At 62.9% G+C, this 55,779-nt stretch carries 56 protein-coding genes, 5 tRNA genes and 1 other RNA gene (2 of these 62 running past the window's edge); 24 read left to right on the forward strand and 38 right to left on the reverse strand.

Going from position 1 to position 55,779, the window contains the following annotated elements; all coding sequences use genetic code 11:
* Nucleotides 1-224: the 3' end of a hypothetical protein gene (locus BLT92_RS19835; protein ID WP_092108453.1), read on the forward strand. 406 nt of this gene lie to the left of the window's left edge; only the last 224 of its 630 coding nucleotides appear in the window; its start codon lies beyond the left edge, outside the window; its stop codon occupies nt 222-224.
* A gap of 46 nt (nt 225-270) precedes the next feature.
* On the opposite strand, the gene rnpB is transcribed toward BLT92_RS19835, so the two are convergent.
* An RNA gene (gene rnpB, locus BLT92_RS19840) (RNase P RNA component class A) lies at nt 271-638 on the reverse strand.
* Nucleotides 639-811: 173 nt separating this feature from the next.
* On the opposite strand from rnpB, the gene BLT92_RS19845 reads away from it, so the two are divergent.
* On the forward strand, nt 812-1,588 hold the full coding sequence (locus BLT92_RS19845; RefSeq protein WP_092108455.1) for a YaaA family protein: 777 nt from the start codon (nt 812-814) through the stop codon (nt 1,586-1,588).
* Nucleotides 1,589-1,635: 47 nt separating this feature from the next.
* Here BLT92_RS19845 and BLT92_RS19850 read toward each other — a convergent pair whose 3' ends face one another.
* Both BLT92_RS19850 and BLT92_RS19855 read right to left on the reverse strand, forming a co-directional pair.
* The gene (locus BLT92_RS19850) at nt 1,636-2,364 is read right to left on the reverse strand and encodes a zinc ribbon domain-containing protein (protein WP_092108456.1); all 729 of its coding nucleotides are present in this window, start codon (nt 2,362-2,364) and stop codon (nt 1,636-1,638) included.
* 45 nt (nt 2,365-2,409) lie between these two features.
* Nucleotides 2,410-3,243: a Nif3-like dinuclear metal center hexameric protein gene (locus BLT92_RS19855; RefSeq protein WP_092108458.1), complete on the reverse strand. Its 834-nt coding sequence runs from the start codon at nt 3,241-3,243 to the stop codon at nt 2,410-2,412.
* Nucleotides 3,244-3,397: 154 nt separating this feature from the next.
* Here BLT92_RS19855 and BLT92_RS19860 point away from each other — a divergent pair, with 154 nt between their 5' ends.
* Nucleotides 3,398-4,939: a fatty acyl-CoA synthetase gene (locus BLT92_RS19860; protein WP_092108460.1), complete on the forward strand. Its 1,542-nt coding sequence runs from the start codon at nt 3,398-3,400 to the stop codon at nt 4,937-4,939.
* A gap of 96 nt (nt 4,940-5,035) precedes the next feature.
* Nucleotides 5,036-6,442 carry a uracil-xanthine permease family protein gene (locus tag BLT92_RS19865; protein ID WP_197679648.1) on the forward strand — a complete coding sequence of 469 codons (1,407 nt, stop codon included), beginning with the start codon at nt 5,036-5,038 and terminating at the stop codon, nt 6,440-6,442.
* A 98-nt stretch (nt 6,443-6,540) separates the two neighbouring features.
* Here the strand turns inward: BLT92_RS19865 and BLT92_RS19870 are convergent, their stop codons facing one another.
* The 3 genes from BLT92_RS19870 to BLT92_RS19880 form a co-directional block, all read right to left on the reverse strand.
* Nucleotides 6,541-7,086 carry a YceI family protein gene (locus tag BLT92_RS19870; RefSeq protein ID WP_092108462.1) on the reverse strand — a complete coding sequence of 182 codons (546 nt, stop codon included), beginning with the start codon at nt 7,084-7,086 and terminating at the stop codon, nt 6,541-6,543.
* Between the two features lie 239 nt (nt 7,087-7,325).
* A tRNA-Val gene (locus BLT92_RS19875) sits at nt 7,326-7,399 on the reverse strand.
* 162 nt (nt 7,400-7,561) lie between these two features.
* Nucleotides 7,562-8,053 carry a TetR family transcriptional regulator gene (locus BLT92_RS19880; RefSeq protein ID WP_092108464.1) on the reverse strand — a complete coding sequence of 164 codons (492 nt, stop codon included), beginning with the start codon at nt 8,051-8,053 and terminating at the stop codon, nt 7,562-7,564.
* An 82-nt stretch (nt 8,054-8,135) separates the two neighbouring features.
* On the opposite strand from BLT92_RS19880, the gene BLT92_RS19885 reads away from it, so the two are divergent.
* Nucleotides 8,136-8,212, forward strand: a tRNA-Pro gene (locus BLT92_RS19885).
* Between the two features lie 143 nt (nt 8,213-8,355).
* Here the strand turns inward: BLT92_RS19885 and BLT92_RS19890 are convergent.
* Nucleotides 8,356-8,697, reverse strand: coding sequence for a cupin domain-containing protein (locus BLT92_RS19890; protein WP_231938932.1), 342 nt, complete (start codon nt 8,695-8,697; stop codon nt 8,356-8,358).
* A 161-nt stretch (nt 8,698-8,858) separates the two neighbouring features.
* On the opposite strand from BLT92_RS19890, the gene BLT92_RS19895 reads away from it, so the two are divergent.
* Nucleotides 8,859-9,458, forward strand: coding sequence for a DUF2249 domain-containing protein (locus BLT92_RS19895; protein WP_092108468.1), 600 nt, complete (start codon nt 8,859-8,861; stop codon nt 9,456-9,458).
* An 81-nt stretch (nt 9,459-9,539) separates the two neighbouring features.
* Here the strand turns inward: BLT92_RS19895 and BLT92_RS19900 are convergent, their stop codons facing one another.
* Nucleotides 9,540-9,968 carry a DUF1801 domain-containing protein gene (locus BLT92_RS19900; protein ID WP_092108470.1) on the reverse strand — a complete coding sequence of 143 codons (429 nt, stop codon included), beginning with the start codon at nt 9,966-9,968 and terminating at the stop codon, nt 9,540-9,542.
* 46 nt (nt 9,969-10,014) lie between these two features.
* Nucleotides 10,015-10,491: an Lrp/AsnC family transcriptional regulator gene (locus tag BLT92_RS19905; RefSeq protein WP_092108472.1), complete on the reverse strand. Its 477-nt coding sequence runs from the start codon at nt 10,489-10,491 to the stop codon at nt 10,015-10,017.
* A 109-nt stretch (nt 10,492-10,600) separates the two neighbouring features.
* Here BLT92_RS19905 and BLT92_RS19910 point away from each other — a divergent pair, with 109 nt between their 5' ends.
* Together BLT92_RS19910 and BLT92_RS19915 are read left to right on the forward strand one after the other, a co-directional pair.
* Nucleotides 10,601-11,782 carry a trans-sulfuration enzyme family protein gene (locus BLT92_RS19910; protein ID WP_092108474.1) on the forward strand — a complete coding sequence of 394 codons (1,182 nt, stop codon included), beginning with the start codon at nt 10,601-10,603 and terminating at the stop codon, nt 11,780-11,782.
* 93 nt (nt 11,783-11,875) lie between these two features.
* Entirely contained in the window at nt 11,876-12,628 is a 753-nt protein-coding gene (locus BLT92_RS19915) for a MerR family transcriptional regulator (RefSeq protein ID WP_092108476.1), read from the forward strand.
* Here the strand turns inward: BLT92_RS19915 and BLT92_RS19920 are convergent, their stop codons facing one another.
* From BLT92_RS19920 to BLT92_RS19930, 3 genes are read right to left on the reverse strand one after another with little or no spacing between them, the layout of a single operon-like run.
* Nucleotides 12,629-13,033: an HIT family protein gene (locus tag BLT92_RS19920; RefSeq protein ID WP_092108478.1), complete on the reverse strand. Its 405-nt coding sequence runs from the start codon at nt 13,031-13,033 to the stop codon at nt 12,629-12,631.
* A gap of 29 nt (nt 13,034-13,062) precedes the next feature.
* Nucleotides 13,063-13,551, reverse strand: a complete 489-nt coding sequence (locus BLT92_RS19925; RefSeq protein WP_092108480.1) for a peroxiredoxin — start codon at nt 13,549-13,551, stop codon at nt 13,063-13,065.
* Complete coding sequence (locus BLT92_RS19930; RefSeq protein WP_231938933.1) at nt 13,548-13,991, reverse strand: DUF3052 domain-containing protein; 444 nt, start codon at nt 13,989-13,991, stop codon at nt 13,548-13,550. The genes BLT92_RS19925 and BLT92_RS19930 overlap by 4 nt, the downstream gene beginning before the upstream one ends.
* A 261-nt stretch (nt 13,992-14,252) precedes the next feature.
* On the opposite strand from BLT92_RS19930, the gene aceE reads away from it, so the two are divergent.
* From aceE to BLT92_RS19960, 6 genes are all read left to right on the forward strand, one after another.
* Complete coding sequence (gene aceE / locus BLT92_RS19935; protein WP_092108484.1) at nt 14,253-17,015, forward strand: pyruvate dehydrogenase (acetyl-transferring), homodimeric type; 2,763 nt, start codon at nt 14,253-14,255, stop codon at nt 17,013-17,015.
* Between the two features lie 153 nt (nt 17,016-17,168).
* Entirely contained in the window at nt 17,169-18,368 is a 1,200-nt protein-coding gene (locus BLT92_RS19940; protein ID WP_092108486.1) for a PucR family transcriptional regulator, read from the forward strand.
* 55 nt (nt 18,369-18,423) lie between these two features.
* Nucleotides 18,424-19,329 (forward strand): ACP S-malonyltransferase, encoded by a 906-nt coding sequence (locus BLT92_RS19945; protein ID WP_092108488.1) that lies wholly within the window; start codon nt 18,424-18,426, stop codon nt 19,327-19,329.
* Between the two features lie 19 nt (nt 19,330-19,348).
* Nucleotides 19,349-20,350 (forward strand): beta-ketoacyl-ACP synthase III, encoded by a 1,002-nt coding sequence (locus BLT92_RS19950; protein ID WP_092108490.1) that lies wholly within the window; start codon nt 19,349-19,351, stop codon nt 20,348-20,350.
* A 118-nt stretch (nt 20,351-20,468) separates the two neighbouring features.
* On the forward strand, nt 20,469-20,720 hold the full coding sequence (locus BLT92_RS19955; RefSeq protein WP_009882400.1) for an acyl carrier protein: 252 nt from the start codon (nt 20,469-20,471) through the stop codon (nt 20,718-20,720).
* A 65-nt stretch (nt 20,721-20,785) separates the two neighbouring features.
* Nucleotides 20,786-22,030, forward strand: coding sequence for a beta-ketoacyl-[acyl-carrier-protein] synthase family protein (locus BLT92_RS19960; protein ID WP_092108492.1), 1,245 nt, complete (start codon nt 20,786-20,788; stop codon nt 22,028-22,030).
* A 458-nt stretch (nt 22,031-22,488) separates the two neighbouring features.
* Here BLT92_RS19960 and BLT92_RS19965 read toward each other — a convergent pair whose 3' ends face one another.
* Nucleotides 22,489-22,980, reverse strand: coding sequence for a DUF3145 domain-containing protein (locus BLT92_RS19965; protein ID WP_092109673.1), 492 nt, complete (start codon nt 22,978-22,980; stop codon nt 22,489-22,491).
* Between the two features lie 293 nt (nt 22,981-23,273).
* On the opposite strand from BLT92_RS19965, the gene BLT92_RS19970 reads away from it, so the two are divergent.
* Nucleotides 23,274-23,726 carry a hypothetical protein gene (locus BLT92_RS19970; RefSeq protein ID WP_157691506.1) on the forward strand — a complete coding sequence of 151 codons (453 nt, stop codon included), beginning with the start codon at nt 23,274-23,276 and terminating at the stop codon, nt 23,724-23,726.
* 5 nt (nt 23,727-23,731) lie between these two features.
* Here the strand turns inward: BLT92_RS19970 and BLT92_RS19975 are convergent.
* The 5 genes from BLT92_RS19975 to BLT92_RS19995 form a co-directional block, all read right to left on the reverse strand.
* A tRNA-Ile gene (locus BLT92_RS19975) sits at nt 23,732-23,808 on the reverse strand.
* 132 nt (nt 23,809-23,940) lie between these two features.
* On the reverse strand, nt 23,941-25,200 hold the full coding sequence (locus tag BLT92_RS19980) for an EAL domain-containing protein (RefSeq protein ID WP_092108496.1): 1,260 nt from the start codon (nt 25,198-25,200) through the stop codon (nt 23,941-23,943).
* Nucleotides 25,201-25,284: 84 nt separating this feature from the next.
* Nucleotides 25,285-26,745, reverse strand: a complete 1,461-nt coding sequence (locus BLT92_RS19985) for an MFS transporter (protein ID WP_231938934.1) — start codon at nt 26,743-26,745, stop codon at nt 25,285-25,287.
* 141 nt (nt 26,746-26,886) lie between these two features.
* Nucleotides 26,887-27,945, reverse strand: a complete 1,059-nt coding sequence (locus tag BLT92_RS19990) for an LLM class flavin-dependent oxidoreductase (RefSeq protein WP_092108500.1) — start codon at nt 27,943-27,945, stop codon at nt 26,887-26,889.
* A gap of 137 nt (nt 27,946-28,082) precedes the next feature.
* Nucleotides 28,083-28,155 (reverse strand) — tRNA-Asn (locus BLT92_RS19995).
* Nucleotides 28,156-28,379: 224 nt separating this feature from the next.
* On the opposite strand from BLT92_RS19995, the gene BLT92_RS20000 reads away from it, so the two are divergent.
* Nucleotides 28,380-29,291 carry a DMT family transporter gene (locus BLT92_RS20000; RefSeq protein WP_231938935.1) on the forward strand — a complete coding sequence of 304 codons (912 nt, stop codon included), beginning with the start codon at nt 28,380-28,382 and terminating at the stop codon, nt 29,289-29,291.
* 42 nt (nt 29,292-29,333) lie between these two features.
* Nucleotides 29,334-30,542 (forward strand): glycosyltransferase, encoded by a 1,209-nt coding sequence (locus BLT92_RS20005; RefSeq protein WP_231939182.1) that lies wholly within the window; start codon nt 29,334-29,336, stop codon nt 30,540-30,542.
* 38 nt (nt 30,543-30,580) lie between these two features.
* Here BLT92_RS20005 and gluQRS read toward each other — a convergent pair whose 3' ends face one another.
* The 9 genes from gluQRS to BLT92_RS20050 form a co-directional block, all read right to left on the reverse strand.
* Nucleotides 30,581-31,537, reverse strand: coding sequence for a tRNA glutamyl-Q(34) synthetase GluQRS (gene gluQRS, locus BLT92_RS20010; protein ID WP_231938936.1), 957 nt, complete (start codon nt 31,535-31,537; stop codon nt 30,581-30,583).
* The gene (locus tag BLT92_RS20015) at nt 31,534-31,851 is read right to left on the reverse strand and encodes a GNAT family N-acetyltransferase (protein WP_092108508.1); all 318 of its coding nucleotides are present in this window, start codon (nt 31,849-31,851) and stop codon (nt 31,534-31,536) included. Before BLT92_RS20015 ends, gluQRS begins: the two co-directional genes overlap by 4 nt.
* 207 nt (nt 31,852-32,058) lie before the next feature.
* Nucleotides 32,059-33,753: an AMP-binding protein gene (locus BLT92_RS20020; protein WP_092108510.1), complete on the reverse strand. Its 1,695-nt coding sequence runs from the start codon at nt 33,751-33,753 to the stop codon at nt 32,059-32,061.
* Nucleotides 33,754-33,786: 33 nt separating this feature from the next.
* The gene (locus BLT92_RS20025) at nt 33,787-35,514 is read right to left on the reverse strand and encodes an ABC transporter permease (protein WP_092108512.1); all 1,728 of its coding nucleotides are present in this window, start codon (nt 35,512-35,514) and stop codon (nt 33,787-33,789) included.
* Nucleotides 35,515-35,568: 54 nt separating this feature from the next.
* On the reverse strand, nt 35,569-36,330 hold the full coding sequence (modA, locus tag BLT92_RS20030; RefSeq protein ID WP_092108514.1) for a molybdate ABC transporter substrate-binding protein: 762 nt from the start codon (nt 36,328-36,330) through the stop codon (nt 35,569-35,571).
* A gap of 88 nt (nt 36,331-36,418) precedes the next feature.
* On the reverse strand, nt 36,419-36,820 hold the full coding sequence (locus BLT92_RS20035; RefSeq protein WP_092108516.1) for a TOBE domain-containing protein: 402 nt from the start codon (nt 36,818-36,820) through the stop codon (nt 36,419-36,421).
* Complete coding sequence (locus BLT92_RS20040) at nt 36,817-37,239, reverse strand: molybdenum cofactor biosynthesis protein MoaE (RefSeq protein ID WP_092108518.1); 423 nt, start codon at nt 37,237-37,239, stop codon at nt 36,817-36,819. Before BLT92_RS20040 ends, BLT92_RS20035 begins: the two co-directional genes overlap by 4 nt.
* Nucleotides 37,236-37,706, reverse strand: coding sequence for a cyclic pyranopterin monophosphate synthase MoaC (gene moaC / locus BLT92_RS20045; protein ID WP_092108520.1), 471 nt, complete (start codon nt 37,704-37,706; stop codon nt 37,236-37,238). The genes BLT92_RS20040 and moaC overlap by 4 nt, the downstream gene beginning before the upstream one ends.
* Nucleotides 37,703-38,968, reverse strand: a complete 1,266-nt coding sequence (locus BLT92_RS20050; RefSeq protein ID WP_231938937.1) for a molybdopterin molybdotransferase MoeA — start codon at nt 38,966-38,968, stop codon at nt 37,703-37,705. Before BLT92_RS20050 ends, moaC begins: the two co-directional genes overlap by 4 nt.
* A 42-nt stretch (nt 38,969-39,010) precedes the next feature.
* On the opposite strand from BLT92_RS20050, the gene moaA reads away from it, so the two are divergent.
* Nucleotides 39,011-40,099: a GTP 3',8-cyclase MoaA gene (gene moaA, locus BLT92_RS20055; RefSeq protein ID WP_092109678.1), complete on the forward strand. Its 1,089-nt coding sequence runs from the start codon at nt 39,011-39,013 to the stop codon at nt 40,097-40,099.
* The gene (locus BLT92_RS20060) at nt 40,100-40,345 is read left to right on the forward strand and encodes a MoaD/ThiS family protein (RefSeq protein ID WP_092108522.1); all 246 of its coding nucleotides are present in this window, start codon (nt 40,100-40,102) and stop codon (nt 40,343-40,345) included.
* A 23-nt stretch (nt 40,346-40,368) separates the two neighbouring features.
* Here the strand turns inward: BLT92_RS20060 and BLT92_RS20065 are convergent, their stop codons facing one another.
* Together BLT92_RS20065 and BLT92_RS20070 are read right to left on the reverse strand one after the other, a co-directional pair.
* Entirely contained in the window at nt 40,369-41,487 is a 1,119-nt protein-coding gene (locus BLT92_RS20065; protein WP_092108524.1) for a ThiF family adenylyltransferase, read from the reverse strand.
* Nucleotides 41,488-41,507: 20 nt separating this feature from the next.
* Nucleotides 41,508-42,689, reverse strand: coding sequence for a molybdopterin molybdotransferase MoeA (locus BLT92_RS20070; protein ID WP_092108526.1), 1,182 nt, complete (start codon nt 42,687-42,689; stop codon nt 41,508-41,510).
* 81 nt (nt 42,690-42,770) lie between these two features.
* Here BLT92_RS20070 and BLT92_RS20075 point away from each other — a divergent pair, with 81 nt between their 5' ends.
* Nucleotides 42,771-43,619: a CPBP family intramembrane glutamic endopeptidase gene (locus tag BLT92_RS20075; RefSeq protein ID WP_092108528.1), complete on the forward strand. Its 849-nt coding sequence runs from the start codon at nt 42,771-42,773 to the stop codon at nt 43,617-43,619.
* Nucleotides 43,620-43,694: 75 nt separating this feature from the next.
* Here the strand turns inward: BLT92_RS20075 and BLT92_RS20080 are convergent, their stop codons facing one another.
* Nucleotides 43,695-45,164: a peptide MFS transporter gene (locus BLT92_RS20080; protein WP_092108530.1), complete on the reverse strand. Its 1,470-nt coding sequence runs from the start codon at nt 45,162-45,164 to the stop codon at nt 43,695-43,697.
* A 136-nt stretch (nt 45,165-45,300) separates the two neighbouring features.
* The gene (locus tag BLT92_RS20085; protein WP_092108532.1) at nt 45,301-46,566 is read right to left on the reverse strand and encodes an MFS transporter; all 1,266 of its coding nucleotides are present in this window, start codon (nt 46,564-46,566) and stop codon (nt 45,301-45,303) included.
* A 304-nt stretch (nt 46,567-46,870) separates the two neighbouring features.
* Between BLT92_RS20085 and BLT92_RS20090 the strand changes: the two genes are divergently transcribed.
* Together BLT92_RS20090 and BLT92_RS20095 are read left to right on the forward strand one after the other, a co-directional pair.
* The gene (locus BLT92_RS20090; protein WP_092108534.1) at nt 46,871-47,284 is read left to right on the forward strand and encodes a phage holin family protein; all 414 of its coding nucleotides are present in this window, start codon (nt 46,871-46,873) and stop codon (nt 47,282-47,284) included.
* Nucleotides 47,285-47,393: 109 nt separating this feature from the next.
* Complete coding sequence (locus BLT92_RS20095; RefSeq protein ID WP_092108536.1) at nt 47,394-47,624, forward strand: hypothetical protein; 231 nt, start codon at nt 47,394-47,396, stop codon at nt 47,622-47,624.
* A 100-nt stretch (nt 47,625-47,724) separates the two neighbouring features.
* On the opposite strand, the gene BLT92_RS20100 is transcribed toward BLT92_RS20095, so the two are convergent.
* Nucleotides 47,725-48,606: an alpha/beta fold hydrolase gene (locus BLT92_RS20100; RefSeq protein ID WP_092108538.1), complete on the reverse strand. Its 882-nt coding sequence runs from the start codon at nt 48,604-48,606 to the stop codon at nt 47,725-47,727.
* Nucleotides 48,603-49,502 carry a universal stress protein gene (locus tag BLT92_RS20105; RefSeq protein WP_092108540.1) on the reverse strand — a complete coding sequence of 300 codons (900 nt, stop codon included), beginning with the start codon at nt 49,500-49,502 and terminating at the stop codon, nt 48,603-48,605. The genes BLT92_RS20100 and BLT92_RS20105 overlap by 4 nt, the downstream gene beginning before the upstream one ends.
* An 860-nt stretch (nt 49,503-50,362) precedes the next feature.
* Here BLT92_RS20105 and BLT92_RS20115 point away from each other — a divergent pair.
* Complete coding sequence (locus tag BLT92_RS20115) at nt 50,363-50,554, forward strand: hypothetical protein (RefSeq protein ID WP_092108544.1); 192 nt, start codon at nt 50,363-50,365, stop codon at nt 50,552-50,554.
* A 151-nt stretch (nt 50,555-50,705) separates the two neighbouring features.
* A tRNA-Ala gene (locus BLT92_RS20120) sits at nt 50,706-50,778 on the forward strand.
* A gap of 111 nt (nt 50,779-50,889) precedes the next feature.
* Here BLT92_RS20120 and BLT92_RS20125 read toward each other — a convergent pair.
* The 5 genes in view from BLT92_RS20125 to yczR are tightly spaced (at most 32 nt apart) and all read right to left on the reverse strand, a layout consistent with a single transcriptional unit that may run on beyond the window.
* Nucleotides 50,890-51,405 (reverse strand): methylated-DNA--[protein]-cysteine S-methyltransferase, encoded by a 516-nt coding sequence (locus tag BLT92_RS20125; RefSeq protein WP_092108546.1) that lies wholly within the window; start codon nt 51,403-51,405, stop codon nt 50,890-50,892.
* Nucleotides 51,323-52,909, reverse strand: coding sequence for a DNA-3-methyladenine glycosylase 2 family protein (locus BLT92_RS20130; protein WP_092108548.1), 1,587 nt, complete (start codon nt 52,907-52,909; stop codon nt 51,323-51,325). Before BLT92_RS20130 ends, BLT92_RS20125 begins: the two co-directional genes overlap by 83 nt.
* 32 nt (nt 52,910-52,941) lie before the next feature.
* On the reverse strand, nt 52,942-53,910 hold the full coding sequence (locus BLT92_RS20135) for an arsenic resistance protein (protein ID WP_092108550.1): 969 nt from the start codon (nt 53,908-53,910) through the stop codon (nt 52,942-52,944).
* Nucleotides 53,911-53,920: 10 nt separating this feature from the next.
* A complete protein-coding gene (locus BLT92_RS20140) occupies nt 53,921-54,712 on the reverse strand; it encodes a YggS family pyridoxal phosphate-dependent enzyme (protein WP_092108552.1) in 792 nt (263 codons plus the stop codon).
* A 23-nt stretch (nt 54,713-54,735) separates the two neighbouring features.
* Nucleotides 54,736-55,779, reverse strand: partial view of a MocR-like transcription factor YczR gene (yczR, locus tag BLT92_RS20145; RefSeq protein ID WP_231938938.1) — the 3' portion only. The gene runs 408 nt beyond the window's last position; the window shows 1,044 of its 1,452 coding nt (coding positions 409-1,452); its start codon lies off the right edge, out of view; it ends in the stop codon at nt 54,736-54,738.

Raw genomic sequence — 55,779 nt, forward strand, 5'->3', positions numbered from 1 at the left:
AGAAGCCGATGATCTACCGCGGCGAGGACGGATACGACGATTTCGACACCGGCGACACCATCACCGCGTTCATCGATCCAGAGGGCAACTCCCCGACCGAACCAGCCGAAAATGTGAACATCGGTGCCGACATCGCCATCCTGATCGTGGGGCTGGTTGCCGTCATCGGCGTGTTCGGCATGTGCTCGCTGCTGTTGCTGCTGCGAGACACGAGGAGAGCCTAAGGCCCTCGACTCGCCTTTCGGCGGGGTGGGACCGGTCGGCTGAGGTGAGGACAGGCCACCGATACGCCGGGTTCTGTCATCGAGTCGGTTGCCCTTCTCGACGGACGGTCATCTATCTGGGACCGATGTTGCCACCGGCCTCGAGCAATCCACCCGACGACTCGGCGAGCAGCCTCGAACGTCGTCTGTCTGATCTTGCTCCGGATGGGGTTTACCCAGCGGCGCCGGTCACCCGGCACCCTGGTGGTCTCTTACACCACCGTTTCACCCTTACCCAGTCGAAACTGGGCGGTCTGCTTTCTGTTGCACTGGCCCGCGGGTTGCCCCGGGTGGGTGTTACCCACCATCCCTGCTCTGCGGAGCCCGGACGTTCCTCAGCCCTCGTGAGAGAGCCGCGACCGTCTGGTGACCTGTCCTCGAGTACAGAAGTCTACCCTCATTGCTCGGAATCAGCGGCCAGATCCGCGTACTCCCCCGGTCCAGTCCGTCTGCGCACCGGACACCTCGCCGCAGGCGCGATGGAGGGGTGATGAAACTAACGTCGACAGCGAATCGAAGCCGACGCGTCGGCGACCTACGATGGTGAGGTGAAGATCCTATTGCCACCTTCAGAAGGTAAGACCCCCGCCAGTTCGGGTCCCCCACTCGATCTCCCCGAGCTCTCGACTCCGGATCTCACCCCGCAGCGAAAGAAGGTTCTCACTGCCCTGCAGAAGGTCTCCAAACGCAAGGACGCGTTAGAGCAGCTAGGCGTGGGCGCCTCACTTTCAACCGAGGTCGAACGCAATATCAGCCTTGACACCATTCCCTGCGCCCCGGCCCTGCTGACATATTCCGGTGTTCTCTACGAAGCGATGGGTGCGCCCGATCTCGTCGCCGATGCCATGTCCGACGAGACCCTGGCACAGCGGATGCGGAATGTGCATGTGTTCTCGGCACTCTTCGGCCAGGTGAACGGACTTGATCCGATTCCGGCCTATCGGCTGGCGATGAAGACGGACCTGGGCACCCTGGGGAAGCTCGCATCCTGGTGGAAGCCGGTTCTGAGCAAGTCCTTCACCGTCGACCCCGCCGAGGTGATCCTGGACTGCCGTTCCAGTGATTACCGGGCCGCGTGGCCAGGGCCCCACGAGCAGGTCATTGCACTGGGCGCAGTCAAAGTCACCGATTCCAAACGCAGCGTCGTCTCCCATTGGGCGAAGTATTATCGCGGCGAACTCGTCGGTCGACTGCTCTCAGATGATCGGAAGCTGCCCACCACCGCCGAGGAGCTGGTCTCGCGGGCAGAGGAGTCCTATGAGGTCGAGTTCACTCCCCATGCCAAGAGCAAACCGGCGGCGCTGACCATCGTCCTGCGTGACTGAGCGTGCGACGCGACTGAGACGTTTCCGCGTCCGCAGCGGGTCGTGCCTCAACCCTTACGCAGCAGAACCGCCTCGCACTCTTCGCACTCATAGGTCTGGTTCGGGTCCTCGAGCAGCATTTCCTTCCACGCCATACCGCTGATCTCCTGGCCGCAGGCCTGACAGTTCGGACCGTTCAGCACGGCGGCCCCGGGCCCGCCCTGTGCGACGTTGTGGTCGAACTGGCGAACCAGAGCGTCGGGCAGGTCGGACTTGAGCTTCTGCGCTGAGGCGCTGTTGGTCTCGAGCTCGGCGGCCAACTCCGATTTGCGGTCCTTGATGGCCGTCTGCGTGGCACGGCCCGATGCGATCACCTCGGCGAGGGAGGACTCGACGTCCGAGAGGGCGGCCTCAGCGGCTTCGAGTTCCTCCATGGAGGAGAGCTCAGCCTCCTCGAGTTCAGCGACCCGTTCCTCGTGACCCGAGATCTCATTTTGCAGATTCACGAGGTCTCGGCTGGTCAGGCCGGTGCCGTCGTTGAGCTCGACGGTCTTCTTCCTGATCTGCCCATTCTGAGCCTCGATGGCCGCGGCATGCTCGGCGACTTCGGTCTGGAACTTCTCCACCACCTCCGCAGCCTCAGCTTTCTTGGCCTCGAGATCTTTGTGGGAAGACACGAGATCCTTCAGCGCCGAGGCCTGATTGGGATTGTCGTGTTCGTGCCGCAGCGCGCGCCCGTGGGCGGCGAGCTCGATGAGAGATTCGAGTTCTGTGCGTTGTTCGGCCGTGATCAGCATGGGGAAATCCTTGTCATCGAAGCGTCTGGGGTCAAGTGCACGGGGTCAATAGCGTTCGACCCAGGGGTCGGTGTTGACCGCCGAATGCTGCAGGGCGACAGTGAGCCCGCGATCGGCGAATTCGGTCTCCAACTGCTGTGCCGCGGCGGTCAGCCAGACGGTTTCCGAGGCCCAGTGGGAGACGTCGATGAGCTGTGGTCGACCTTCCTGCCTGTTGGCAGTGTCACGGGCCTCGGTGGCCGGATGGTGACGAAGATCAGCGGTGATGTAGACCTCTGCACCACTGGCGCGGACCTCGTTGAACAGGGAGTCTCCTGCTCCCCCGCAGACGGCGACCCGAGTCACCGTCGCCGCTGGATCGCCGGCGATGCGCACCCCGGTCGTCGTCCGCGGCAGGCTGTTCGAAAGGCTCCGGGCGATATCTCGCACGGGAGTCGGCGTGGCCAGGTCTCCGACCCGGCCGATCCCGGTGGTCAATCCTTCTCCATGGGGCACGAGTGGCTGCGCGTCGTCGATCCCCAGCAGGGAGATGAGCACGTCGGAGACTCCCCCGCGTGCGGAGTCGGCGTTCGTATGGGCGTTAAACAGAGCAATGTCATTGCTGATCAGCGTGTGGACGGCACCGCCCTTGAGGGTTGCGGCATTGACCGACTTCACGGGTTTAAGCATCAGCGGATGATGGTTGAACACCAGGTCCGAGCCCAGGACCACCGCCTCGGCGATGACCGCATCCATCGGATCGAGCGCGAGCAGGATCGAACGCACCTCGGCATCGGGATCACCCACGGCCAGACCGACCGAATCCCAGCTCTCTGCCAGGGCCGTCGGCCACAGTGCTTCGAACACGTCGACACATTCGCTGACCTTCGGGTATCTCATGCCACCACAGTATTACATCCGCGCAGCACCGGTCAGGCGATGGTCACCGCGTTGCCTCGGCACTGTCGACTTAGCAGCACAGAATTGTCCGGGTCACCTGGAAAATATGTGAGACGTGGTTCACCAGACGATCGTTCGGTTATAGATTTGGCCCATGACTACGAATGCATCGACCACGCCATCGCCTAGCCTGCGCTTCTCCTCGACCGTCGCCGATATCGTGCGCCGCAGCGCAGGACGCTTCGGTGACGATGTCGCCGTCGAGTTCGGCGACCGCACCTGGACCTATTCCAGCCTGGATACGGCAGTCACCGCTGTGGCGCGGGAGCTGGTCAGCCTCGGCGCGCAGAAGGGAGACCGGATCGCCGCCTACGGGAAGAACTCCGACCTCTACCTCCTCCTCTACCTCGGATGTGCCCGCGCCGGCCTCATCCATGTGCCGGTGAACTATCAGCTCAAGAACGACGAGCTCGACTACATCCTCGACAATTCCGGAGCGAAGGTCGTCTTCGCCGATGCGGATCTCCTCGACGCGGTCAGCGCCACACCGACTGGATCCGGAGCTCAGGTCAAGGACTTCGCCACCCTTGTCGACCCGGCAACCGCCGCAGACATCGCCCCGGCCGCTGCTGAAGAGTTCGACGTCGTCGACACCGACGTCGCACAGCTGCTCTACACCTCAGGCACCACCTCGGCGCCCAAGGGAGCGATCATGACCCACCGTGCACTCGTGCACGAATACATGTCATCGTTGATGAGCCTCGACTTCGCTCCCACGGACCGGGTCGTCCATGCTCTGCCCCTCTACCATTCGGCGCAGATGCATGTCTTCCTGATTCCGCTGTTGGCCATCGGAGCGCACAACATCGTCGTTCCGGCACCGGTCCCCGAGCAGCTGCTGGCGATCTTCGAAGAACGCGAGATCAACTCCTTCTTCGCTGCGCCAACGGTGTGGGTCGCCCTGGCCAACAGTCCGGACCTCGATACCCGCAACCTCGAGAGCTTGCGCAAGGCCTACTACGGAGCCTCGATTATGCCCGGTCCGGTGCTGGAGAAGCTGCGGCAGCGTCTGCCCAAGCTCGGCTTCTACAACTGCTTCGGCCAATCCGAGATGGGGCCTCTGTGCACCGTGCTGCGCCCAGAAGAGCACGATGATCACGCGGCTTCGGCCGGACGAGCGGTCTTCTTCGTCGAGACGCGTGTCGTCGATGCCGAGGGCGATGATGTCGGAGTCGGTGAGCAGGGCGAAATCCTCTACCGGTCACCCCAATTGTGCGAGGGCTACTGGAACAAGCCAGAGGCGACAGCAGAAGCCTTCGACTACGGCTGGTTCCATTCCGGAGACCTCGTCACCATGGACGAATCCGGTTTCGTGGAGGTCATCGACCGTGTCAAGGACGTCATCAACACCGGCGGTGTTCTGGTGGCCAGCCGACAGGTCGAGGACGCGATCTTCGAACTCCCTCAGGTCGCCGAAGTGGCGGTGGTCGGTGTTGCCGATGAGAAGTGGATCGAAGCGGTCTCGGCGTTCGTCGTCACCAAGTCTGACCAGGGTGAGCTCACCGAGGCTGATGTGCTCGCACATGTCAAGGATCGTCTGGCCGGGTTCAAAGTGCCCAAGCGCGTCGAGTTCGTGGCCGAACTGCCCAAGAACTCAGCCGGCAAGATCCTCAAACGTCAGCTCCGCGAGGTCTGAGACTCACCTCGCCTGATCAGGCGAATAGACTGCTCTGGGCATTGAACGCAAGACGAGCAGACGCCGCAGCCTGAGGGCAGGCGGATGAGGAGACGAATGGTGGCATCCCACGACGAGGCGACACCTGCTTCCAGCCCTTTCGACGGCTGGCGGGGCTGGAAGCAGCACGGAGACGGCAAAACGATACGACCCGGTGAGTCCGTCCTCCCGGAGGAACGGTTGAGCTGGCCGCGGACCGTGGGCATCGGGGCACAGCATGTCGTGGCCATGTTCGGTGCAACGTTCCTCGTGCCGCTGCTGACCGGCTTCCCGCCCTCGACGACGCTGTTCTTCACCGCCATCGGCACACTGCTCTTCCTGCTCATCACCAAGGGAATGATGCCCTCGTATCTGGGGGCGTCGTTCGGACTGCTGGCACCCATCGGTGCCGTCACCGGATTCTCGGCCACCTCCGGTGACGACCTTGAGCCGCATGCCATGGCGCTCGCTCAGGGCGGGATCATCTCCGTCGGCGTGACTCTCGCGCTGGTGGGCATCGTCGTTCATTTCGCGGGAGTGCGTTGGATCGAGGTCACGATGCCACCGGTCGTCACCGGCGCCATCGTGGCTCTCATCGGGCTCAACCTGGCACCGGCTGCCTGGGACTGGGTGAAGGAAGCTCCTCTGACCGCCGTGATCACGATCGTCACGATTCTGGTCACAAGCGTGCTGTTTCGGGGGATGCTCGGACGCCTCTCCATCCTCATCGGCGTCCTCGTCGGCTACGGTGCCGCATGGGTGCAGGGCCAGATCCATTTCACCACTGTCGGTCAAGCCGACTGGGTCGGGCTGCCTGAATTCCACGCACCGGCCTTCGACTTGGGCTACCTGGGACTCTTTCTGCCTGTCGTCTTCGTCCTCATCGCCGAGAACATCGGACATGTGAAGTCCGTGTCGGCCATGACCGGCCGCGATCTCGACAAGGTCACCGGCAGAACCCTGTTCGCCGACGGTTTCTCGACGATTCTCGCCGGTTCCGGAGGAGGTTCGGGAACGACGACCTATGCGGAGAACATCGGCGTCATGGCCGCGACTCGAATCTTCTCCACGGCCGCGTATCTGTGTGCGGGCATCATCGCTCTGGTCCTCAGTCTCCTGCCGAAGTTCGGGGAGATCATCGCGACCATCCCACCCGGGGTCCTCGGCGGGGCGGCAACCGTTCTCTACGGAATGATCGGTCTGCTGGGTGTGCGCATCTGGGTGGAGAACAGGGTCGACTTCTCCAACCCGATCAACCTCAACACCGCTGCCGTTGCGCTCATCGTCGCAATCGCCAACTTCACCTGGACTCCTGGAGATCTTCAGTTCGAAGGCATCGCACTCGGATCAGCCTCGGCGATCATCATCTATCAGGTCATGCGCGCCATCGCGAAATGGCGCGGCACCGATCCGGACGATCCGACTGAAAGCGGTTCCGAGGGAGAAGCGCAGTCTCCGGCACAGTCTCCGCCCACGTCGACTTAGGCTGCCTTCTGCCCGCACTCCGCAGACAGCAAACGGGCGGCAGGTGCAATCGCGCACCTGCCGCCCGTTTCCGTGGACATCTATCTCTGTCCGAGCAACTACTCCTGGATCAGTGCCAACTCGAATTCCAAGGTGATCTTGTCGCTGACGAGAACGCCTCCGGAGTCAAGCTTGGTGTTCCAGGTCACGCCCCAGTCCTTGCGATCGATGCGGCGCTTGCCTTCAAGCCCGACCCTGAGCACACCGTTCTGGTCACGATCGACGCCGAGGAGCTCAAGCGGAATCGACACGGACCGGGTGACGTCCCGAATCGTCAGATCGCCATTGACGATGTAGCTGCCTTCCTCGACCTCATCGACTCCGGTGCTCGTGAACGTGATCTTCGGATACTTCTCGACGTCGAAGAAGTCCGCACTTCGCAGGTGAGCATCGCGGTCCGGGGTGCGCGTATCGACACTGTCGACATCGATGGAGATCGTTGCCTCGGTCTTGGACAGGTCGTCAGCATCGATGCTCACGACGCCTTCAACGACGTTGAACGCTCCGCGGATCCGCGAAACCATCGCGTGTCGGGTCGAGAATCCGAGGCGAGTATGCATGGGATCGATGACCCATGTTCCTGTCAGCTGTTCTTCGGTAGACATGATGGCGCTCCTTTGGCCGAATGAAGATCGTAGAAACCCGGTGGTGGGGGCCCAGATCAGTGCTGTGGGCGTACCGGTGGACACATAGATTCAGCCTATCGGCTTTGCGGCCGCGCTGTCATGTTGAAAGCGCAATTGTGTCTTAACTGATGCGGGTTGCAGCCGCGCAGATGAGCTGGGTCAGCGGCGAAGGTTGAGTGATCGGGTTCCATCGAGCGAGAGCCTGAGGAGCGGAAAGGTGGGCCCAGAGGGACTTGAACCCCCGACCCTCTCGGTGTAAACGAGATGCTCTAGCCAACTGAGCTATAGGCCCCACTGCAGGTTCGCAACAATGCTCGCGAACGTGCTAGATCAGTATGCCATATGGCAGGCGAGCAGATGAAATGCGCTGAGAGTTGCAGACAGTCTCACCGTCGGAAGCGGGAGCCCTTCCCGAATCGGCGGGGTCGTGAGTCCGTCTTCCATTCTGGGAAACTCAACCATCGTCAGCACTGAGCAAACGGGCCGTGGCTATCGCGAATTCCTCACCGGAATCCGCCGACTCAATGCCGAAGAGTCGGCGATTCTGTTCGATCGCCACAACACCCAGCGCATGTGCCATCACACCGTGCGAAACCGCGTGACCCAGGGACTCGACGCTCAAAGCGTCGGGAGTCACTTCGCCGGGGGCGATCGAGTAGCCCAGCAGCATGATCTCAGCACCGTCACGGTATGAGAGAAGGATCTCCCTCAGCCCCATCGCAGTCACCTGCGGATCAGAAGGCAGCGGACAGCGGGCGTTGATCTCGGCGTTCATCCGTGTCGCGATGAGGACGAAGAGCTCCTGCTTGTCCTTGACATGCCAATACAGGGCGGAGGGCTGAACGTCGAGCTCACGGGCCAGCCTGCGCATCGACAGATCACCCAAACCGTAGCGTGACAGGATGTCGAGGGCGGTTGTCGTGATGCTCCCGGCAGTCAGTGCCAATGAGACGTTCCTTCCGTTCGCAGATGGTCGACCGTGCCGATTTTTCAGAACGCGTCACCATCGCTATAGTAGTTCCTGGTCACGGGATATAGCGCAGCTTGGTAGCGCGCCTCGTTCGGGACGAGGAGGTCGTGGGTTCGAATCCCGCTATCCCGACCATGAGGAGGTACCTCCCGTTTGCGGGGAATGTGTCGCGACATCGTTTCTACGATGTCGCGACATTTTTTGTCCCCTGTGCGGCCGCAGTGAAGATTCCTCCTGGTCACAGCCATCGGAATCCTCACTGACGCTCATCTGAACGATCAGCTGACGTCGGTTCGAATGGTCAGCAGGAAGGCAACGTCCTCATGCGCGGTGACGGAGTGACGCTGCGGAGGGATCGTCATGAGGTCACCGCTGCGAAGTTCCCACGTCTCCTCCGCAGCTGACAGTGCCACGCTCCCCTTCAGCACCTGCAGGGTTGCCTCCGGCGGCGAGTCATGCTCGGCCATTGTGGTTCCTGCGGTCAGTGTCAACAGGGCCTGTTTGAGATATTGACCGCTGTAGACTCCGTGTGCGGCCCGTCCGCTGTTGGCACTTCGAGCCTTATTCAGAAGCTCGTCAGTGAGTTCGGCGAGGTTCTGCGTGTGTGAATTGTCGGTCATCATCAGTCCTGTTCTGCGCGTTCGACGGCTGCCTGTTCGTCACCCACCGTATCGAGCGACCGTTTCAGTCGATGCCTGGTCACATGAAATCATGTTTCCGCCTTGCAGTTCTGATGCTAGCTTGTAGTTGATCGACCCCAGACCGGCATTGGAGACTGCATATGGCCGAGAGCCCCAGGCCCGAAACCATCGATGTGCGGACGGTGCCGAAGCCCGAGCGGCATCCGCTCATCATGGAGGCCTATCAGAGGCTCGACGTCGGCTCCGGCCTCATCCTCATCAACGACCACGAACCCAAGAACCTCAAGATCGAGATGGAAGCAGAGTTCGCCGAGGCGCTTGGGTGGGAATCGAAGCCGTCGGAGGACGGGGACTTCCGGGTCCTCATCAGCAAACGAGCAGCGACACCTCTCCCCCGCGTTCTCGCAGATGTGGGCGAACTGGGTGGTGTTGCCGAGAACTCCGGATCCGTGTGGCAGCTCCAGCCTCTGCAGCGCGATCTCGATGCGAACATCATCGCCCTGTCTCCTGGTGGTGAGATCAAGGAACACAGGGGGCCGGAACTCGACGTTCTCATCCATGTCCTCGATGGCGGCGGAACCCTCGAGACAGAGCTGACCACGATCCCTCTCACACCCGGCCAGATCGTGTGGCTGCCGCGTCGCTCTCAGCGGCGCTTCCTGGCCGATGCAACGCTGGGCCTGCGATACTTCTCAGTCCATCAGCGCAAACAGGGACTGACGATCACCAGCCGCCACTGAGCCTCATGGCGGATACGGAGAACTCGACAGTCATGCGTGACCACGACTGTGCGACCATGACGCACACGCGCAACGCTGCGCTCAGAGCGCGGACTCGGGATCGTCGCGCCGTTCGAAGGCGATACTGATGAGTCTGCGCAGCACCGCCTCGTCGATGTCGGCCAACTTGCGCACATACACGCATCCGGCACCTTCGGTGTACGTGCCGAGGCTGGGCAGCAGCGCGGCCCCAGCCGATGAGTCTTTGAGCCCGTAGAGCGAGAGCTGAGCCTTGCGCGGTGAGAATCCTGTCTTGGGCCACACGCCACGATTGCGCGGATTCGACGGTGAGATGTACTCGTACTGTCCGTAGCCCACGATCGATGGCCCCCACATCACGGGCTTCACACCGGTGACCTCGGTGAAGATCGCCCCCAACACAATCCCGTCTTCGCGACGCTTGTTGGGGGTGGCCTGCGCGAGGAACTCATCAACGTCGGCACCGGTGGGCTGAGTCTTCTGTGTCGTCATGGCTCAATTATGGACTCTCTGCAGTGGTGAGGCACCGCAGCGATGCTCAGGCACCGTCGGGAATCCACGAGGTGCCGTCCTGAACCTTGTAGATGAGATTGGTCCGGGTATGGGCGACAGCAGGATACCGGGTGAGGTAGTCGAGGACGAAGGACTGGACCGCCTCGGTGTCGGTGGCGACGATGTGGAGCAGATAGTCATCGGCACCGGCCATGTGGTACATCCGCACGACTCCGGGAAACTGCGGAGCCGCCGCGGTGAAGGCATCGATCTCCGCCCGGTCGTGCTTGGCCAGACGAATCGAGATCAGCGCCTGCAGCGGAATGCCTACAGCCGCGGCATCGATGTCGACACGAAACCCTTTGATCACGCCCAGGGTCCGCAATCGTTTGAGACGAAGCGAGACCGTGGATTCCGAGATCCCCACAGCGGTGGCCAAGACGGTGCCGGAAGCTCTGGCGTCTTCGCCAAGCGCCGTGAGCAGCCGTCGATCGATATCATCGAGTTCCACTTTCTGCGACATGCCTCACAGTCTGGCACATGACGATCAAGGATCTTCGAGCAGATCATGGAAAATCACAGATACTTGACGGTTGTTTGCAGTTCGTAGCAGGTATGGCTTGAATGCTCACATGAACTCAATGCACCCAGAAACACTCATGGTCCACGGCGGGATGGATGGCCTCACAGAGGCGGGCGTCCACGTTCCGGCCATCGACCTCTCGACGACCAACCCCGTCAACGATGTCGCCACCGGTGGCGACTCCTACGAATGGCTCGCCACCGGCCATGCGCTCAAGGACGGCGACTCGGCCGTCTATCAGCGCCTGTGGCAGCCCGGCGTCGCGCGCTTCGAAACGGCCCTGGCCGAACTCGAACACGCAGACGAAGCAGTCGCCTTCGCAACCGGCATGGCCGCCATGACGGCGGCACTCCTCGCGGCAGTCAACGCCGGAACGCCCCACATCGTCGCGGTGCGTCCGCTCTATGGCGGCAGCGATCACCTCCTCGAAACCGGCCTGCTGGGCACGACGGTCACCTGGGCGAAGGAAGCAGAGATCGCCTCGGCGATCCAAGACGACACTGGACTCGTCATCGTCGAGACCCCGGCCAACCCCAGCCTCGACCTTGTCGATCTCGACAGCGTCGTTGCCGCCGCCGGCACCGTTCCGGTGCTCGTGGACAACACCTTCTGCACTCCGGTCCTCCAACAGCCCATCAGACACGGTGCAGCATTGGTCCTCCACAGCGCGACGAAGTACCTCGGCGGACACGGAGACGCCATGGGCGGCATCATCGCCACCAACTCCGACTGGGCTATGCGCCTGCGTCAGGTCCGAGCGATCACGGGAGCCCTGCTGCACCCGATGGGCGCCTACCTCCTCCACCGAGGACTGCGCACCCTGGCCGTGCGCATGCGCGCGGCACAGACGACCGCGGGTGAACTGGCCGAGCGTCTGGCAGCGCACCCGGCGATCACAGCTGTCCACTACCCGGGTCTGAACGGGCAGGATCCGCGCGGGCTGCTCGGGCGCCAGATGTCCGGAGGCGGCGCAATGATCGCACTGGAACTCGCCGGCGGATTCGACGCGGCACGCAGCTTCGTCGAACACTGCAGCCTCGTCGTCCACGCAGTGTCCCTCGGCGGTGCCGACACGCTCATCCAGCACCCGGCATCGCTGACCCACAGGCCGGTCGCGGCCACGGCCAAACCCGGCGACGGTCTCATCCGGCTCTCTGTCGGTCTCGAACACGTCGATGACCTGGAAGATGATCTCATCGCCGCCCTCGACGCGAGCAGGGCAGCTGCCTGAACCGACGGATTCGACCCGGCTGGACGTCCAGGCCGAGTCTTCTTCGCCCGCCTCGTTGACATTGACGCGACGTCAACTTCTAAGCTGATCGTCATGGACTGGTCCATAAAGGAAACAGCGCGGATGACGGGGACGACGAGCCGAACACTGCGTCACTATGACGCGATCGGACTGCTGCCGCCGACGTACATCGCCGACAACGGCTACCGATACTACGACGAGAGCGGGCTGGTGCGCCTCCAGCGCATCCTCCTGCTCAAGGAACTCGGGATGTCTTTGGCCCGGATCGCTGAGGTGCTCGAGAGCACCGAGGATCCGATTGCGGCATTGTCCGACCACGTGCACAGCCTCGGACGCGAGCGTGCCCGGATCGATCGGCAGATCGTCTCCGTCACCGCGACCATCGCACGATTGGAAGCAGGTGAACCTCTCATGGCAGAGGAGATGTTCGATGGATTCGACCATCGAGTGCACAAGGAAGAAGTCACACGACGCTGGGGCCGTGAGGCCTATGAGGCATCCGCCGGGTGGTGGGAGTCTCTCAGTCCCGACGATAGGCAGTCGTGGAAGGCCGATGTTGAACGGCTGAGTCAGGACTGGATGAAGGCCGCCGAGGCGGGGGCCGGCCCCGAATCGGATCGTTGCCAGGATCTAGCGCGCCGTCACGTGCAGTGGCTCAGTGCCACACCGGGGACACCGGCGCATGATCCCGGCGGTGACCTCGACGGCTACGTCCGCGGTCTCGCCGATATGTACGTCAGTGATCCGCGGTTCGGCGCCAACTACGGTGGCGTGGCGGGGGCGGAGTTGGTTCGAGACTCACTCAACCTCTACCTCGACGCCTGATCAGGACTGCTGTTCCAGGGCTCGCCGAATCTTCTCGGCGGGCCCTGCCAGCGCTTCGGGGCTCTGCATGGGGGCACGGTCCGAGATGTCGAAGTCGTCCATCGAGTTCGTCGCCAAGACGTGGATATGCAGATGCGGGACCTCGTATCCGACGACCAGCATGCCGATCCGCTCGCAGTCGAAAGCCTCCTGCTGGGCGCGACCGACCTGACGTGCCACCTTCATCAGGTGATTGAGCAGGTCCTGGTCCGCGTCGATCCAATGCGAGATCTCTTCCCTGGGCACGACCATAACGTGGCCCTCGGTCATCGGTGCGACATCGAGGAACGCGACGCACACATCATCCTGGTAGACGAAGGTGCCGGGAATCTCGCCGTTGATGATCTTGGTGAAGATGGTAGCCATGGTTCATTCCTCCTTGGACGATCTGAGAGTCACTGTGCCGTTGTATCACTGCCGCAGAGCGCTCGAGCATGAGCGACATCGACGGAGAAGTCACGGGTTTCGGTTCGAGCGACCTGACGACTGGTCACGATCGTACCTGTTGAAGAGATGACGAAGACTCCACGCTCAGCCACGCCGTGAAGGTCGTCGAAGACCCCGTAGGACTTCGCCACCTCTCCGTGTGGCCAGAAGTCCGCACCGAGGTCAAGACTGACCTCACGAGCTTCTGACCACGCGGCGAGTGTGTACTTCGAATCGACGGACATGCCGATGATCTCGACCGGTTCAGCCGCATTCGCCAGTGACTGCCCCAGGTCGTCAAGGGCTTTGATCTCGTCACCGCACACGGGCGAGAAAGCGAATGGAAAGAATACGAGGATGACAGCCGATCGGCCGCGAGCCTCGGCGAGGTGGAGCGTGGACCCGAACTGATCGGGAACGCAGAAATCAGGGGCCCGGTCGCCGGGCCGAAGGATCATGAATGGTTCTTCTTGCCCACCAAACGGAAACCGGCCCAGTGATCGGCTGCGCTGACCGTTGAAGTCACGTGCATGCCAGCCGTGGGGGCTGCCTCAGAAATGTCGGCCGGGCTTATGTGGCCGGGGCGACTTGCTTTGGGAGAGAGGAGCCAGACGACTCCGCCATCCTTCAATGTGGCCTGTGCGTCGACGAGACCATCGATGAGGTCGTCATCGTCGGAACGCCACCACATCAGAATGATGTCGAAGACATCGTCGACATCACCGTCCGCGATTTTCTCACCGATGATGTTTTCGATCGCCTGGCACAGGTCCAAGTCGACGTCATCGTCGTAGCCGATTTCTTGCACATAGTCTCCCGCAGCCAAACCAAGGTTCTGGCCCAGCTCGTTGGGGAGGGTCGACGTGGAAGATGTCCTTTCAGGAGAGGAGTTACTCATGCCCTTATTGTTCCGTCAAGTGTGTCGCAGGCGCAAATGACGGCGCGTCAAGCTGATGCAATCGGCCTCAAAGGGCATCGAAGACTACGAACTCGTCATCGAGATCACAGAATTTCGGCCCAGCGAAGTTCTCGCGGGAGTACTAGGCTGATGGGAGTATCTGGTGGACCCTGGGCTCAATCATGATTTGAACTTCCATTCCACTTGAACAGCCGGATCTCGACACAACAAAGATCGTGGAGCGGAAGAGAGGACCACACCGTGGACAACCGGAAACAGGGCGGACCGATTCTCAACGGGCTGCCCAGCCAGGTGCCCGACATCGATCCCGAAGAGACTGAGGAGTGGCTGGCATCGCTGGACGGCCTCATCGACGAGGGCGGACGGTCACGCGCACGCTACGTGATGCTGCGAATGCTCCAGCGTTCGCGGGAGAAGCGCATCGGTGTGCCCAGCCTGACGGCCACCGACTATGTGAACACGTTCGGCCCAGAGAACGAGCCGTGGTTCCCCGGTGATGAAGAGGTCGAGCGCCGCTATCGCCGCTGGAACCGTTGGAATGCCGCAATGCTCGTCCATCGAGCGCAGCGGCCCGGTGTCGAGGTGGGCGGACACATCTCCACCTACGCGTCCTCTGCCACACTCTACGAAGTCGGCCTCAACCACTTCTTCCGGGGAAAGGACCATCCCGGCGGCGGCGACCATATCTTCTACCAGGGCCACGCCTCCCCCGGCATGTATGCTCGCGCCTACCTCGAAGGCCGGATGAGCGAACAGGACCTCGACGGCTTCCGTCAGCAGCAGTCCCACCAGATCGACGGCAAGCCCGGCGGACTGCCCTCCTATCCGCACCCTCATCAGCTCCCCGACTTCTGGGAACACCCGACCGTGTCGATGGGCCTGGGCCCGGTGAATGCGATAGCGCAGGCGCAGTTCGACAAGTACCTCCACAAGCGCGACATCAAGGACACGTCTCAACAGCAGACCTGGGCGTTCCTCGGTGACGGTGAGATGGACGAGCCGGAGAGTCGCGGCATGCTCCACGTCGCCGCCTTCGAAGAGCTCGACAACCTCAACTTCGTCATCAACTGCAATCTGCAGCGCCTCGACGGTCCGGTGCGCGGCAACGGCAAGATCATTCAGGAGCTCGAAGCCTATTTCCGCGGTGCCGGATGGAACGTCATCAAGGTCGTGTGGGGTCGCGAATGGGATGCCCTGCTGGGCAAGGATCGTGACGGGGCCCTGGTCAACCTCATGAACGCCACTCCCGACGGTGACTACCAGACGTACAAGGGTGAGTCCGGCGGGTTCGTCCGCGACAACTTCTTCGGTCGCGATCCCCGCACGAAGGCGATGGTCGAGGACTACACCGACGATGAGATCTGGAACCTCAAGCGCGGCGGTCACGACTACCGCAAGGTCTACGCCGCATACAAGGCGGCGACCGAGCACACCGGTCAGCCGACGGTCATTCTCGTCAAGACCGTCAAGGGCTACTCGCTGGGACCTCATTTCGAGGCCCGCAATGCGACCCACCAGATGAAGAAGATGACGATCGATGACCTCAAGCTGGCTCGCGATCACTTCCAGGTTCCGATCTCGGACAAGGACCTTGAGGCCGACCCGAAGCTGCCGCCGTACTATCACCCCGGGCAGGACGCTCCGGAGATCAAGTACCTGCAGGAACGCCGCGCCGCATTGGGCGGGTACTCCCCCGAACGACGCAGCACACACATCGATCTCAAGTTGCCCTCCGACAAGGCCTTCGACGCGGGCAAGCGCGGATCGGGCAAGCAGACGATCGCGACCACCATGGGATTCGTCCGCGTGCTCAAGGACCTCATGCGCGAGAAGGAGTTCGGCAAGCGCATCGTGCCGATCATCCCCGACGAGGCCAGGACCTTCGGCATGGACTCGTTCTTCCCGACGGCGAAGATCTACAATCCGCACGGCCAGAACTACATCTCGGTCGACCGCGACCTGTTCCTCGCCTACAAGGAAGCCACCGACGGCCAGCTGCTCCACATGGGCATCAATGAGGCTGGTGCCACCGCGGCGCTGACCGCTGTCGGCACCTCCTATGCCACACACGGCGAGCCGATGATCCCGTTCTACATCTTCTATTCGATGTTTGGGTTCCAGCGCAGCGGCGACTTCTTCTGGGCGGCGGGCGATCAGATGGCCCGTGGATTCGTCCTCGGCGCCACCGCCGGCCGGACCACGCTGGTGGCGGAAGGCCTCCAGCACGGTGACGGTCATTCGCACCTGCTGGCGTCGACCTATCCGTCCATCGTGTCCTACGATCCTGCCTACACCTACGAGATCGCCCGCATCGTCCGCGATGGCATTCACCGCATGTACGATCCGGACGATGAACGTGACCCCAACGTCATGTACTACCTCACCATGTACAACGAGCCGATGGTTCAGCCTCCTGAGCCAGACGACCTCGACGTCGAGGGGGTTCTCAAGGGCATGTACCTGCTGTCCAAGGGTCCGGACAACGGCGGCCCGAAGGTCCAGCTCATGGCCTCCGGCGTGGGTGTGCCGTGGATCCTCGAGGCGCAGGAGCTCCTGGCCGAGGACTGGGGCGTATCGGCTGATGTGTGGTCGGTGACCTCATGGACCGAGCTGCGTCGCGACGGCCTGGCCGTCGAAGACGAGCGACTGCTCAATCCTGATGGCGAAGCACGTGTGCCGTACGTGACCCAGCAGATGGCCGAGGTCGATGGACCCGTTGTGGCGACCTCGGACTTCATGCGGGCGGTTCCGGATCAGATCCGTCAGTACGTGCCCAGCCACTTCACCTCCCTGGGCACCGACGGCTATGCGATCTCGGACACCCGTCCGGCCGCTCGCCGCTACTACCACGTCGACGGACCCTCCGTCGTGACACAGGCTCTGATGTCCCTGGCCGACACCGGCGCGATCTCCATCGACAAGGCCGCCGAGGCGGCGCGGAAGTACCGACTCGACGACGTCACCGCGGGGGCGTCGGGATCGACCGAAGGCGCGGGGGCCTGAACCCACCGCACTGATCCACCGCCCTGGGCGGTGAAATCGATACCGCACAAGTATGGCCGGAGTCTCCAAGGCTCCGGCCATACTTGTGTCATTCGACAAAAACTTGTGTGTCGCATACAAGCAATTTGTGCTCAAGCCTTTAAAGTGGTGCCTATGACAACTGATGCCGAGACGCTCCGGCGCCGCGCAGAGACGGCACGACGTCTGCGGGCCGGAGTGGGAGTCCTGTCCACTGTGACCCTGCAGCGACTCGAAGCTCGGCTCCCCTGGTACCGCGGCATGTCTCCCTCCGACCGATCCTGGGTCGGACTGTTGGCCCAGTCGGGCATCTCGTCATTCATCGACTGGTACCGCAAGCCTGATACGGACCTGCGAGTCGTCAGCGAGATCTTCAAATCCGCCCCCCGCGATCTCATCCGCGCCATCAGCCTGCAGCAGACGCTCCAGCTGCTCAAGGTCGTCGTCGAGGTCGTTGAGGAGAGGGTGCCCGACATTGCGCGCACGGTCGAACAGCCGGCGTTGCGGGAAGCCGTCCTCGTCTATTCCCGTGAGATCGCCTTCGCCGCCGCCGATGTCTATGCCCGCGCCGCCGAGGCCAGAGGCAGCTGGGATGCTCGTCTGGAAGCTATGGTCGTCGATGCCCTGGTCCGCGGCGATTCCGTCGATGAGCTGGCCAGCCGCACCGCAGCCTTCGGTTGGCAGTCCGAGGGCCCCGTCAGCGTCCTCGTCGGGCGGGCACCCCAGAGATCGGCCAAGCGAGGCCTCGACGTCATCCGACGCAAGGCTCGGAAATGGGCCGATGACGCGCTCGTCGGCATTCACGACAACCGGCTGCTCATCGTCCTCGGCGGTGCCACCGATCTCGATACGGCCGTTGAGGATCTCTCCGACTGCTTCGGACCCTCGGAGGTCATCGTGGGACCCAGTGTTCCGAGTCTCGCGGAGGCCGCCACCTCGGCGAAGGCAGCGATCATGGCGCTCAAGGCCGCCACGGCCCGTCCCGACTCTCCGCGTCCGGTCAAGGCCGAAGAGCTCCTGCCCGAACGCGCACTGTCGGGAGACACCGTCGCCCTGGGGCAACTCATCAGCCGCTATTACGAACCACTGACGTCGGGGACCGGACAGCTGCTGAAGACGGTCAGCGCCTACGTCGAGTTCGGGTCATCTCTGGAAGCCACGGCCAAGGCTCTCTCCGTCCATCCGAACACGGTGAGATACCGACTGCGGAAGATCACCTCGGCGATCTCACTCGATCCGACGATCTCCCGTGATGCCTTCGTCATCCACATCGCATTGGTCTACGGGCGACTGTCAGATGCAGGGCTATTGTCGAACACCGACAAAACACACTGAGCCCAGCGCACTATCCACTAGATTGAACATTGAAGTCGAGCGAAAAGAGAACTGAGTGCTAGCAATCACGTGCCCGGGCCAGGGGGCCCAGAAGTCGGGCTTTCTGAGTTCCTTCCTGGAACTCGACGCCTTCGCCGCACAGATCGACGAACTTTCCGCCGCATCCGGGATCGACCTGCGACTGCACGGAACAGAATCGGACGACGAGACCATCAAGGACACAGCACTGGCACAGCCGCTGCTCGTCGCTTCAGCGATCGCCTGCGCCGCTGAGCTCGGAGTCACAGCGGAGTATGTCGCCGGGCACTCGGTCGGTGAAATCGCTGCCGCGCAGATCGCCGGTGTCTTCTCTCCTGCCGATGCCATGCGCTTCGTCGCAGTCCGCGGAGCAGGTATGGCAGCTGCGGCGGCCCAGACTCCCACCGGCATGTCGGCCGTCGTCGGCGGCGACCCGGACGACGTCCTGGCTGCCATCGAGGCCGCCGGTGTCAGCCCTGCCAACGTCAACGGCGGCGGACAGACTGTGGCAGCGGGATCGTTGGCGGATCTGGAGAAGCTGGCCGAGAACCCGCCGGAGAGGGCACGTGTCATCGCTTTGCCCGTGGCTGGTGCCTTCCACACCGAGTACATGGCGCCGGCGACAAAGGAATTGAACGCCACCGCCTCGGCGCTCGAAGTTGCCGATCCTGCCTCTTATATCCTGAGCAATTCCGACGGAACAGTCGTCGAGAGCGGTCAGGATTACGTGGAGCGCCTCGTCAAGCAGGTCACGAACCCGGTGCGCTGGGATCTGTGCCAGGAGACTCTGCTGAACGCGGGGATCACCGGAATGATCGAGCTCGTCCCCGGCGGCACGCTGACCGGAATCGCACGACGCGCCATGAAGGGCGTGGAGACATTCGCCATCAAGTCCGCCGCCGACCTCGACGGTGCGCGTGAGTTCGCCGCGGCCCACGCCTGACCATCAAAGGAAGACCACCATGCCTACACTGAAGACCGCAGAACCCGGAAGCTTCTCCACGATCACGGGCATCGGCGCATACCGTGCCGAAAACCTCGTCACCAACGATGACATCGCAGGCCCGATCAACTCTTCGGACGAGTGGATCCGCCAGCGCACCGGCATCATCACACGGCGTCGGGCCAGCAAGGATGTCGGCGTCCTGGATATGTGCGAAGAAGCCGCTCTCGAGGCGATCGCCTCGTCGGGTCTCAAACCCGAAGACATCGGCGGCATCATCATCTCCACCGTCACATTCGAATATTTCACCCCATCTGCGGCAGCGGCGCTGACCGCCCGCCTGGGCACCGGGCCCATCCCCGCCTGGGACATCAGCGCGGCCTGCGCCGGGTACTGCTATGGCATCGGTCAGGCCGACGCTCTCGTGCGTTCGGGTGCGATGGACAACATCCTGGTCATCGGTGCTGAGAAGCTTTCCGAGGTCATCGATCCCGAGGATCGTTCGATCTCGTTCATCCTCGGTGATGGAGCCGGCGCTGTCGTCGTCTCCTCATCCGATGAGCCCGGCATTTCGAAGACCGTCTGGGGTTCGAAGGGTGAGAACTGGTCGACGATCCGCATGACCGAGTCGCTCTACGACGTCCGCGATGATCGCGACACCCCGTTCCCGACTCTGCGCCAGGACGGGCCGACCGTCTTCCGCTGGGCTGTCTGGGACGGCGCCGAGGTGGCCAAGGAGGCACTTGCCGAATCCGGCATCGACGCCTCCGACCTCGCGGCCTTCGTCCCCCACCAGGCCAATATGCGCATCATCGACGAACTCGCCAAGCAGCTCAAGCTGCCCGAGCACGTCGTCATCGCGCGCGACATCGCAGACAACGGCAACACCTCGGCGGCTTCCATCCCGTTGGCCACCGAACGTCTGCTGCGCGAACAACCCGAGCTCAGTGGAGGATTGGCTCTCCAGATCGGCTTCGGAGCCGGTCTCGTCTTCGGCGCCCAGGTGATCCGCCTCCCTTAAACGGGCCCATTCGCGGAAAACTCTCCGTGAATGTTCTAAGATATTCGGCGGGACACTCGTCGAAAAGTTCCTCAACCGGTCGAACAACCCTCGGCTGACACTAGAAAGTAGGAAAGAAATGGCATTCACCGAAGCTGAAGTCCTCGCTGGACTGGCAGAGATCGTCAACGAAGAAACCGGTCTGGCTGTGGAAGCAGTCGAGGCCAACAAGTCCTTCACCGATGACCTCGACATCGACTCCATCTCGATGATGACCATCGTCGTCAACGCTGAGAAGAAGTTCGGCGTGAAGATTCCGGATGACGACGTCAAGGACCTCGTCACCGTCCAGGACGCTGTTGACTACATCAACAAGGCTCAAGAGGCCTGAGAAACCACCCGAACACGGCCCGTCCACAGACGGGCCGTGTCCACTCTATCGACGAGGTTTGTACCATGACACCTAAAGTTGTCGTCACCGGGATTGGTGCGGTAACCCCATTGGGCGCGACGGCCGATGCCACGTGGCAAGCCACTCTGGCCGGCGAGTCCGGCGTCCACACAATGGACAATGATTGGTCCGAGAAGTACGGCCTCGCCGTCGACTTCGCAGCACAGGTAGACCCACAGGTCGTTCCCGAAAATCTCAAACGCGTCCAGGCCAAACGCCTCGACCCCTCCTCACAGTTCGCTCTGATCTCCGCTCGTGAAGCCATGGCCGACGCCGGGCTCGAGGAGACCGATCCTGACCGCACCGCAGTCTCTTGGGCGACCGGAATCGGCGGAGTCTGGACTCTGCTCGACGCCTGGGACACCCTGCAGGAAGAGGGCCCACGCCGGGTCATGCCTCTGACTGTGCCGATGCTCATGCCCAACGGCCCTGCCGCGGCAATCGGTATGGAGTTCAAGGCCCGCGCAGGCGTCCAGACCATGGTCTCCGCCTGTGCTTCGTCAACCGAGAGCCTGGGACACGCCTACGACGTCGTGGCCAACGGCCACGCCGATATCGTCATCGCCGGTGGCTCCGAGGCCGCGATCCACCCGATCACGATCGCTTCGTTCAACTCCATGCAGGCGCTGTCACGTCGCACCGACTCCCCTGAGACCGCATCCCGTCCCTACGACGTCGATCGCGATGGATTCGTCATGGGCGAGGGAGCAGGGACCCTCATCCTGGAGACCGAGGAACACGCCAAGGCGCGTGGCGCGACAATCTACGCCGAGGTGTCCAGCTGGGGCATCTCGAACGACGCCTACCACATCACCGGTGGTGAACCCGGCGGCCAGTACGCGCTGCGAGCGATGCAGAGCGCGCTCGACAACGCGGAGCTCAGCCCTGCCGACATCAAGCACGTCAATGCGCATGCGACCTCGACTCCGGTCGGTGACATTCCTGAGTCGCTGGCCATCAGCGAACTGCTGGGCTCTCACGTCGGCGATGCGCTGGTCAGTGCGACCAAGTCGATGACCGGCCACCTGCTGGGTGGAACGGGGGCCGTCGAGTCGATACTGACGGTCAAGGCGCTGCAGACACGCACCGCTCCCCCGACGATCAACATCGACGAGGTCGACCCGGAGGTCGTGGGCATCAACATCGTCCGCGACACTCCCGCAGAGCTGCCTGCCGGAGACATCGCCGCGATCTCGAACTCGTTCGGCTTCGGCGGGCACAACGCCGTTGTCGCCTTCAAGTCCGTGTGATGCTGTGCTGCAGCACTGATGACTCATTGATGCCTTACTGATGCCTGCGGAGGTTTTGTTCGTCTCCGTGTGATGCAACAGCAGCTCAGGCCCTCAGCTTCATTGCTGGGGGCCTGAACTGCTGTTGCCTGAGTGCCTCGGGTTGACTGGCCCCAGGCAGAGCTGTCCCTGGCGGGACGGAGGCTGTTCTGCTGTGCTGCCATGAGCGTCGCGGCGCACCTTCGCCTTGCCGGCTCGTTTCGACACCAAGCTCGAATATGTCGTCGCCGGCGACGACATATTCCGAATTGGCGTTGATTGACTCGAGGTCATGGCAGTGCCAAATAAGGAGCGCATACGTCTCTGGGCACACCCGAGGTAGGCAGGTGTGCCCAGAGCGGTAACCAGTGACGACCGGGCTTCGGTCAAACCGTCTCTCCGACGGCTCCGCTGCTGTGTCGCGTGTTTGGTTGAGAGTGTCAGCCGACCTTCGTCAGCCAGCGAACCGGTGCGCCCTCGCCTGCGTGGCGGAAGGCGTCGAGCTCCTCGTCCCAGGCTTCGCCCAGGGCCAGAGCCATCTCAGTGGAGAGTTTGATCGGATCACCGGAGGCACGTTCCATGACGGAGCGGATGCGGTCTTCGGGGACCAGAATGTTGCCGGCAGAGTCGGTGACTGCGTGATAGATGCCGAGATCTGGAGTGTGGCTCCAGCGTCCTCCGTCGACTCCGACGGAGGGTTCCTCGGTCACTTCATAGCGCAACGACTCCCAGCCGCGGAGGGCTGAAGCGATGCGAGGACCCGAGCCCGCTGGCGCACGCCAGCAGACTTCGGCGCGCACAAGGCCTGGTGCTGCCGGCTGGGGTGTCCAGTCGAAGCGTGCCTGTGCACCGATCGCCCCGCCCGCTGCCCATTCGATGTGCGGGCATAGCGCGCGAGGTGCTGAGTGGACGAATAGTACGCCCTGTGTCATATCCATTTGTGCCTCCTACCTCGGATACGTCTTCCCCTACGATCCGAATGGAGGTGCTACAGCCCATGATAGACGAGATTTGCCCGTGCACCAAGCACTGAAATACCTGGTGGCGTGGCGTGTGGTCAAGTTCCTCAAAGGGACACGTGATGAGAGCGCCTCTGCGAGCTGCCCGCTTCCCGGACGCAGGTGGTCAATACGGATTCATGGACCTCCTGCCTTACCATGGCGATATTGCGCAAGAGAACAGGGATTCGCACACTGTACGAATATTCCCGGACTATGCTGACACCGTGCTCTGGCTCGATGGCCCCGTGGACTATGTGGGCTCTGGGCTCTCGTCCGAACTGATTTGTGTGCTGCAAGAGTGGGAACAGTCGTACTACGACTCACTGGATTCGGATCTGGAGTGGAAATCGCCGAGCGCTGCTCGTGCTTTCACCGCCATGGGCATTGACATGGCAGGCCGGGTCGCGAATGAACTCGGCGCCGAGTTCGCAATCGAATTCGCCTCCTACGAAGCCGGCGCACCGACGCACACAGTTCGAAGCCGCAGATCGGCGAACAATATGCAGGCCTCGGCAACGTTTGCGAACATCGTCTCAGAGATGGAATCGGAGAAGGAACGCGTTGCACGAATGGTGGCTGATGGTCGTCCCGGTGCCGGCTGGACGGCCGTCGCACCACTCTCCGGAGCTGTATACGCCCCGGGCGACCGCGGGCTCGGAGTCAAGAACGGCGACTGACGCGGTGGTGCCCCCGGCCGGACTTGAACCGGCGGCCAAGGAATTATGAGTTCCCTGCTCTAACCAGCTGAGCTACGGGGGCGAGCCAGAAACAAGATTAGCACCAACTGGCAGTCCGGCCCCATTCGTCCCACCTGTGGCACGCTGAGCATCAGGCTCTCGGCTCGCAGCCACCGCCGATTCCAGGCTCAATGAGGTGGGCCGGCTAGGCGAGTCAGCTCGCCGAGGTGACCGGTGAGATGCGTGTCAGTGCACTTCGGGCTGCATCGACGCAGGTGTAGCGTTCGGTCGTGATGTAGACGTCGAAGACGGTCTGACCGTCGCTGCCGGGGTCGTTGCGCTTGGACGCGGCCACGAGACCAGACCAGTCCGGACCGACCACGACGACGCCATGTTCATTGCGCATGGGATCGGAGGCATCGACAACTCCTGTGCGCACACCCGGAATCGGGGGTTCAGTGAATCCGCCGGAGAACATCGCGGTCAGTCCGACCGTGTCGCGAATGCGTTCATAGCGATCGCGGGTGGCTTGGGAGAATGTCTCGTCTTCGCCGAAGACACCGAGGGTGACCGTCGCAGCACCTGAAGCCAGAGCCCGCTCTTCAAGAGCGGCGATCTGCGCGATCAGCAGCTCACGGTTCATCACCAGCGGTTCACGCCGCAGCCCCTGGGCAATCGAGTAGGGCGTTCCCAACGCCGGCAGGTTACGCGAATGGTGATCGACCAGCCCGTCTTCGATCGGCTCCGTGAAAGGTTCGGGCTCCTTGGTTGCGGGGCCGAAGAAGGGCCCCGACATGAAGCGAGCACCGAGCGCGCGGACGCGATCGAAATCGTCTTCGGTTGTGACACCTTCGGCAAGGATCACTGCGCCGCTGCGTTCGAGGTGAGCATGGAGAAGGCGGTTGAGTTCTGCCAGATGCGAATCGCTGTCGATACGCAGCACATCGGGGTGGAGGCCGACCACAGAGGGGTTGACCAGCGGGACGAAGGAAGTGCTGCGCAGATCCGCGCCGACCGATGACATTCCCACACCCCATCCCATTGACCTCGCCTGGCGGACCGCGCGGAGCACGGATGCCGGAGAGGAGGACACTCGGGAGGCGTCGAGCTGAAGAATGACGGACCGGTCCGGCTCTTCGGTGCGATCTTCGAGGGTGGCGAAGGATTCGCCTTCGGCGTGGAGGAAGAGTCGGTTCGATTTGGGCAGCCCGGCCGCCTCGGCGGTTCTCAGAGCCGTTGCTCGAAGCGAGGCATCGATGTCGCCGATCATTGCCGATGCATGCATCTCCCGCCGGAGATTTTCGGATTCGGCATGGCCGAGAGCCGGGTCATCGATGGGAGCCTGAAGGATCTGATAGCCGACCTTGTCGAATGTGTACGCGTCGACGACGGGGGCGAAATAGGTTTCGATCCCACCCGAGCGCACCAGCTCCTCCAGAGCCAGGTCCAGATCGTGTACCGCCTCAACCACCATATGTCCTTCCATGGGCAAACGTGCGTAAACAGTCTTCCACATGGGGACACTTCGGATTGTCTAAAATCAGTAACATTATTGCGCTCAGAGCTGACGGCGGCGACCGCGCCTGACTTCAGTCAGACCGACGATTCCGGCTACGACCACGATGACCGCAATCGCTGCGAATGAGCTGATCATGCCGATGTTCCAGTCGCTGACGGCGGTGACGGCGAAGGCCAATGCGGTCATGATGGCCAAACCCATCGACGTTCCGATGCGCTGGCCAGTCTGCAGAACTCCCCCGGCCGATCCCGCGTACTTCAGGGGCACCTCCTGCAGCGTCAGGGTCTGGTTGGGGCTGATGACCATGCCCTGTGCAGCACCGATGAAGCACAAAGTCAGCAGCATCCACCATTCGCTGCCGATGCCCTGCGTGAGCAGGAAGACGACTCCGATCGTGGAGACCAGGCCCACCAGGCAGGTGATGATTCCCCAGACGACGAGTCTGCGTCCGATCTGGAATACGAAACGTCCAGACACATCCGCCGATACAGCCGAGAGCAGCGCTGCCGGCAGTCCGATCATTCCTGCAGCCAGCGCGGTGTGGTCAAGGCCCTGTTGCATGTACATGGCGATGAGCACCCAGACGCTGGTCACGCCCATGAAATAGAGGGTGATGATGATCGAGCCGTTGCTGAAGCTCTTGATGCTGAACAGCTTGAGATCGACCATGGGTGCGTGCCCACGGGCGGAATATCCGTGTTCCCATCGCGTCCAGAGCCAGATCGTGAAGAGTCCCAGCGGCAGGCCGAGCCAGATGAACCACCCGACCGATGACTCGACGAAGGGCAGCAGCACAAGGAGGACTCCGACTCCCAGAAGGATGACTCCGACCGGGTCGAGGTCGCGATCCCGCTTCGGGAAAGTGCGATCAGTCGCCGAGGCGGCCGCTGGGTCCGCATCTGTGTTGTCGTTGTCCTCGATGGGGTGCCAGGCCGATTTAGGCAGCCAGCTTCTGGCCAGGATGAGGGAGATGACGGCGAATGGCACGTTGACGAGGAATGCCGCACGCCAGCCCAGCTCAGGGCCGAAGAGCGCGATGAAGACACCACCGAGGACTGGACCGGTGGCGACGGAGAGCCCGACAGTCGTACCCATGAGCCCAAAAGCTCGCCCGCGTTGCGGCCCGTGGAAATACTGCTGCAGCAGGCCCACGACCTGAGGGTTGAGCAGTCCTGATCCGAGCCCCATGAACACGCGGGCGATGTTGAGGGTCAAGGTGCCGGGGGTGATGCCGGCGACAAGTGAGGCCAGGCCGAACAGGCCCACCCCGATCATGAACAGTTGACCGCGGCCGAAGACGTCACCGGCCCGGCCGGAAGCGACCAGCACGACTCCGAATGAGAGTGCATAGCCTGTCAGGACCCATTGGAGCGCCGACGAGGACGCCTGGAGGTCGGTCTCAATGGCGGGAAGAACGACGTTGATGATCGAGACCGAGAGCAGCGACATGAAGAGCGGGACGAGACCGATCAGGACGATTCGTCTCTGTACCTGATTCATACGCTGGCCTTCGCTCACCTGATCACCTCTGTTCAGACCGTGCCCCGCACAGAGATCACCGCACGAAACCACATCGATTCGACTACCCCCTATAAGGGGACTGTCTCATCATACGTGTCTGTGCTCAGACAACGGGCGGAATCACCCTGCGTGCCCGGTCACCGGTCCAGCAGTACTGGGCTCCCACCCCAGAGCCGGTGCAACGTAGCTGGCGAAGGACTCCAGGATGTGGAGGTTGTAATCCACTCCCAGCTGACTGGGAATCGTCAGCAGCACTGTGTCCGCGGCTTCGACGGCAGGGTCGGCCTTCAACGATTCGATGAGGTCGTCAGGTTCGCCCACATAGGTCTTGCCGAAGGTCGAGCGAGCTCCGTCGATGATGCCGATCTGATCACCTTGTCCGCCGGAGCGTCGACCGAAGTAGAGATCATCGAGGTTCGTGGTGATCGGGAAGATGCTGCGGCTAACAGACACTCGTGGGGTCCAGTTATGATCTGCGGCCTGCCACGCCGCGCGATAGCGGTCGATCTGATCACGCTGCAGTTCACCGAAGGAAGCGCCAGTGGCTTCGGTCAGGAGGGTTGAGCTCATCATATTCACGCCTTGAGCCGCTGCCCATTCGGCGGTCGCCGCGGTACCGGCACCCCACCAGACGCGCTGATCGAGGCCGGGCGAATAAGGTTCGACGCGCAGCTTCTTCCCGGGGCCGAACTGCATCGGGTCGGCCGGTGCCAGTTCCTCCCCTCTGACTGCAGACAGGAACCTCGCGAACTTCGCACGGGCCATGTTCGCGGCCTTCGCATCGTCACTGTCGGTGTGGCTGTAGCCGAAGGCTTCCCAGCCATGATCGGCTGGTTCCGGTGATCCCCGGCTGATGCCCAACGCCACACGCTGATCCGAGAGCAGATCAAGGGCCGCGGCTTCCTCCGCCAGATAGAGAGGGTTCTCATAACGCATGTCGATGACGCCGGTCCCGACCTCGATGCGAGAGGTCTTGGCCGCGATCGCCGCCAACAGCGGCATCGGCGAAGCCGCCTGCTCGGCGAAATGATGAACTCGGAAATAGGCGCCGTTGACGCCGATCTCGTCGGCCCCGACACCGATCTCGACTGCTTGCTGCAATGCCTCCTTCGCCCCGTACTCCCCTGGAGCGCTTCCCGACCCGTAGTGACCGAAACTCAAGAACCCGAATGCCTTCATGCCCTCGACAACCTACTTGATCGATCAACTATTCCCGATCGCGGTCTCCGCGATGCGGCCGAGAACCCGATGCGGTCGAATGCTCCAGTGGCGCAGACACGACAACGGCCCCGTCCATCTGGACGGGGCCTTGGCGGCTCCCCCGGCTGGGCTCGAACCAGCGACCCTTCGATTAACAGTCGAATGCTCTGCCAACTGAGCTACGGAGGAAAGGCGCAGCTACCTGCGCATGTTGTGTCAGCTTAGCAAAGACCCAAGGTCCACGACAAAGCGAACCACAGTGCTTTAGCTCACAGTTCCGGTTAACCCCACCACCGGACGCCGTGGAATCCGTACAGTCAGGACAAACCCAGTCAACAACCACCTCGGCGGGGTGACTGCACTGTAAAATCAAAGGGATTCCTCACCCCATCCATGCAGCGGAAGAAGTGCACGTGACCATAGTGGCAATCGCCCTGGCCGTCCTTGCGGCGGTGGCACTGGCCTATGGGGCTCTGTACCAACATGACGCAGTCGCAGGTCAGGGTGACTCCCACAACGGACTGAGTTGGGCGCATTTCAAAGAGCTGCTGAGCAACAGTAAATGGCTCATCGGGTTGGGCATCACCGGACTGGGCACCGTCGGCAACGTTGTCGCTCTTGCTCTGGCACCTGTCATGGTCGTTCAGCCCATCGGCGCCTTTTCGCTCATCGTGTCGGTACTGCTCGGTATTCGCCATCGCGGGCTCAAGGTCAATCGACGACTCGTCCAAGCCGTCGTGTGGTGCACTGTGGGTGTGACGATCTTCGTCGCGCTGTCTGCCACCACCGCGCGGACGGAGGTGCATCTGGGATCTGACGCCATGCCACTGGTCTGGATCACCGCAGTCGTCGTCTTCATCGGACTCAGCATCATGCTGTTCTTCCGTCATGCGCCACAACTCGTCCTCATCACCGCTGCGGGCCTGTTGTTCGCATGTGTGGCGACGAATACGCACCTGGTCAGCGTGCAGCTGCTCCGCGCGGGGCTCGATCAGGTGACATGGCTCAATGTCATCGGGCTCGTCGCTGCCACTGCCATCGGATCCTGGTTCGTCCAGAATGCCTATGCTGCCGGTCCCCCGGAGATGGTCATCGCCGGGCTCACCGTCGTCGATCCCATCGGTGCCGTGATCCTCGGCTCGATCGTCCTCGGAGAGGCGGCGACCGCACCGGCCTGGTTCCTCGTCATCATCACAGCCACTGGATTGGTCGCGTGTCTAGGCGTCGTTGTATTGTCGCGGTATCACCCCGATGTCAAAGATCGAGAACACCAGCGTCGAGTCGCTCGTCGCACAGACCAGTTGACCGACACCGAGGAGAGTTGAATTCTGTCCGCGCACAGGCACACCCCAGTACGCCGCATCCTCATCCCGACCGAGACCTACGCACCCGAGGTCAATGGTGCTGCGAAATTCGCAGAACGCCTGGCCGAAGGCCTCGCTGCCCGCGGCAATGACGTACACGTCGCCTGCCCGTCGGCGACCGGCAAGGCCTCGGTCAGCGTCGAAGATGGTGTCACAGTTCATCGAATGACCTCTCATCGCTGGCCGCTGCATCCGACATGGACCATCTGCATGCCGTGGGAGACCAAGCCTGAGCTGTCCCGACTCCTGGACTCACTTCAGCCGGACGTCGTGCACACTCAGGCTCACTTCGTCATCGGTCGCTACGCGTTCTCGGAAGCGAGCAGGCGCGGCATCCCCGTTGTCGCCACAAACCATTTCATGCCTGACAATGTTCGTCCGTATCTGCGGGCACCCAAAACGCTCCTCGACGGCGGCACTGCTGTGGCGTGGTGGGATCTGCGCAGGAAGTTCCAGTCCGCGGACTTCATCACGGTGCCCACGCAGTTGGCGGCCGACCTCCTGACCCAGAATGGGTTCTCATCCCCTATTCGGGCAGTCTCCTGCGGCATCGACCTGGAACGGTTCGCCCATCTTCGCGACGATGGCTCCGCACATCCTGAGCCGGCGTCCGACCGGACCGTATCGGGTTCGGACGACGAGGCTTCATCACCTCCACGTGTCCTCTTCGTCGGCCGACTCTCCTCGGAGAAGCACGCCGCGGACATCGTCGAAGCCGTCGCGAAGACGGATCCCGCGCTCGGACTCGAGGCCGACATCGTCGGTGGCGGGGACCAAGAAGAGCCGCTCAAGGAACTGGCCGCAGAACTCGGCATCGCCGACCGCATCCATGTCATGGGCAAGATCAGCGACAAAGAACTCATGGATGCCTACCAGCGGTGCACGTTCTTCTGCATGCCCTCGACCGCTGAGCTGCAGTCAATCGCCACCTTGGAGGCACTGGCCTCACGCAAACCTGTTGTCCTCGCGGACGCGGTCGCACTTCCCCACCTCGTCAGGGACGGGGTCAACGGTTTCCTGTTCCCCCCACGGGATATCGAGGAACTGGCCGCACGGTTCACCCACATCTGTGAACTTCCCGATGGTGAACTCGACACCATGGCCAGGGCATCGCTGGATGTGGTGGCCAAACATGACATCGAGTACACGCTCGACACGTTCGAATCCATCTACGCCGGAGTCATCGCCGACCGACTCGACCCAGCTGCCTGAGGCGCTCGCCCGACACCACTGTCAGTTGCCCGAACTCATCAGTCCCCCGAACCGTCAGGCGGAACGAACACGGTCTCCCGAGTCAGGAGACCATCGAAGTCCACTCCTGACACCATGTCGTCGATGGATGACCATGCGTCCTTCGGCCCCGCGAGTCCGAGAGAGGCACCCATCCAGGCGAAGACGTCATCGCGTGTCCAGCCCAGTGCACGCAGCTGCTGATAGGTGACCGCACCATCGCGTTTGGCCAGCCGTCTGCCGTCGGTATTCACGACCAGTGGAACGTGCAGCCATGAAGGCTGCGGCAGACCCAGCAGCTCGGCCAGATGTGCTTGACGAGGAGCCGAGGTGGCCAGGTCGTCCCCGCGCACCACCTCGTCGATGCCGGTGGCCCCGTCATCGACGATGACGATGAGGTTGTAGGCGAAGACTCCGTCGCCGCGCCTGAGGACCAAGTCATCGACCGGGGCTGTGATCTCGCCCAATAGTCGGTCGTGAACCGTGACCTCGGCATTGTCGGTCCGCAGACGCAGGGCGGGCCTTCGACCCTGCTCGTCGAGTCGCTGTCTGTGTCGCTCCCGTTCGGACTCGAGCAGATCTCGACAGGTTCCGGGATACGCCCCCGGCGGAGAGTGCGGCGCTGACGGCGCCTGCTGGATGTCCTTGCGTGAGCAGTAGCACTCGTAGACAAGACCCTGACCCGCCAGGCGATTCAGTGCTTCGGCGTAGACCTCGAGGCGGTCGGATTGGACGAGCGGGGGTTCATCCGGTGTGATGCCCAGCTCTGCGAAGACTTCGAGCTGTGATTGAGCCGCGCCGGGCTGGACCCGGTCAAGGTCTTCGATGCGCCAGAGGAACCGTCGACCAGTCTGCCGTGCGCGAACATAGGCCAGCAACCCCGACCGGATGTTGCCGATGTGCAGGTCCCCGCTGGGGCTCGGGGCGAATCGGCCCGCCCCGGCCGATGTGATCAGCCCTGGGGCCGGTGAGCTCAAGCCTGCGCCACGAGGTCGGCGTACTGCGGAAATCGTTCCAGATAGTCCTGGACGTAGCTGCATGTCGGCACGATGCGACCGCCTTCGTCCCGGATCCCGTCGAGGACGGTGGTGACCAATGTGCGCGCGAAGCCGCGGCGTGAGAAGCCCTCGGAAATGATGGTGTGCTGGAGTTCGACCGTGTGCTCATCGAGGACACGGTAGGCAAGGAATCCTGCGAACTCGGCCGGATCCTCGGCGGTGAAGATCTCGTACCGTTCACGGCCAGCATTCTTGACCACCGTGACAGGGGTGGAACTGAGCTCAGGTTGCATATGCGACTCCTTGTCAGCGGCATCGTCCTTGTCACGAACATTACAGGGTGGCGCCGCGTTCTTCACGCTCCGACGCCACCCTGTCCACTTCTGCGCAACCTGCTCAGCCGGTGATGTTCGCTGACAGCCCCGCTGCCCCAACCTGCGCAATCGTCGTGCGCTGCGATCCTCTCTCCAACTGGCGTGGGTTCCCTGTCGCCCGGTGTTTCATCCGGCGGTCGTCTTCTGGATGATCGCCTCGCCCTCTTCGCGGAGTTCGACCTTGCGGATCTTGCCAGACACCGTCATCGGGAAGGATTCGCGGACCTCGACATAGCGCGGAATCTTGAAATGAGCGAGTTTGCCGGAGCAGAATTCCTTGACCTCTGCGGCGGTGAGAGTCTCAAAGCCGCCTTTGAGGATGACCCAGGCCATGAGCTCCTCCCCGTACTTCTCGTCGGCAACACCGACGACTTGGACGTCCTTGATCGCCGGATGGTGGTAGAGGAACTCCTCGACCTCACGGGGATAGACGTTCTCTCCGCCGCGGATGACCATGTCCTTGATTCGACCAGAGATGTCGACATAGCCGTCCTCGTCCATGATGCCGAGGTCGCCGGTGTGGATCCAACGGGACGTATCGATCGTCTCGGCGGTCTTCTCCGGATCCTCCCAGTAGCCGAGCATGACCGCGTATCCGCGGGTGCACAGCTCGCCCTTCTGTCCGCGTGGGACGGCCCGGCCCGTGACCGGGTCGGCGATCTTGATCTCGAGGTGGGGCATGACGCGCCCGACCGTCTGGGTGCGGGCCTCGAGGCTGTCGTCGACGCGCGTCATCATGGACACGGGCGAGGTCTCCGTCATGCCGTAGCAGATGGCGACCTCTTCCATGTTCATGTCGTTGATGACACGTTTCATGATCTCGACCGGACAGGGAGAGCCGGCCATGACGCCGGTGCGCAGCGAGCTGAGGTCGTAGCTCGAGAAGTCAGGATGTTCGAGTTCGGCGATGAACATTGTGGGCACTCCGTAGAGCGAGGTCGCCTTCTCCTCGGCGACGGCAGCCAGACTCGCCACAGGGTCGAACCCGGGTGAGGGCAGGATGATGGCGGCGCCGTGACTGAGAGCCGCGAGGTTTCCGATGACCATGCCGAAGCAGTGGTAGTACGGCACGGGCAGCACAACGGAGTCCTTCGGAGAGTACGACAGCAGCTCTCCGATGAAGAATCCGTTGTTGAGGATGTTGTGATGGCTCAGCGTCACTCCCTTGGGGAAGCCTGTGGTCCCCGAGGTGTACTGGATGTTGATCGGATCGTCCATCGCCAGCTCGTCCATGAGCTTCTGCAGGCGCACTGCGTACTTCGCGCTCTCATCGTCGAGCAGGCCTCGACCGCTGCCGATCAGATGAGCGAAGGACTCACGTTCGCCGATGACCGCATCGCCGAGGAGGTCGGAGGGAAGCGTATCGAGGAAGACCAGCTCGAGACCCGGCACCTTCGCTGCGACCTCGGTCGCGATGGCGTGGAAGTCCGAGTGCGGTGGTGCCGTGATCTGGGAGACGAGCATCGACATGCCCGATTGCTTGGCGACGTATTCGAGCTCGTGGCTGCGGTAGGCGGGGTTGACGTTGACGAGGATCGCGCCGATCTTCGCGGTGGCGTATTGGATCAGCGCCCATTCGGCGACGTTCTGCGCCCAGATGCCGACGCGGTCGCCCTTCTTGATTCCGCGCTCGAGCAGGCCGATGGCCACGGCATCGGTGTCGCGGTCGAACTCGGCATAAGTCCACCGGCGTCCGGAGTGGCGGTCGACGAGTGCCGGTTCATCGGCATGAGCGGCTGCCGTGGCGTTGAGGTGAGCGGGGATGGTCTGGCCCAGCAGTGGTGTCTCGGAGGGTCCTGAGGAATAGGAAAGTTCTGCCACGTCGGTGTGCTCCTTAGTGCAAGTTCAATGTGACTACTGTGACTTACTGCACAGTATTCCTTCTCTGTCGGCGGCGCAAAAGCTGGCCAGAAAATCATGGCCCGGAATGTCGGCACCACCCTCGGTGACTCGCTGCTCGATCTGGTCCACCGGTGCCACGCAGGCGGCGGTCCCGGAGTCGATGTGGACCAGGGTTGCTGCCAGTGCCGTGACATCCTCGACGTCATGGGTGATGATGATGGCGCTGCGGCCGGCGAGGACGCGGCCGAGCACCCGTCTCGTCGCGATCTTGACGTCGATGTCGAGGGCTGCCAGCGGCTCGTCGAGCAGCAGAAGCTTCGGGTCGATGACCAGCGCCCGGGCCAGCGCGATCCTGGCTGCCTGTCCCCCGGAGACGGCCTCGGGTCCCCGATCGGCGCAGTGGCCGACGCCCAGGCTGGTCAACATAGTGAGGGCGATTGTGCGTGCTTCCTGTCTCCGGTGCCCGTGGGCCCTGAGTCCGAAGGCCACATTGTCGATGACACTCAGATGAGGGAACAGGAGCGGGGTCTGAGCAAGATGAACGATGCCGCGGGCGTGGACCGGTGGCCACCTGTCGGCCGCGAGGTCGAAGATGGTGTCCTCGCCGATGTGCAGGGATCCCGATTCGGCTGGGATGGCGCCGGTCATGATGTGGAACAGGCTCGATTTTCCGGCCCCATTGCGTCCGATCATCGCCGATGTCGACCCGGCCGGCATCGTCAGGTCGACGTCCAGGCCGCGCTCGGGCACAGACGCGTGGAGACGGATCGTGGGTGCGCTCGCCTCACCATTGACTCGGTGCACGGGATTCGGGGCATCGGAGACGGCTGTGTCCGAAGCCGTGGTCATTGACGTCGGGTCGACGCCGCCCCTCGGGTCGAGGCGACCGGTCGGCTGAGGTGCCCCCTCCGGCTGTGGATTCGAGCGCCGGGCGTGAAGTCTGGGTGCATGAGGGGAACGGTAGGCGAGGACGATGATGCCCAGTGCGATGACGATGAGCAGCAGCGACAATGCGATGGCCGACTGCGGATCGGACTCGCGAACCAGATAGATCTGGAGCGGCATCGTCCGGGTGACCCCCGTCAGAGATCCGGCGAACGTCAGAGTCGCGCCGAACTCCCCCAGAGCGCGGGCGAAGCAGAGGATGGCGCCGGTCATGATTCCCTGTCGCAGAAGCGGAAGCGTGATGTGGAAGAACACACGGTTGGGCTTCGCGCCGAGCTCCGCAGCAGCCAGCTCATAATCCTGTCCGCGGGCGGCGACGGCCGTTTCGACCGACATCACCATGAACGGCAGAGAGACGAAGATCTGCGCGAACACCACTGCCGCACTCGTGTAGGCCAGACCCAGTCCCATATCCGTGAGCAGGGACCCGAGGAAGGCGGTTCTCCCCCAGGTGTAGAGCAGCGCCAGGCCGCTGACGACCGGGGGCAGCACAAGAGGAAGCAGTATGAGAGTGCGGACGATTCGCTGTCCCCGGAAGGTCCGAGTCGCGAGGAGGTAGCCCAGCGGGAAGCCAATGATCACGCAGGTCGCTGCCGCGATGACGGAGGTGAACAGCGAGAGTCCCATCGCCAGTCGTGATTCCGGTGCCAGGATGACCTCGCCGAGGTGGCCGGGGTCGATCCGTGCTACCAACCCGATGATCGGGACCAGGAGGAAGGCGATGCCGAGTACGGCGGGGAGCCAGAGCCACCTCGGTATCGCCGAGTGGCCGTGCCGCTTACGCGTCTTCGTCATATCTGTTCATTCGTCTGTGGTCGGTGTCATCAAGGGGCGCTCACCGAGGAGTCGTCATTCAGCGGTTGTGAAACCGGCGCTCTCGAGCAGTCGCGCTGCTTCTTTCGACTGCAGGAAGTTCACGAATGCATCGGCGTCGTCCTTGTTCTCGCTGGCGTCAACGGTTGCTGCAGGGTACTTGTTGATGACTGCGTCGGCGCCATCGAGTTCGACCTGGTCGACGTCTCCTCCCGCACGAGCCATGTCGGTGACGTAGACGATGCCGGCGTCGGCCTGTCCGGCGCTGACCTTGCCGAGGACATCAGTCACGGAGTTCTCTTCGCTGACGGGGTCAAGACCCACGTCGTTGAGCTGGGCCCACTTCTGTGTGGCCGCCCCACACGGAACTTGCGGGGCGCAGACGACGAGGTCTGTGCCCGGAAGATCCTGCGACGATTCGATATTCTCGGGATTGCCGTTGGGCACGGCCAGCGTCAGCGTGTTCGACGCGAAGACTGACGGCTCGCCGGTCAGCAGGTCATCACCTGCGAGGGTGTCCATCGTCGACTCATCTGCGGTGGCGATGACATCTGCCGGAGCTCCTTCAGAGATCTGAGCCACCAGGTCAGAGGAGCCGGCGAAGGAGAATCTCACATCGACGTCGGGCTCGACTGCGGAGAATTCCTCGGCAACATCGGCGAAGACTTCGGTCAGTGAGGCTGCGGCGAAGACGGTCAGGGTCGTCTTCTCCTCGGAATCCGAGTTGGATTCGGTGCCACCGGAACAGGCGGTGAGAGAGAGCAGAGCGACGATGCAGGCTGCAGACAAATACTTCATTGCTCCATTAAACACGCATATGCGGTAAAAACGTCAATATTCTCCAGCATTTGCGGAACAGATCAAGAGCGCCTACGGGTCTCTGATGTCAGCGAGCACCTGCTGTGTCGATGGAGACCATCGTCGCCTTCACCGAGGCCGTGGCGAGGCTGCCCGGTTCGAGCTCAAGCTGCCGGCATGCTTCTGCCGACATCAGAGACACGACTCTGAACGGACCGCATTGGAGGCTCACCTGGGCCATCACCCCGTCGATGACCACATCTGTGACGAGGCCGGCGAACCGATTGCGAGCGGAGCTGACGACTCCGGTCGGGTCCTCGAGTCCACCTGGGTTCGACTGTGCCAGGGCCACGAGTTCCCGGCCGTCGACGACAGCGCGGTTGGAGGCGTCCTTGTGCTGGGTGAGCTTGCCCTCGCTGACCCAGCGGCGGATGGTGTCATCGCTGACTCCGAGGAATCGGGCCGCATCGGTGATGCGCAGCTCGGTCATTCGAGGGCTCCCACCCATTCGTCGTCACCGTCGGCGAAGAACTGGTGTTTCCAGATCGCGACTCGGGCCTTGACCTCGTCGACGAGGTCCGAGCACGCGGAGAACGAGTCTTGGCGATGTGGTGAGGCGACGACGGCGGCCAGGGCCACGTCGCCGATCTCGAGGGCACCGACGCGGTGGACGACGGACAGGCGCACGGCCGGGTGCTTTGCCGCGATCTCAGCTGCCACCTCGGCGATCTGGGTCGTCGCCAGTGGATGGGATTCGTAGGTCAGCGCTTGCACACCGCGCCCGTCATCGTGGTCTCGGATGACACCCGAGAAGCTCACCACCGCGCCGCAGGTGGCGTTGAGGACATCGGCTTCCAGCGCCGCGGTGCTGATCGGGGTTTCGACGATGTCGGTGTGGATGACGCTCATGATCGACGACTCCAGTCGCCGCTGCGTCCACCCGATTTTTCGATGACCTTGATATCGCCGATGATCGCCTGGTTGTCCACGGCCTTGATCATGTCGAAGATGGTCAGGGCGGCCACGGACACGGCGGTCAGCGCCTCCATCTCGACTCCGGTCTTCGACACGGTCTTGACCGCACCGGTGATGCGCACGCCGTCATCGAGGAGTTCGAAGTCGACATCGACGCCGGTCAGCGGCAGCGGGTGGCACAGCGGGATGAGGTCACTGGTGCGCTTGGCACCCATGACGGCGGCGATACGGGCCACAGGAAGGGCATCGCCCTTGGGCAGGCCCGCCTCGGCGATCATGTCGATCACCTCGCTTCGGGTGGTGATGAGTGCGGTGGCGACGGCGCGGCGTTTGGTCACGTCCTTGTCGCCGACGTCGACCATATGTGCGGCGCCGGTGTCATCGATGTGCGTGAGTCTCATGTGATCTTCCACGTCTTCAGCCTATCGTCTGCGTCGGGAGCGGGCTGATTCGCGTTCGAGTCGGAATCAACAGGTGGGATGAAGACCAGATGCGTGCTCTGCGCATAGTTGTGGAGCAGATGCGAACGGGATCCGCCGATGAGCGCCAGACCCTCGGGGGTCATCACAGCACGCCGCACCTGCAGCTTCCCGCTCGGCGGTGCCTCGTCGAGGCCGCCGAGGAGTCGGTGGTATTCGGTCTCGCGCGGCTCCTCGTCGACGGTGAGGCCCAGCAGTGCGGGACGGATGAACATCTCGAAGCTGATGAGCGCGCTGACAGGGTTGCCGGGCAGTGCCACCCACGCCGTTCCGGCCAGTGTCCCGCACCCCTGCGGGCCTCCCGGCTGCATGGCGATGGGTTCGAAGACCACGGCCGCTTCGGGGTCGAGTGCCGCGGCGAGCTTGACGACTTCGTGGGCGCCCTTGGAGATTCCGCCGGTGGAGACGACGAGGTCGCAGTCGGCGGCGCGGACCGCGTCGAGCAGCGCCTGCGGGTCATCGGGGACGGTGATGATTGTCGTGTCGACGCCGAGGCGGCGCAGGCTGGCACCCAGCGTGATCGAATTCGCGTCGTGGATGCCGGCCGCGGCATCGGCCGTAATCTCATCGCCTGTGCTCACGACGAGCACACGCGGCAGAGTCCGGACCTGAAGTGCAGTGATGCCGCAGGCGGCCGCGACGCCGAGGTGGGCCGGGGTGAGCATCAGACCGGCAGTCAGCACCGTGGCTCCGGCAGCGACGTCGCTGCCGCGCGGGCGCACGAATGCGCCGGGCTGCGGGCCCGCATCCGTGGACGGCAGGGTGATCGTGATCTCCGGCGATTCGAACTGGGCTGGGTGGGTGGCTTCGATGGCGATGACGGTATCCGTGCCCGCAGGCAGAGGCGCTCCGGTCATGATCTCGACTGCGGTGCCGGCCGCCACCTCGGCGCCGATTGCACCGGCGGCGACTCGGCCGCGGACGGGTATCGGTCCATAGACCGTCTGGTGGGCCACCTGCGGATCCTGGTCCTGCTTCTGCCCAGAGTTGCGCAACGTGGAAGCGGCCACGGCATATCCGTCCATGCTCGAATTGTCGAAACCGGGGACGTCGATCGGTGAGGCGACACTGACCGCGAGCCGGCGCGGCGTGTCGAGGAGATCACCGATCGGCACGGTCTGTGTGTCAAGGAGTGGAGATATCGTCTCGAAGACACGGCGACGGTGCATCATGGCAGTAGTCATGGGACGATGATATCGACAATGTTGATCAAGGAGGATGGCACAATGCGGAAAATCAGCCTGCCCACACCCATGCTGAGGACTCCGACGGTGGACCCGGGTGAAGAGTTTACGGCGCACCAGGAGGACTCCCTGCTGGACACCTTCGACCGACGGGCACGTGATCTGCGCATCTCGCTCACGGACTTCTGCAATCTGCGCTGCAGCTACTGCATGCCCGAAGAGGGCGTGGAGTTCATGTCACGGGATTCGGCGATGACCGCCGAGGAGATCGTTCGCTTCGTGCGCATCAGCGTGGAGAAGTTCGGCGTCGATCAGGTCAGATTCACCGGTGGTGAACCATTGACCCGCAAGGACGTCACCGAGATCATTGCCGGAGTTGCCGCCCTGGAACCGCGCCCCAACATCGCTTTGACGACGAACGCGATCGGTCTCGACAAACGTGCCGCGAAGCTGCGGGACGCAGGTCTCGACCGCATCAATGTCTCACTCGATACGGTCGACCCCGAGACCTTTGCGACGATCACTCGTCGCCCGTTCCTGAACCGGGTGCTCGAGGGGATCCAGGGTGCCCAAGCCGCCGGTATGGACCCGGTCAAGGTCAATGCCGTCCTGCTGCCCGGCGTCAACGATCATCAGGCTCCCGACCTGCTGCGCTGGTGCCTCGAGAATGGTCTCAAGCTGCGCTTCATCGAACAGATGCCCCTCGATGCCGGGCATTCCTGGGAACGCGGCACCATGATCACGGCCGCGGACATCTTTGCTCTGCTTGAGCCCCATTTCGTCCTCACCCCCGACTCTGCGCCCCGTAACGGTGCGCCCGCGGAGAAGTTCCTGGTTGCTGCCAAAGACGATCCAGAGACCGTCATCGGCGATGTCGGCATCATCGCCTCGGTGACCAGGCCGTTCTGCGCCGACTGCACGCGCACCCGTCTGACTGCGGAAGGACGTGTGCGCACCTGCCTGTTCTCCCACACCGAGGTGGATCTGCTCACCGCTATGCGTGACGGCGCCGACGACGAAGCGATCGCGAACCTGTGGAAGGGTGCGCATTGGAAGAAGCTGGCCGGACACGGGATGGACTCCGACAGCTTCGAACAGCCCCAACGTCCCATGAGCGCCATCGGAGGATAAGTGCCCCAGATCAGAGTCCGCTTCTTCGCCGCTGCGCGGGAGGCCTTCGGAACCAAGGAATGCACCGCAGCCGCGGCCACCATCGACGGGTTGGTCGAGTCACTGACGAAGGACGTCGGTGCCGAGGCCAGAACAGTCATCTCCCGCTCGAGCTTCCTCGTCAATGCGATCGCAGCCACTGACCATCGGGCCCCGCTGCACGAGGGCGACACCGTCGACGTCCTCCCGCCCTTCGCCGGCGGCTGAGACTCTCAGTGCGGCAGCGACTCTCAGCGAGGCTGTGACAGGTAAGCCAGGTAGCCGCCGGAGACCGAACTGACCTCGATGCCCTGAGCCCGCAATCGGGCACATGTGCGTGCAGAGCGCACGCCCGAACGGCAGTAGAGCGCCACTTTGGCATGCCCGGCAATCTGTCCGGGATCGTCAAGAAGGGCGTCCATGGGCACGTGTTGGGCCCCTGGGACCATTCCACCCAAGACTTCGTCATCATCTCTGATGTCGACCAGATGGGTGCCGCGCACGATATCCGGCCAGGTCACTGTGGGGTTCGATCCCCCTGCGGCGTCGGTCTCCGGGATTCCGCTATGACCGGCAGCCACCTCGTCACTGTAGTCGCCGAGGTGGCTGCCCAAGTCCGTGATCGTCTCCCGGTCCGGTAAACGTCGAACAGGGATGGTCTCCCAACTGGTGTCGAGGCTGCTGTGGATCGCGACCGAATTGTACAGGGGTGTGCCGATTCCGGTGAGGACCTTGATCGTCTCCATGGACATGGCCGCACCGATGCTTCCGCACAGGGCTCCGAGGACCCCAGCCGTTGCACAGTCCGGCACGGAACCCGGAGCGGGAACGGTTGGGTAGAGATCACGCAGCGTCGCTCCCTGCCTCGTGTCGAAGACCGCGACCTGCCCGTCGAAGCCGAGGATCGTGCCCCAGACCAGGGGCTTCTTCAGGATCTCGCAGGCGTCGTTGGCCAGGTACCGGGTTGCGAAGTTGTCACTTCCGTCGATGACGATGTCGGCCGGCCCGATGAGCTCGAGTGCGTTCGCCGATGTCAGCAGGACCGGGTGGGTGATGATGTCGAGGGTCGAGTTCAGCTCGCTCAGCCGCTCCTTCGCGGAGTCGACCTTCCGGTGGCCCACTCGTGTTTCGGAGTGGATGAATTGGCGATGCAGATTGCTCAGCTCCACCGTGTCTGGGTCGACGATGCTGATGCGCCCGACCCCGGCGGCTGCCAGATAGGTCAGGACCGGTGCCCCGAGCCCACCGGCTCCGATGACGAGCACATGGGCTCCGAGAAGTGCGGATTGGGCCTGCGGACCGAAACCGGTGAGACGGATCTGACGGGCATAGCGTGCCGTCTCCGCTGGGCCGAGAGCGTTTACTGACATGTGCCCCAGTCTAGTCGGCATCAGCAGTCGAGGACCGCGATGACCTCTCCTGTCCGAATGGCCCCGGGCCCTCGAGGCACGCGGATGATGACATCGACGCCGGAGAAGTCTCGCAGTCGTGACTGGTCCGCGGCCTCGACCTCTCCGGCTGTGTTGAAACGGCCCGGCATGAGGCTGACGGCCTTCGTGTGGCCGATAATCTCCGGCCCGGTGTAGACGGCCTTCCTCCACCGCGATCCGAGGGGGCGCGACTCGAGAAGGGAGCGGGCGAAGAGGTGGAAGGACACAAAGGCTCCGGTCGGTGTGCCCGGGAGATGAAGGAGAGGAGTCTCCTGGTAGTGGCCGTAGCCCTGTGGACCGCCCGGACGAATGGCGAGGCGTTGGAACGTCGAATGGTCGCCGCCGAGGGCCTGTCTGACGACTTCGAAAGCACCGGCGCTGATGCCGCCGGTGGTGATGATCAGGTCGACTGAGTCGTCGAGTTCGGCGAGGATCCGAACGAAGGCCGCCGGATCGTCGCCGCAGCTGCGTTCGACGGCGCGGGCCCCGGCCTCGGTGATCGCTGAGCTGAGCATGGGCAGATTCGAGTTGTGAATGAACGGCTGGTCCGGGTCGGCGGAATCGGTGACGAGCTCATCCCCGGTGACGATGAGGCCGACGGTCAGAGGCCGATGGACGCAGACAGTCCGGCACCCCATCATGGCCAATGTTCCGACACCAGCAGCACCGATCGTCTCGCCTGATCGGATGACGGTGTCTCCGATGAGGGTGTCCTCCCCCACTGCCCTGATGTTCCAGGCTGATCGGAGCCCGCCGGGCAGCGAGGAGACGCGGATTCGCTGCGGTGCCGGCCCCGTACGCTTCGCGTCGGTGGACTCGACGGGCACGACCACCTCGGCGGTGGCGGGCACCTGCGCTCCGGTCATCACCCGCACGGCAGTGCCCGGTGCGATCTCCACCGGCGTGGCCCCGGCGGGGATATCACCGCTGACTCTCACCTTCGCGCCGGTCCGGACACTGCTCAGTGCCAGTGCATCGAGTGCGAAACCGTCCATCGCCGAGGTGGCGAAGGCGGGGATGGGGGCATCAGCGGTCACGTCTTCGGCCGCGGTTCTGCTGATCGCCGCCGCGGTGGGAATCGACTCCGCGGAACCAGTCGGTGCCGATGAGATGATGAGCTCGCAGTAGTCCTCGGGGTTCACGTGTGTCCTTTCGCCTGCTTCAGATCCTACGAGGAGTTGCCGCTCGAGGCACTCGCACTGTGGTGCTTTAGGGTGTGACTTGTGGACACACCGACTCGGCTCGAACCAGAAACCCGACGATTCGCGCTCATCTCCTGGCCCGGATTGGCCGCGGTTCTGCTGGCGCTGTCGGCATTCGTCCTGTTCGGGGTCGGGACCTCGTTCCCCGAGCTGAGGGGCTTCGGCTATGTGCCGATGGTGGCTTCCCTCATCGTCGCATGGATCGCCGACCGGAATTTCGCACGCGACTTCAGCGTCATCGCCGGGTGCTTGGGGCTGATCTCCTCGATCTCGGTGGAAGCTGATATCTCGTGGACCAACATCGCCCGGATGGGGGTCGTGCTGTCCGCCGTGGTGATCGGGCCATGGCTGATCACACGCTATTGGTTCAAGGACAACACCATCGTCTTCCCGCTGCGTCGGGGGCAGAAGTGGACGCGCCTGGAATGGGCATGGCTGGCCTTCGTCATCGTCGTCGCCTGGCTCGTCCTCCCCCAGTACTTCATGCGCACCGGGGTCTATCTCAACTGGCCGCCGGTCACGGAGTGGGATGAGATCGTCCGCCTCTTCTTCGGAGTCAATGCTGTCGGCATCTGGGATGAGCTGTTCTTCATCTGCACGGTCTTCGCTCTGCTGCGCAAACACTTCGCGTTCTGGACCGCGAACGTGTTCACCACCGTCATCTTCGTCTCCTTCCTGTGGGAGCTGGGCTACCGGTCGATCGGCCCGGTCCTGACGATCCCGTTCGCGCTGGTCCAGGCCTATATCTTCACGAAGACGAAATCGCTGCCCTACACGGTGACCGTCCACCTCCTCTTCGACGCGCTCGTCTTCCTCACGATCGTCTACGCCCACCATCCCGAGGCCCTGCCCATCTTCATCGGGGTCTGAGTCACCGCATGTGCCTGCGACGACGAAACGCCCTCGCTCCCTGTGCGTGAGCGAGGGCGTCGGAGCATCAGGACGTCAGCGGATTCCGCGCAGCATCTTGAGCATCGGCTTGGTCAGGGTCAGCGCCAGCAGACCGAGAATGATCGATGCCGCACCGACCGATGTCCAATACGGTGTCTGGTTGTCGGCCGAGTAGTATCCGCCCAGCACACCGGACAGTGCTGTTCCCACACCCGAGGCGAGGAAGAACACGGCGATCATCTGCGATTGGAACACCTTGGGCGCGACCTTCGATGAGAAGGACAGGCCGATCGGCGAGATGAGGAGTTCGGCGAAGACGAACAGTAGCAGGATGAATGCGACCCACAGCAGCGGAGTCTCGTGTTCGCCGGAATTCGCGAATGGGAGGAAGAGCAGGAAGGCGATGCCGATGAGGATGAGCGAGAGCCCGGCTTTGACGGGCGTCGAGATCTGTCGCGTGCCCAGTTTGAACCAGATGGCCGAGAAGACCGGGGCGAAGGCGATGACGAAGATCGGCGGAATGAGCTGGAGCCAGTTGATCGGCATCTGCCACCCGAAGATCACTCGGTTCATCTGGGTGTCCGAGTACGCGGTGAGCGTGCCGAAGATCTGCTGGTACAGGGACCAGAAGACGACGCAGGTGAGGAAGAACGGAATGAATGCGAGCACGCGTGAGCGTTCATCCGCGTTCGTCTGCGGGCTGACGTACATGACGATGAAGTAGCATGCCGCAGCTCCGGCCGAGATCCCTGCGATCCACCAGTCCAGGTTGTCCGGGTTGACGACCCCTGTGAACCACAGGACGACGATGAGGACGACCGCAACGACGATGGCCAGCAGGAAGAGGGAGAGCTTGGACGCCGGCAGCGGGTTGACCGCACCGCGCGACTCGTTCGGCAGGTTCTTACGACCCGTGGCATAGATGATGAGGCCCAGAGCCATGCCGACTGCTGCCGCGCCGAATCCGAAGTGGAAGCCGATCTCCTTCTGCAGGAGGCCGGTGATGAGCGGTCCGAGGAATGCGCCGATGTTGACGCCCATGTAGAAGAGAGTGAATCCGGCGTCTCGGCGCGGGTCCTTCTCTGAATAGAGTTCACCGACGAGAGCGGAGGCGTTGGCCTTGAGGCCACCGGATCCGAGCGCGACGAGGATGAGGCCGGCGGCGACTCCGCCGAACCCGGGGATGAGCGCGAGGCAGATGTGGCCGATCATGATGATGATGGCCGAGTAGAACAGGATCCTCTCTGCGCCCAGGATCCTGTCCGCGATCCACGCACCGAGGATCGTGGCCAGGAAGACGGCACCGCCGTAGGCGCCGACGATTCCGATGGCTGTTGGCTGAGGCATGCCCAGGCCGCCCTCGCTGACCTGGAAGTACAGGTAGATGGCGAGGATGCCGTTCATGCCGTAGTAGGAGAACCGCTCCCACAGTTCGAGGCTGAACAGCTGCATGAGCGGAAGTGGGTGCCCGAAGAAACGGGTGTCGTTCCGCGCGGCCTCAGTCGTTGAGGTGCTTGATGACATATCGTGCTTTCCGTTGTGACGTGCAAACGCGCACTGTGGTGCGCGATTCACTGTGAACAACCGGCAATGCTACTCCCCGTTATTGCTCAGGTCACACGATCTCAATGCTGGGACGCGACGTCCCAGCAGACGGAAATCATGAGTGAACCAGGTCTCTTTTTCGGGCATTCTCACCGACGATGAGGTTGAGCAGGCCGGCCACGAGAACGAGTGCGGAAGCCGCCATCGGGACTGCCATCGCCGCCGAAGTTCCGGCCTCCTCGGCGAGGATGCCGTTGACTGCCGATGCCACCGACTGGCCGACGATGATCGCCGATCCTGCCATCGACATGACGGTGGCCGAACGACCCAGCGGGCTGCGTTCGGCAGCGAGACTGAACAGAGTCACCAAGGTCGGTCCGACAGCACAGCCCATCAGCAGGAGCGCGATGACCACGGTGACCATCGAGGTCGACGACGCCATGATCACTGCACCGATGAGCATCAGCGGTGCGAAGGACAGCAGTCTGGCCCACAGGGCATAGCGCGGCGAGAACAGTGCGACGGTGATGGCCAGGATGGCGGAGCCGATGCCCATGATGCCGTAGATGATGCCGGCTTCCTCGGGTCGGCCGAGATCATTCGTCAGCGAGGTCAGTGCCGTCAGCGTCGACCCGAAGACGAGCCCGATGCCGAAGACACCGAGGACGACGACGAAGACCCCGAATGTGAACAGCTCCTTGGCCGGTGCCTGGGAGCGTGGCTGTGTCGAGGTGTGCCCGTGTTGGGCCCTGCCTGTGGGGTGGAGGGCGAATGCGGTCACGAAGACCACGGTCATGATCACTGCGCCGATGATCGGAGCGACCGGGTGGAGGGTCGTGGCGAGGAGACCGACGATGAAGGGACCGAAGACGAACACGAATTCGTCGGCGGCGGATTCGTAGGCCATGGTGCCGTTGAGGGTCTTCTGCTGCCGGGGGCCGGCGAGTCGGGTCATGATGATCTCGACGAGGCGAGAACGGGACATCGGGGCCACCTGCGGAGCTGTGGCACCAATGGCGAAGGCCGCGATGAGCACTACGGCGTCGGGCAGGGGGCTGAAGACGACCCAGGCCATGAAGATCAGGGCTATGCTGTTGAGCAGGCCCACGGTCAGCAGCACGGGTCGTTGGCCCCAGCGATCGGCTGCGGCACCGATGAAGGAGCCGAAGATCGCCGTTCCCAGGCCCACCATGGCCGAGTTGATTCCGCCGAGGCTCAGCGAGTCTCGGCCGGCGACGACGAGGGTGAGAACCCCGATGACCACCATGGCATAGGGCAGGCGGGCCACGAAGGCGATCGGGAAGTAGCTGCGGCCCACGACGGTCAACAGCTTCGGTGCTGCGATTTCGTCTGGCCGGGTGCGAGTTTCGTTGCTGGGCATACCAATCCAGTTTCTCCCCCATCAGGTCGATGGGGATCCGTGCCGCCGTGGTGACCTGGATCAAATCACTCGGTAGATGCACTCTGCTGTCACTGTCGGCGCCTCTTCGGCGCTTCTTCCAGGCTACCGGTGTTGGAGGCCGCGGACGAGGGTGAACCCTGACTTGGCCGTTTGAGCTTGCTCACCATTGTTGGCTCGCAGTCGGCAGCCCCACCCGCGAACACCAGGGAATCGGGGTCCTGTACGGACCTCATTCCCATCCGTGACTCAGAAAGAATGCAGACGAGAATGGGACGATGTGTGCATGAACTTCCTCTTTCGAGTAGTCGTGAACGCATGTGCGATCTGGGTTGCGGCCTGGATACTGCCTGGCGTCGCCATCGCAGGAAACAGCGTTGTCGAAGAGCAGACCGGACCGATCCCTGCCATGATCATCTCCTACTTGGTGATCGGGCTGATCTTCGGATTGGCGAACGCGTTCATCAAACCGATCCTCAGCTTCGTGTCCGCACCGATCACGTGTCTGACACTGGGGCTGTTCTCAATCGTCATCAATGCGATCATCTTGACTCTGACCAGCTGGCTGTCCGGCTTCACCCCGTTCGAGTTCACCATCGACAGATTCTTCTTCTCGGCCATCTTCGCCGCCGTCATCGTCTCCATCGTCTCCGCGCTGCTGGGATGGCTGGTACCGGAGAAGAGCGCCGAACGCGATTGACCGGCGCCCGTCTCGACTCGGGCATCGACCGGACCCGGATTCTTCTCTACTGAGTGTAGACTTGAGCGCAGTGTGTCAGTCTGCACCCCAATGACCGTCGGAGGAGAACATGTCCAACATCGCCACCACGAAGAGAACTCGGAACTCAGCATCGTTTGCTGACGTCATCGTCTTCATCGTCTCGTTTGCCCTCTTCGTGTTCGGTCTCTACCTGTTCGGTGCCGGATTCTACGGCGCCGCGGGTACCGAGTTCTGGCTGTTCTGGGCCGGTCTGCTCGCCTCCTGCTTCGCGTTCCTCATTCCCATCGTCTATCACTGGGCCCTCGACCGTAAGGCCTGACACCCCCTCGTCACCGACAGAAGGGCCGATGCGTTGATTCGCATCGGCCCTTCTGCATTCTTCGGCGGCCGTCGTTGACGACGCGCCCGCCTCGTTTGATTCAGTCCCGGTCCTGACAGAAGACCATGATCGCCGAGGCGGCTTCATCGGGCCGCTCATAGTGCACCAGGTGCCCCACACCGGGCAGTTCGATGAACTGCGCATCAGCCAGCCCCGCCGCGAACGCGCGAGTCGCGGCCATCGGTGCGATGGCATCCTTGTCTCCGGCGATGACGAGCGTCGGCATTCTCAACTGCCCGGCCACCTCGGTGACGGTGTGTGCCACCGAGACGTCGAAGGCCGCTGCCAGCGAGGTCCGGTCGCTGAAGGTGGAGAAGTGCCGGGCATGCTGGTCATGGATATAGCGGCGCAGTCCGCGGTCTCTGCTCGTGGCCATAACCTCGCTCATCAGTCGCACGATCACCGGGTTGGCCAGAAGCTGATGGCCGATCGTTTCCGGCAGACGCGCGCCGAGGCTGTAGTAGAAGCGAGTCAGCGCGGTCAGGACCTTGGCTGAGCCCTCGAGTGCCGGCGTGGTGATCGGGTTGATGAGGATGAGCTCAGCAGCCGTGGACGGTCGGCGGGCGGCCATATGCGCGACCAGAATCGATCCGAACGAATGGCCGAGGACGATCGGCGCAACCTGCCAGCGGCGAGTCACCTCTGCGACGAGACCGGCGAGATGATCGCAGTAGCTATCGAGACTCAGACCTGACGGCAGCGGTGGTGTGAGACCGAATCCGGGCAGGTCACCGACGATGACATCGCGGTCTCGGATTGCTCCAGCGATGAGGTCCATCCCGTGGTGGTCGCCGCGGAAGCCGTGGACCATGAGCACAGGGCGGGCGACAGTCGGTGCGTTCGCGCCGGACGAGTGCAGCCACGCCGCGGTCGGATGGCCGTCGACAGTGCAATCGATGCGCTGGGGAGCTGAGCCCCTCACTGAGTCGAGACGGTGCTCAGCGCCCGACGGGGCACAACGACGACGGGGACCGGCAGCACGCGCAACAGTCGCCTGGCCCGGGCACCGATGAAGACCCGACCACCTCGGCCCAGTCGACTGGAACCGATGAATGCGATCTCCCCCGGCTGGAAGTCGACGTTGGCGGCGGCCTCTTCGATGTCCGCACCGGCCTGTGATTTGACGACGGCTCGGCCCGATTCGAACATCTCGGCTGCCCGGCCGGCCAGCACCGCTCCCCCGTACTCCTCTGCGAATTCCCGGATCTCGACGGTGTCGTCCTCGCCGAGACCATCGTTTTCGATCAGGGACAGCAGACGCAGGTCGACATCGAGGACGGCTGCTGATTGGATCGCCGCACCGATGAGTGCCGCAGCCCCGGGGCGGGCACCGAAGAGGGTTGTGATCCTCGAAACCGGGCCGATGTCCGAGTTGCCTGACGGTGCCAGGACGACAGGGACCTCGGAGGAATGAAGCAGTGCCGTCGCGACCGTTCCGATCCGCAGCGAACGCATCAGCGTCGTGGCTCGAGCACCGATGACGATGCCCAGCGCGCCTTCGTTCTCCGCAACCTCTATCAGACCCTTGGACTCATTCGACGAGGTGTGGATGACGCCGTGGGCGTGGACATCGTCAGGCACAAGGGCCAATGCTTCGTCGAGCCAATCCTCGAGCTGCTGTGAGACGATTCCGCTGCCGTCCTGCGGAATGGAATTGCCGGCGGTGAAGGTCGATGCCTCCGGACGCACAATCGTCACGACGAGTTCGATCCCGGCGGAGCGCGCAAGTGAGATGGCCAGAGCGATGGCGTCGCGTCCACGGTCGGTAGCGATGTATCCGACGACCAGTCGTCGAGTGGTGGCAGCTGCCTGTGACATTATCTTCTCCCAGAGAGTCGCGAGTCTGAGAAGATTCTACGTCGGCACGTCGGCATTCTTCGACCTCGCCGCAGGGCCGCGCTGGAAATGTGATCGACGCAGTTCCTCGGAGCGATGGCTGGCCTGAAAAGGCATGGCAGTCATTAGTGACAATAAAGTTCAGAAAGAATGAACAGAAGTCACACAGAGTTCTTCACCTGTGATAAATTCAATAGTGCAATTACGGATTCGCACAAACCTCACAATTGCAGCAAACCATCTTGAGCGCTGACGCCGCTCAAACGAGATCCACGACCAAGAAGGGAGCGCAGAACTATGCTGAAACCTATCGCATTTCCGAACCTCCAGCACCGCTGGACCGGGAACACTGCCTGCTTGATTGGCGGACAAGGGCTCGCCGGCTGACTCCAGCCGTATCTTTCGTCTTTCTCCACCGGTCAATTGAACACCGGTATGCCACCCCCGCAATATCGCCCAGGCGATGCCGCCCTGACGCCACCGTTGGCGCTCGCACGCAGCGTCGAGGCATGAGCTGTACTCGCGCGGGACACGGTCGTTCATCAGGTGCGTTCGTTCACGAACATCACCGACCCTTTGGGCATTGAAACCACTCATCCGATTGATCCTGCTCTCCAGCAGCTGCCGTCGCTTCGACTGATCCTCATCGAGTCTCAATCGATTCTGCGGACGACGATCAGTGAATTCATTTCCCAGAAGTCGCTTTCATTCGACTCATTGAGTTCTTTCGCAGCTCACTGATTTCGAACATTTCGTCTAACCGCCATTTGGGCATTTCCCCTGCCCGAAACCATTAAGGAATCGTTTTGTCGACGGCATTTCCATTCACATATCCACGGCGTATGGCACTGAGCGCCGGGCTCAAGCTGATCCAGTGGGCCCGCCGTCCAGCTGTCCCCTCCAAGCACCGCAAGCAGGTCGCACAGGATCGTCGCGATGCACAGTTTCGCAGGCTCGCTCGGGATCAGTGGGTCACTGAGCAGCGCGAACGCGAAGTTGCGAGGTACCTCTACCATGTGCGGCCGATGATCTGATGACACACATGGCAGGGTCCGGGGTCTGCCCGGTCCCTGCCATTGCCGCCTATCCGGCTCCAACAGTGAAACACCTAACCGGGTGTGGTCAGCGTCACTGTCCGCCGATTTGTCGTCTTGCGCCCACCTGAGTAATATTGATCCAGCAAGCGGGGGTATGGCGCAGTTGGTAGCGCGTCTCCATGGCATGGAGAAGGTCAGGGGTTCGAATCCCCTTACCTCCACCGCACGAAGGACTCGGTCTCAGCACGATGAGATCGGGTCCTTCTTCGTTTCTGGACTCAGAGAAGTGCCGCTGCCCCGATCTGTCTCGCTGAGTCGGCATCCTGCCTGTGTCAGTGGCCGGCCTCGAGATCGAGAAGTCTCCGTTTCTTCTCTTCGCCCCAGGCATAGCCTGTCAACGCACCGTTGGCTCCGATCACACGGTGACAGGGGACGATGATGCTGATCGGGTTACGGCCATTGGCCGCACCCACTGCACGTGCCGCTGTCGGTCTGTCGATCCACGCGGCGAGCTCTCCGTATCCTGCGGTTGTGCCGTAGGGAATCGTCGTCAGCGCCTGCCAGACGTCGCGTTGGAATTCTGTGCCCGTCGGAGCCAGCGGGAGGTCGAAGGCGGTGCGGGTGCCTGCGAGGTACTCGGCGAGCTGATCCCCCGCCGCCGCGAACAGTCCGAGTTCGTCGTCGCCGATCGGTTTGGCCCCGCTCGTCTTCCCCAGTCTCTGCAGGATCCGGTCGAAGTCATCCAGGTACAGCCCGGTGAGATGGTCACCATCCGAGGTGAGCAGGATTCGTCCCAGCGTCGAGTCGATGATCGTATATCGCACCGTGTCCACGGTGGGCTGTGTCATTGTCATCGTCATTGCTTTCTCCGCTTCTGATTCGTTGTGCTGTAGGGGTCTGTGGCTCTGGCCGTGAGTGATGGGCCCACAGCAGGTGTGTGACATAGGATCTCCAGGGTCGGCATCGGTCCAGTCGCTGGGCCCAGTCGGTCTTATCGGTGACCGAACTGTGGAGTTCGCTCATGGCCTTCTTGACGCCGAGGTCCGAGCCGAGAAGGACATCGGGGTCGCCGAGTGCACGCATCCGAATGTAGCCGAGACTCCACGGTCCGATTCCGGGTACGGCGAGCAGGCGCTCGTCGACCTCGGTGCGATCGCAGCCAGGACCGAGGTCGATCGACCCCTCTGCCAGCTGGGTGCTCAACGTCCGGAGCGTGTCGATCCTGCGCCCCGGCAGCGACCAATGCTCATCAGGGATCTCTGCGATTGCCGCTGCCGTGGGGAACACTCGGTCGACGGAGCCGACCCTCAGGTCTTCAGGAAGGTCCTGTCCGAAGGCGGTCACCAGGCGATTCAGATGGGTCTGTGCGGCTGCGACTGAGATCTGCTGCCCCAGGACGGTGCGAATGGCGAGCTCGACCGGGTCGCCGGTGCCCGGGGAGCGGATTCCCGGGCAGGTGTCGCTGAGTTCGGAGAGTCCCGCGTCCGTCAGGGTCGCACGCACTGCGCCGGGATCGGCGTCGAGGTCGAGGATTCGTCTGGCCCTGGCCACCGCGCTTCCGAGGTCGCGGGTGTCTGCCAACCGGAGGTGACATTCGATGAAGTCTCCGGATCCCGGCGTCAGCGTCAGCACTGCCGGTCCATGTGCCAAGCGCAGCGAACGGCTGTAGCGGTCTTCGCTGACGTCCTCGACACCCTCGATCGCACGCACGCCCAGGTACCTGAACAGGTGAGCATGATCGAGAGGTGGGCGGTACGCGAGGCGGACGACGATGCTCTCTCCGCCGTGCGGTTCTCCGGCACCGCTGCGCAGATCTCTCGGGCTCGACGAATAGACGGCGCGGAAGGTGTCGTTGAACTGGCGGATGCTTGAGAATCCGGCGGCGAAGGCGATCTCGCTCATGGACAGCCTCGTCGATTCGACGAGGGTGCGAGCCGTCCTCACGCGTTCGGTGCGGGCGATGGCGAGTGGGCCGACCCCGAGTTCCGATTGCAGCACCCGTCCCAGCTGGCGTGGGCTGTATCCCAGCGCCGAGGCGAGGCCAGAGATCCCAGACCGATCGACGAGGCCGTCTTGGATGAGTCTCATGGCACGGCCCGTGACGTCGGCCCGAATGTCCCATTCCGGCGAATTCGGGCTGGCATCGGGTCGGCACCGTTTGCAGGCCCGGAAGCCTGCCTCCGCTGCTGCCGCCGCAGTCTGGTAGAAGTCGACGTTCTTGCGCAGAGGAGTCCTCGCCGGGCAGGACGGGCGACAGAAGATGCCGGTCGAGGACACCGCAGTGAAGAACATTCCGTCGAAGCGTCTGTCGCGCCCGGCCACTGCCTGGTAGCACTGATCTGTGGTGAGCATATGACCATTCTGCTTTCGAATCCGAGACAATACTAGCGGTTTTCGGACACAGCAGTTTCCGGGAGGATGCGCGGCACCACGCGGACGAGGATGAGCATGAAGACAAGCTCGACCATTGTCTGCGCGACGATTGCCGCCGACCCGATGCCGTCGGCGGTGATGGCGCGCACGATCGGAAGCATGACGAGGGAGTTGCGTGTCACGCCGGTGAAGATGAGCGCTCGCCCCATTCCCACGGTCACCGGAAGCAGCCGAGCGAGGATCCAGCCGAGGATGGTCGTGATGATCGCAAACACGACGAAGGTCGCGATGGCCCCGCCCAACTCCGGCAGGTGCGGGGCGACCAGCGGCACCTGCGCGGCGGCGATCACGGCCAAGGTGAGCATCATCAGCGGGACCATAGACGTCGACACGATCCTGGCGGAGTGATCCGCGACTGCAGATCGGCGCGCCAGGAGGCGGAGGGCGAGGGACGCGCCCAGCGGCAGGATGATGAAGATGACCAGTGCGGTGACGAAGGGCCCAGGGGTGATCGCAGCGGCCGCGGACTCGCCCAGAATGATCCACAGATAAACCGGCAGCGCGATGATCTGGACGAGCATGAGCACCGGAGTCAGTGCGAGCAGACTTGCATCGGCTCCGCCGGCCAGTCTGGTGAAAACCAGGACGTAGTCGATGCAGGGGGTGAGCAGGACGATGAGGACGGGTACGACGACGGTCTCATCCAGGGGCATCATGATGTGGAGGCCGGCGACGACGAGCGGAACGATGAGAAAGTTCGCCAGCGCAACGGCGCCGAGGAACTTCATGTCTGTGAATGAATCTCGGACTGCATCGAAGGGGATTTCTAGGAATGTCACGAACAGAAGTGCGATAAGGCAGGGGGTGATCGCAGCGGTGGCCAGGGTTGCTGCTGCCGGCAGGGCCAGCCCGAGGAGGGCCCCTGTGAGTATGGCGGTGAGGTAGCAGAGAACCTGATGTTTGGTCAGTGATGCGAGCACGTCGGAGGATTCAGCCCTTTTCGGGCCAGTAGTAGCTGTCGGGCAGTGCCCGCTTGCCGAAGATGGCCTGGCCCACGCGGACGCAGTTCGCTCCCTCTTCGATCGCCACTTCGTAGTCCCCGGACATACCCATCGACAGTTTTCCCGCGCCGATCAGATCGGGGTCGGTTTCCCGGATCTGATCCCGCAGTGTGCGCAGACGCTGGAAGCAGGTGCGAACTCGGTCGATGTCGGAGGAGAATACCGCCAGGGTCATCACACCCTGCACATTCAGGGCGGGAAACTGCGGCAGCTCCCGCAGGAAGCCGAGCAGCTCTTCCGGCGGCATCCCGAATTTCGACTCCTCGGCGGAGGTGTTGACCTGGACATAGACGTCGAGGCGCCGGCCTGCCGCGTGCAGCCGTCGGTCAAGAGCAGCAGCGACCTTGAGCCTGTCGAGGGCCTGGAATTCCGAAGCGAACGTCGCAACATCACGAGCCTTGTTCGACTGCAGGTGCCCGATCACCGACCAATCGATGGTCAGGTCGGCCATCTCACCTGACTTCCGGTGGGCCTCCTGAACCTTGTTCTCGCCGAGCTTGTGGCAGCCGGCGGCAACGGCTTCGCGGATCCTCTCCTGCGGGACTGTCTTGCTCACCGGCAGCAGTTCGATCTCGTGGGGGTCGCGGCCGGCACGATGGGCAGCTGACTCGATGCGCCGATTCACCTCGGCGATGTTGATCCTGAAATCCTCCGCCGTTATCGCCGTCGAATACTGTCCGTCGTGATTGAGTCCCTCGTTCGCATCCATATCCTCGTCCATATCCTCATGGTAGCCAGCCTGTCTCAGGCGACGGTCCGCGCCCGTCCTGCCGGAACCCGGTCGGTGTACGTCAGAGCGTCCTCCCACGCAGCGGCCAGGCGAGGGCCGACCTCGTCCAGCTGCGTCTCGGAGACTGTGTAGGGCAGACGGATCCACCGGTCCAGTCCCCCGGCCGGGGCGAAATTGGGTCCGGCGACCAGCCCGAGTCCGTGTTCGCGCGCGGCGATGGCAAGGGCACCCGAGCGGTCCTCGGGCAGTCGACACCACAGCGCCATTCCGCCGCTGGGCACGATGACCTGCCACGTTGGAAGATAGGCGCGCACCTGAGCAGCGAGACTGTCCCTGGCCGCGCGCAGCTTCTCACGGTATTCGCCGACGATGGTCTCGTGGTCGCGCATGAGTTCGACGGCCACGAGCTGTTCGAGCACAGGAGCGCCGAGGTCGAGGCTGAGACGCGTGGACGCCATCGAATCGATGCGGTGGGCAGGGATGCGCATCCACCCGACGCGCAGGCCGCCCCAGAAGATCTTGCTGGTGCTGCCGGCCGTGATCGAATCGGGCACGAAGGCCGCCATCGGCGTCGGTGTGGGATCACCGTCGAGGCCGAGTTCGACCAGGGACTCGTCGAAGATGGGCACCATGGCATTGCGCCTGAGCATGGCTCCGAGTTCGGGTCGCTGCTCCTCGGGCAGGAGTGCTCCGGTGGGGTTGTGGAAGTCGGGGATGAGATAGGCCGATCGCACACGCGTCTGGCGTGCGATGTGATCCATGGCGTCGATGTCCCAGTGATGTCCCTGGGCTCCCAGCTCGAGAGGGTAGGGAATCAGGGAGGCACCGGCACCTTCCAAGGTCGCGATCGCATTCGGATAGGTCGGGCTTTCGATGAGCACCCGGCCTCGGCCCTCGTTGAGTGCGCGCACGGCGATGGACACGGCTCCGAAGGCTCCCGACGTGATGAGGATCTGATCGGGATCGGTGCGGACGCCGCGGGCCGTGTATCTCTCAGCGATCAGCTCCTTGAGCACGGGCAGCCCCGAGGGGTAGTAGCCGGTCCCGGGCAGATAGGC

It is taken from the genome of Brevibacterium picturae (genome assembly GCF_900105045.1).
Taxonomy (GTDB): domain Bacteria; phylum Actinomycetota; class Actinomycetes; order Actinomycetales; family Brevibacteriaceae; genus Brevibacterium; species Brevibacterium picturae.

Bases quoted from the DNA above. Each gene is read 5' to 3' on its own strand.
- BLT92_RS20125 (WP_092108546.1), bottom strand. From the start codon at position 51,405: ATGACACAGCCCACCGTGGACACGGTGCGATATACGATCATCGACTCG.
- BLT92_RS19985 (WP_231938934.1), bottom strand. From the start codon at position 26,745: ATGAATCAGGTACAGAGACGAATCGTCCTGATCGGTCTCGTCCCGCTC.
- BLT92_RS20015 (WP_092108508.1), bottom strand. From the start codon at position 31,851: ATGCAACCTGAGCTCAGTTCCACCCCTGTCACGGTGGTCAAGAATGCT.
- BLT92_RS19850 (WP_092108456.1), bottom strand. From the start codon at position 2,364: ATGCTGATCACGGCCGAACAACGCACAGAACTCGAATCTCTCATCGAG.
- BLT92_RS19950 (WP_092108490.1), top strand. From the start codon at position 19,349: ATGCCTACACTGAAGACCGCAGAACCCGGAAGCTTCTCCACGATCACG.
- BLT92_RS20085 (WP_092108532.1), bottom strand. From the start codon at position 46,566: ATGCCCAGCAACGAAACTCGCACCCGGCCAGACGAAATCGCAGCACCG.
- BLT92_RS19940 (WP_092108486.1), top strand. From the start codon at position 17,169: ATGACAACTGATGCCGAGACGCTCCGGCGCCGCGCAGAGACGGCACGA.
- BLT92_RS19855 (WP_092108458.1), bottom strand. From the start codon at position 3,243: ATGAGATACCCGAAGGTCAGCGAATGTGTCGACGTGTTCGAAGCACTG.
- BLT92_RS19895 (WP_092108468.1), top strand. From the start codon at position 8,859: ATGGCCGAGAGCCCCAGGCCCGAAACCATCGATGTGCGGACGGTGCCG.
- moaC (WP_092108520.1), bottom strand. From the start codon at position 37,706: ATGAGACTCACGCACATCGATGACACCGGCGCCGCACATATGGTCGAC.
- BLT92_RS19870 (WP_092108462.1), bottom strand. From the start codon at position 7,086: ATGTCTACCGAAGAACAGCTGACAGGAACATGGGTCATCGATCCCATG.
- BLT92_RS20140 (WP_092108552.1), bottom strand. From the start codon at position 54,712: ATGGACGAGGATATGGATGCGAACGAGGGACTCAATCACGACGGACAG.
- BLT92_RS20065 (WP_092108524.1), bottom strand. From the start codon at position 41,487: ATGTCAGTAAACGCTCTCGGCCCAGCGGAGACGGCACGCTATGCCCGT.
- BLT92_RS19980 (WP_092108496.1), bottom strand. From the start codon at position 25,200: ATGGTGGTTGAGGCGGTACACGATCTGGACCTGGCTCTGGAGGAGCTG.
- BLT92_RS19965 (WP_092109673.1), bottom strand. From the start codon at position 22,980: ATGACACAGGGCGTACTATTCGTCCACTCAGCACCTCGCGCGCTATGC.
- BLT92_RS19960 (WP_092108492.1), top strand. From the start codon at position 20,786: ATGACACCTAAAGTTGTCGTCACCGGGATTGGTGCGGTAACCCCATTG.
- BLT92_RS19955 (WP_009882400.1), top strand. From the start codon at position 20,469: ATGGCATTCACCGAAGCTGAAGTCCTCGCTGGACTGGCAGAGATCGTC.
- BLT92_RS19900 (WP_092108470.1), bottom strand. From the start codon at position 9,968: ATGACGACACAGAAGACTCAGCCCACCGGTGCCGACGTTGATGAGTTC.
- moaA (WP_092109678.1), top strand. From the start codon at position 39,011: ATGCGGAAAATCAGCCTGCCCACACCCATGCTGAGGACTCCGACGGTG.
- BLT92_RS20025 (WP_092108512.1), bottom strand. From the start codon at position 35,514: ATGACGAAGACGCGTAAGCGGCACGGCCACTCGGCGATACCGAGGTGG.
- BLT92_RS20130 (WP_092108548.1), bottom strand. From the start codon at position 52,909: ATGCTCACCACAGATCAGTGCTACCAGGCAGTGGCCGGGCGCGACAGA.
- BLT92_RS20115 (WP_092108544.1), top strand. From the start codon at position 50,363: ATGGCACTGAGCGCCGGGCTCAAGCTGATCCAGTGGGCCCGCCGTCCA.
- BLT92_RS19930 (WP_231938933.1), bottom strand. From the start codon at position 13,991: ATGAGTAACTCCTCTCCTGAAAGGACATCTTCCACGTCGACCCTCCCC.
- BLT92_RS20050 (WP_231938937.1), bottom strand. From the start codon at position 38,968: ATGACTACTGCCATGATGCACCGTCGCCGTGTCTTCGAGACGATATCT.
- BLT92_RS19905 (WP_092108472.1), bottom strand. From the start codon at position 10,491: ATGTCGCAGAAAGTGGAACTCGATGATATCGATCGACGGCTGCTCACG.
- BLT92_RS19910 (WP_092108474.1), top strand. From the start codon at position 10,601: ATGAACTCAATGCACCCAGAAACACTCATGGTCCACGGCGGGATGGAT.
- BLT92_RS20095 (WP_092108536.1), top strand. From the start codon at position 47,394: ATGTCCAACATCGCCACCACGAAGAGAACTCGGAACTCAGCATCGTTT.
- modA (WP_092108514.1), bottom strand. From the start codon at position 36,330: ATGAAGTATTTGTCTGCAGCCTGCATCGTCGCTCTGCTCTCTCTCACC.
- BLT92_RS20040 (WP_092108518.1), bottom strand. From the start codon at position 37,239: ATGAGCGTCATCCACACCGACATCGTCGAAACCCCGATCAGCACCGCG.
- BLT92_RS20035 (WP_092108516.1), bottom strand. From the start codon at position 36,820: ATGACCGAGCTGCGCATCACCGATGCGGCCCGATTCCTCGGAGTCAGC.
- BLT92_RS19860 (WP_092108460.1), top strand. From the start codon at position 3,398: ATGACTACGAATGCATCGACCACGCCATCGCCTAGCCTGCGCTTCTCC.
- BLT92_RS20090 (WP_092108534.1), top strand. From the start codon at position 46,871: ATGAACTTCCTCTTTCGAGTAGTCGTGAACGCATGTGCGATCTGGGTT.
- BLT92_RS19925 (WP_092108480.1), bottom strand. From the start codon at position 13,551: ATGATCCTTCGGCCCGGCGACCGGGCCCCTGATTTCTGCGTTCCCGAT.
- BLT92_RS19920 (WP_092108478.1), bottom strand. From the start codon at position 13,033: ATGGCTACCATCTTCACCAAGATCATCAACGGCGAGATTCCCGGCACC.
- BLT92_RS20080 (WP_092108530.1), bottom strand. From the start codon at position 45,164: ATGTCATCAAGCACCTCAACGACTGAGGCCGCGCGGAACGACACCCGT.
- BLT92_RS19865 (WP_197679648.1), top strand. From the start codon at position 5,036: ATGGTGGCATCCCACGACGAGGCGACACCTGCTTCCAGCCCTTTCGAC.
- BLT92_RS19890 (WP_231938932.1), bottom strand. From the start codon at position 8,697: ATGACCGACAATTCACACACGCAGAACCTCGCCGAACTCACTGACGAG.
- BLT92_RS19915 (WP_092108476.1), top strand. From the start codon at position 11,876: ATGGACTGGTCCATAAAGGAAACAGCGCGGATGACGGGGACGACGAGC.
- BLT92_RS19990 (WP_092108500.1), bottom strand. From the start codon at position 27,945: ATGAAGGCATTCGGGTTCTTGAGTTTCGGTCACTACGGGTCGGGAAGC.
- BLT92_RS20105 (WP_092108540.1), bottom strand. From the start codon at position 49,502: ATGTCACAGGCAGCTGCCACCACTCGACGACTGGTCGTCGGATACATC.